At 28.3% G+C, this 57,671-nt stretch carries 45 protein-coding genes (1 of these 45 running past the window's edge); 36 read left to right on the forward strand and 9 right to left on the reverse strand.

Features of this window, described 5'->3' with window-relative positions; all coding sequences use genetic code 11:
• The first annotated feature begins 272 nt into the window (after positions 1–272).
• The 11 genes from BM027_RS13355 to BM027_RS13405 all read left to right on the forward strand — a co-directional run bounded on the left by BM027_RS13355 (position 273) and on the right by BM027_RS13405 (position 13,245).
• Positions 273–1,181: an ABC transporter substrate-binding protein gene (locus tag BM027_RS13355; protein WP_090092796.1), complete on the forward strand. Its 909-nt coding sequence runs from the start codon at positions 273–275 to the stop codon at positions 1,179–1,181.
• Complete coding sequence (locus BM027_RS13360; RefSeq protein WP_090092799.1) at positions 1,174–2,193, forward strand: FecCD family ABC transporter permease; 1,020 nt, start codon at positions 1,174–1,176, stop codon at positions 2,191–2,193. The genes BM027_RS13355 and BM027_RS13360 overlap by 8 nt, the downstream gene beginning before the upstream one ends.
• A gap of 8 nt (positions 2,194–2,201) precedes the next feature.
• A complete protein-coding gene (locus BM027_RS13365) occupies positions 2,202–2,957 on the forward strand; it encodes an ABC transporter ATP-binding protein (RefSeq protein ID WP_090092802.1) in 756 nt (251 codons plus the stop codon).
• Positions 2,958–3,185: 228 nt separating this feature from the next.
• Positions 3,186–3,746 (forward strand): DUF5662 family protein, encoded by a 561-nt coding sequence (locus BM027_RS13370; RefSeq protein ID WP_090092805.1) that lies wholly within the window; start codon positions 3,186–3,188, stop codon positions 3,744–3,746.
• 115 nt (positions 3,747–3,861) lie between these two features.
• Positions 3,862–4,764: a 3'-5' exoribonuclease YhaM family protein gene (locus BM027_RS13375; protein WP_090092808.1), complete on the forward strand. Its 903-nt coding sequence runs from the start codon at positions 3,862–3,864 to the stop codon at positions 4,762–4,764.
• Between the two features lie 461 nt (positions 4,765–5,225).
• Positions 5,226–5,786, forward strand: a complete 561-nt coding sequence (locus tag BM027_RS13380; RefSeq protein ID WP_090092810.1) for a sugar O-acetyltransferase — start codon at positions 5,226–5,228, stop codon at positions 5,784–5,786.
• A 124-nt stretch (positions 5,787–5,910) separates the two neighbouring features.
• On the forward strand, positions 5,911–6,903 hold the full coding sequence (locus tag BM027_RS13385) for a DMT family transporter (protein WP_090092813.1): 993 nt from the start codon (positions 5,911–5,913) through the stop codon (positions 6,901–6,903).
• A 4-nt stretch (positions 6,904–6,907) separates the two neighbouring features.
• Complete coding sequence (locus tag BM027_RS13390; RefSeq protein ID WP_090092815.1) at positions 6,908–7,258, forward strand: hypothetical protein; 351 nt, start codon at positions 6,908–6,910, stop codon at positions 7,256–7,258.
• 532 nt (positions 7,259–7,790) lie between these two features.
• Positions 7,791–9,821, forward strand: a complete 2,031-nt coding sequence (locus BM027_RS13395) for a M13 family metallopeptidase (protein ID WP_090092818.1) — start codon at positions 7,791–7,793, stop codon at positions 9,819–9,821.
• 256 nt (positions 9,822–10,077) lie between these two features.
• On the forward strand, positions 10,078–12,387 hold the full coding sequence (locus BM027_RS13400) for an N-acetylmuramoyl-L-alanine amidase family protein (protein WP_090092821.1): 2,310 nt from the start codon (positions 10,078–10,080) through the stop codon (positions 12,385–12,387).
• Positions 12,388–12,792: 405 nt separating this feature from the next.
• Positions 12,793–13,245, forward strand: coding sequence for a GNAT family N-acetyltransferase (locus BM027_RS13405; RefSeq protein WP_090092824.1), 453 nt, complete (start codon positions 12,793–12,795; stop codon positions 13,243–13,245).
• A 312-nt stretch (positions 13,246–13,557) separates the two neighbouring features.
• Here BM027_RS13405 and BM027_RS13410 read toward each other — a convergent pair whose 3' ends face one another.
• Entirely contained in the window at positions 13,558–14,292 is a 735-nt protein-coding gene (locus tag BM027_RS13410; RefSeq protein WP_090092826.1) for a GntR family transcriptional regulator, read from the reverse strand.
• Positions 14,293–15,157: 865 nt separating this feature from the next.
• On the opposite strand from BM027_RS13410, the gene udp reads away from it, so the two are divergent.
• The 4 genes from udp (at position 15,158) to deoD (ending at position 19,596) form a co-directional block, all read left to right on the forward strand.
• A complete protein-coding gene (gene udp / locus BM027_RS13415; protein WP_090092829.1) occupies positions 15,158–15,928 on the forward strand; it encodes a uridine phosphorylase in 771 nt (256 codons plus the stop codon).
• A 304-nt stretch (positions 15,929–16,232) separates the two neighbouring features.
• Complete coding sequence (locus BM027_RS13420; protein ID WP_090092830.1) at positions 16,233–17,435, forward strand: NupC/NupG family nucleoside CNT transporter; 1,203 nt, start codon at positions 16,233–16,235, stop codon at positions 17,433–17,435.
• 241 nt (positions 17,436–17,676) lie between these two features.
• Entirely contained in the window at positions 17,677–18,867 is a 1,191-nt protein-coding gene (gene deoB / locus BM027_RS13425; protein WP_090092833.1) for a phosphopentomutase, read from the forward strand.
• 21 nt (positions 18,868–18,888) lie between these two features.
• The gene (deoD, locus tag BM027_RS13430) at positions 18,889–19,596 is read left to right on the forward strand and encodes a purine-nucleoside phosphorylase (protein WP_090092836.1); all 708 of its coding nucleotides are present in this window, start codon (positions 18,889–18,891) and stop codon (positions 19,594–19,596) included.
• Positions 19,597–20,255: 659 nt separating this feature from the next.
• Here deoD and alr read toward each other — a convergent pair.
• Both alr and BM027_RS13440 read right to left on the reverse strand, forming a co-directional pair.
• Positions 20,256–21,416, reverse strand: coding sequence for an alanine racemase (alr, locus tag BM027_RS13435; RefSeq protein WP_090092839.1), 1,161 nt, complete (start codon positions 21,414–21,416; stop codon positions 20,256–20,258).
• A gap of 188 nt (positions 21,417–21,604) precedes the next feature.
• Positions 21,605–23,053, reverse strand: a complete 1,449-nt coding sequence (locus tag BM027_RS13440; protein WP_090092841.1) for an aminotransferase-like domain-containing protein — start codon at positions 23,051–23,053, stop codon at positions 21,605–21,607.
• Between the two features lie 226 nt (positions 23,054–23,279).
• On the opposite strand from BM027_RS13440, the gene BM027_RS13445 reads away from it, so the two are divergent.
• From BM027_RS13445 to BM027_RS13460, 4 genes are all read left to right on the forward strand, one after another.
• Positions 23,280–24,050 carry a DUF2087 domain-containing protein gene (locus BM027_RS13445; RefSeq protein WP_090092844.1) on the forward strand — a complete coding sequence of 257 codons (771 nt, stop codon included), beginning with the start codon at positions 23,280–23,282 and terminating at the stop codon, positions 24,048–24,050.
• Positions 24,051–24,060: 10 nt separating this feature from the next.
• Complete coding sequence (locus BM027_RS13450) at positions 24,061–25,311, forward strand: MFS transporter (RefSeq protein ID WP_090092846.1); 1,251 nt, start codon at positions 24,061–24,063, stop codon at positions 25,309–25,311.
• A gap of 227 nt (positions 25,312–25,538) precedes the next feature.
• Positions 25,539–25,946 carry a MarR family winged helix-turn-helix transcriptional regulator gene (locus tag BM027_RS13455; protein WP_090092850.1) on the forward strand — a complete coding sequence of 136 codons (408 nt, stop codon included), beginning with the start codon at positions 25,539–25,541 and terminating at the stop codon, positions 25,944–25,946.
• Between the two features lie 178 nt (positions 25,947–26,124).
• Positions 26,125–28,026, forward strand: coding sequence for an FUSC family protein (locus BM027_RS13460; RefSeq protein ID WP_090092940.1), 1,902 nt, complete (start codon positions 26,125–26,127; stop codon positions 28,024–28,026).
• A gap of 108 nt (positions 28,027–28,134) precedes the next feature.
• Here the strand turns inward: BM027_RS13460 and BM027_RS13465 are convergent, their stop codons facing one another.
• Entirely contained in the window at positions 28,135–28,812 is a 678-nt protein-coding gene (locus BM027_RS13465) for a hypothetical protein (protein ID WP_090092861.1), read from the reverse strand.
• Positions 28,812–29,306 (reverse strand): glycosyl hydrolase family 8, encoded by a 495-nt coding sequence (locus BM027_RS13470; protein ID WP_175559991.1) that lies wholly within the window; start codon positions 29,304–29,306, stop codon positions 28,812–28,814. The genes BM027_RS13465 and BM027_RS13470 overlap by 1 nt, the downstream gene beginning before the upstream one ends.
• 456 nt (positions 29,307–29,762) lie before the next feature.
• Between BM027_RS13470 and BM027_RS13475 the strand changes: the two genes are divergently transcribed.
• The 4 genes from BM027_RS13475 (at position 29,763) to BM027_RS13490 (ending at position 32,766) form a co-directional block, all read left to right on the forward strand.
• Entirely contained in the window at positions 29,763–30,095 is a 333-nt protein-coding gene (locus BM027_RS13475; protein ID WP_090092863.1) for a PadR family transcriptional regulator, read from the forward strand.
• A 2-nt stretch (positions 30,096–30,097) separates the two neighbouring features.
• Positions 30,098–30,754, forward strand: coding sequence for a permease prefix domain 1-containing protein (locus BM027_RS13480; protein WP_090092866.1), 657 nt, complete (start codon positions 30,098–30,100; stop codon positions 30,752–30,754).
• A gap of 4 nt (positions 30,755–30,758) precedes the next feature.
• The gene (locus tag BM027_RS13485; protein WP_242943336.1) at positions 30,759–31,655 is read left to right on the forward strand and encodes a DUF4097 family beta strand repeat-containing protein; all 897 of its coding nucleotides are present in this window, start codon (positions 30,759–30,761) and stop codon (positions 31,653–31,655) included.
• A gap of 511 nt (positions 31,656–32,166) precedes the next feature.
• A complete protein-coding gene (locus BM027_RS13490) occupies positions 32,167–32,766 on the forward strand; it encodes a DUF5105 domain-containing protein (protein WP_090092870.1) in 600 nt (199 codons plus the stop codon).
• Positions 32,767–32,928: 162 nt separating this feature from the next.
• Here BM027_RS13490 and BM027_RS13495 read toward each other — a convergent pair whose 3' ends face one another.
• Positions 32,929–34,938, reverse strand: coding sequence for a methyl-accepting chemotaxis protein (locus BM027_RS13495; protein ID WP_090092873.1), 2,010 nt, complete (start codon positions 34,936–34,938; stop codon positions 32,929–32,931).
• 587 nt (positions 34,939–35,525) lie between these two features.
• On the opposite strand from BM027_RS13495, the gene BM027_RS13500 reads away from it, so the two are divergent.
• The 3 genes from BM027_RS13500 to BM027_RS13510 all read left to right on the forward strand — a co-directional run bounded on the left by BM027_RS13500 (position 35,526) and on the right by BM027_RS13510 (position 38,438).
• Complete coding sequence (locus BM027_RS13500; protein WP_090092876.1) at positions 35,526–36,278, forward strand: YoaK family protein; 753 nt, start codon at positions 35,526–35,528, stop codon at positions 36,276–36,278.
• A gap of 413 nt (positions 36,279–36,691) precedes the next feature.
• Positions 36,692–37,942, forward strand: a complete 1,251-nt coding sequence (locus BM027_RS13505; RefSeq protein ID WP_090092879.1) for a L,D-transpeptidase family protein — start codon at positions 36,692–36,694, stop codon at positions 37,940–37,942.
• A gap of 52 nt (positions 37,943–37,994) precedes the next feature.
• Positions 37,995–38,438: a hypothetical protein gene (locus BM027_RS13510; RefSeq protein WP_090092881.1), complete on the forward strand. Its 444-nt coding sequence runs from the start codon at positions 37,995–37,997 to the stop codon at positions 38,436–38,438.
• A 125-nt stretch (positions 38,439–38,563) separates the two neighbouring features.
• Here the strand turns inward: BM027_RS13510 and BM027_RS13515 are convergent, their stop codons facing one another.
• The 3 genes from BM027_RS13515 to BM027_RS13525 form a co-directional block, all read right to left on the reverse strand.
• Positions 38,564–39,307: a 3'-5' exonuclease gene (locus BM027_RS13515; protein WP_090092884.1), complete on the reverse strand. Its 744-nt coding sequence runs from the start codon at positions 39,305–39,307 to the stop codon at positions 38,564–38,566.
• 169 nt (positions 39,308–39,476) lie between these two features.
• Positions 39,477–40,832 (reverse strand): MATE family efflux transporter, encoded by a 1,356-nt coding sequence (locus BM027_RS13520; RefSeq protein WP_090092890.1) that lies wholly within the window; start codon positions 40,830–40,832, stop codon positions 39,477–39,479.
• A gap of 262 nt (positions 40,833–41,094) precedes the next feature.
• Complete coding sequence (locus tag BM027_RS13525; RefSeq protein WP_090092893.1) at positions 41,095–42,132, reverse strand: LacI family DNA-binding transcriptional regulator; 1,038 nt, start codon at positions 42,130–42,132, stop codon at positions 41,095–41,097.
• A 391-nt stretch (positions 42,133–42,523) separates the two neighbouring features.
• Between BM027_RS13525 and iolG the strand changes: the two genes are divergently transcribed.
• The 10 genes from iolG to BM027_RS13575 form a co-directional block, all read left to right on the forward strand.
• Positions 42,524–43,549, forward strand: coding sequence for an inositol 2-dehydrogenase (gene iolG, locus BM027_RS13530; protein ID WP_090092896.1), 1,026 nt, complete (start codon positions 42,524–42,526; stop codon positions 43,547–43,549).
• A 430-nt stretch (positions 43,550–43,979) separates the two neighbouring features.
• Positions 43,980–46,487, forward strand: a complete 2,508-nt coding sequence (locus BM027_RS13535) for a dynamin family protein (protein ID WP_090092899.1) — start codon at positions 43,980–43,982, stop codon at positions 46,485–46,487.
• Between the two features lie 72 nt (positions 46,488–46,559).
• Complete coding sequence (locus BM027_RS13540; RefSeq protein WP_090092902.1) at positions 46,560–47,447, forward strand: hypothetical protein; 888 nt, start codon at positions 46,560–46,562, stop codon at positions 47,445–47,447.
• 6 nt (positions 47,448–47,453) lie between these two features.
• Entirely contained in the window at positions 47,454–49,208 is a 1,755-nt protein-coding gene (locus tag BM027_RS13545) for a dynamin family protein (protein WP_090092905.1), read from the forward strand.
• Between the two features lie 46 nt (positions 49,209–49,254).
• Complete coding sequence (locus tag BM027_RS13550; RefSeq protein ID WP_090092907.1) at positions 49,255–51,045, forward strand: dynamin family protein; 1,791 nt, start codon at positions 49,255–49,257, stop codon at positions 51,043–51,045.
• A gap of 539 nt (positions 51,046–51,584) precedes the next feature.
• Complete coding sequence (locus BM027_RS13555; protein WP_090092910.1) at positions 51,585–51,836, forward strand: TM1266 family iron-only hydrogenase system putative regulator; 252 nt, start codon at positions 51,585–51,587, stop codon at positions 51,834–51,836.
• 212 nt (positions 51,837–52,048) lie between these two features.
• The gene (gene hydG / locus BM027_RS13560; RefSeq protein WP_090092912.1) at positions 52,049–53,467 is read left to right on the forward strand and encodes a [FeFe] hydrogenase H-cluster radical SAM maturase HydG; all 1,419 of its coding nucleotides are present in this window, start codon (positions 52,049–52,051) and stop codon (positions 53,465–53,467) included.
• 491 nt (positions 53,468–53,958) lie between these two features.
• Positions 53,959–55,143: a DegT/DnrJ/EryC1/StrS family aminotransferase gene (locus BM027_RS13565; protein WP_175559992.1), complete on the forward strand. Its 1,185-nt coding sequence runs from the start codon at positions 53,959–53,961 to the stop codon at positions 55,141–55,143.
• A gap of 313 nt (positions 55,144–55,456) precedes the next feature.
• Positions 55,457–56,617 carry a MerR family transcriptional regulator gene (locus tag BM027_RS13570; RefSeq protein WP_090092915.1) on the forward strand — a complete coding sequence of 387 codons (1,161 nt, stop codon included), beginning with the start codon at positions 55,457–55,459 and terminating at the stop codon, positions 56,615–56,617.
• Between the two features lie 135 nt (positions 56,618–56,752).
• On the forward strand, positions 56,753–57,671 hold the 5' portion of the coding sequence (locus BM027_RS13575) for a DegT/DnrJ/EryC1/StrS family aminotransferase (protein WP_090092918.1). 272 nt of this gene lie beyond the right edge of the window; the window shows 919 of its 1,191 coding nt (coding positions 1–919); the start codon lies at positions 56,753–56,755; the stop codon falls past the right edge of the window.

Below are 57,671 nucleotides of genomic sequence, written 5' to 3' on the forward strand. Positions count from 1 at the left end.
CCCATTTCTTTAATAATATATGTTAGCTTGTATTTTACAATTTTTGAGTAATTAATCATTAGTGATGCCTCCTTAAATTTTTATATATTTAAGGGGCTACGCCGCATTTTTCTATATATTTGTCAAGTGTTAATTGAAAAAAAAGCAAGGTATATTTTTATACCTTACTTTTTTTGAACAATATCAATGTCATTTTGTTAACTAAATGACATTGCTCCACAGTCGCCTTGACGATTTTTTTATTTTTCATTAAATAAACTTAGGAGGATATTATGAAATTAAGAAACAAATTTTTATCAGTAGTTTTTATAGCCATATTAACTATGACTATGTTAGTTGGTTGTGGTGCAAAAACTGCAGTAATGACAGATAGAGAAGGTAATGAATTTAATTTACCTAAAAAAGTAAACACTATAATATCTACAGCACCATCTAATACAGAAGCATTAGTTGCATTAGGACTTTCGGATAAATTGATAGCCATAGACAAGTACTCAGCAGACGTTGAGGGTGTAAGTGAAGAGTTACCTAAAATAGATTTTAGAAATCCAGATGCTGAAACTATTGTAGGTTTAAAGCCAGATATAATAATAGCTTCAGGTCATAATAAGAGTGGAAATGAAGATCCATTTGCTGCTGTAAAGGAAGCGGGAATAGAAGTTGTATATATACCAAGTAGTTCTAGCATAGAAGGTATTTATGCAGATATTAATTTTATAGCTAAAGTTACAGGTGTGGAGAAAAAAGGTATAGAAATAGTAGATGATATGAAAAAAGAAATAAATTCTATTAAAGAAATTGGTGACAAAATAACTGATAAAAAGAATGTTTATTTTGAAATAGGATCAACACCCTCTTTATTTAGCTTTGGTAATAGTACATTTTTAAATGAAATGATAGAACTTACTGGAGCAGAGAATATATTAGCAAATGAAACTGGATGGATATCTCCAAGTAGTGAAGTTATAGTAAAAGCTAATCCAGACGTAATACTTACTAATGAAGCAGCAGAAAATATTGCTCAAGATATTAAAACTCGTGATGGATGGAGCAATGTTACTGCTGTTAAGGAAAATAATATATTTGTTGTTGATAAGAACTCATCATCTAGACCATCTCAAAAGATAATAAAAGCGCTTAAGGAAATGGCTAAGGCCATTTATCCAGAAAAATATGAATAAGAATAAAAAATTAATAATACTATCAATTCCTTTAGTATTTTTAGTTTTATGTATTGGAACTTCGATTGGAAGTTACAATATTAGCATAGTAGATATTTTATATATACTTGGATATAAAATTTTTGGAATTCCATTAATTCAAGGGATTAATATTAATGATATATCAATAATTTGGAGTTTAAGATTACCAAGAGTTTTATTAGCTTTTATAGTAGGCGGAGCATTATCAGTAAGTGGAGCTGTAGTTCAATCAGTACTTAAAAATCCACTGGCCTCTCCTTATACTTTAGGAGTGTCTTCAGGAGCCTCTCTTGGAGTTGGATTACTTATAGTATCAGGATTTTCAATACCATTTATAGGAAAACTAACAATGCCACTAGTAGGTTTTTTATGTGGTGTTATAACTGTATTTGTTATTGTTAAGTTTTCATCTAAGGTTGATAAGGGTATGTCAAATACAACAATTATCTTATCGGGTATGGTGTTTTCATTATTTTTTAATGCTATACTTACAACTATAACAGCATTATACAGTGAGGATATAAAAAGTATAACACTTTGGCAAATGGGCTCTTTTTCTATGAAAGGATGGTCATATGTGAAAGTTGGTATACCATTTTTTATAATAGGAGTTATAGGAGTTGTACTTTATTGTAAGGAAATGGATATATTATCTTTTGGAGAAGATGAAGCAAAATCAGTAGGTGTAGATACAAGTAGAATAAAGAAAAAATTACTTATTTTTTCAGCAATATTAACAGGAAGTGCTGTAGCTTTAAGTGGAACTATTGGGTTTGTGGATTTAATTGTTCCCCATGTTGTAAGAAGAATATTTGGATCAAAGCATAGTTATGTAATTCCAATGTGCATAATTTCTGGAGGATGTTTTATGGTGCTTACGGATTTAGTGGCAAGAACTATAGTAGTTCCATCAGAACTGCCAGTTGGAGCTATAACAGCACTAATAGGAGCTCCAGTCTTTGCGTACATATATTTTAAAAAATCTAAGTAGGTGATTTTATGTTAGAGCTTAAGAACATTAGTTGTGGATATGATGGAGTGGATGTTGTAAGAAATATTACATTAGAAGCTAAAAGAGGAGAAATTCTTTGCATAGTCGGTCCTAATGGATGTGGGAAAAGTACACTTTTAAAGTCAATAGGTAAGCTTATTGAATATAGAGGAGATATAGTATTAGACTCTAAAGATATAGAAAAATTAAATAGAAAAGAGTTAGCTAAAAATATTGCATTAATGACACAAACTAGTAATATATACTTTCCATATACTGTTTATGAAACAGTATCTTTAGGGAGGTATGCTTATTTAAAGGGGGCATTATCGTCTTTAAGCAAAGAAGATAATGCTATTATAATTGAAGCTATAAAAAGTGTTGGTATTATTGAGTTAAAGGATAAGCTTATAAGTGAATTATCTGGTGGACAGCTTCAAAGAGTATTCCTAGCAAGAGCCTTTGCTCAAAATCCAGAGGTTATTTTATTAGATGAACCAACAAATCATCTAGACTTAAAGTGTCAAGTTGAAATTTTAGAATATTTAAGTCTTTGGACCAAAGAAAATAATAAAATTGTAATAGCTGTATTACATGATTTAAATTTGGTTAATTTATTTAGTGAAAAAGTTGTAATGTTAAATCAAGGAGAAATCATAGGGCAAGGAACACCTAAAGAGGTTTTTTTAGAAGACGACTTAGAGAAGGTTTATGATATAAATGTAAAAAGATTTATGCTTAATGCACTAGGAAAATGGCAATAAAAAAGTTTAGATTAAATATCTTTCAGAGGCCTTAATGACATAAATGACTTTAAAATTAATGTCTGCTTAGAAAATGGAGAAGAATATTATAGCTTTGTTTATTATGGTTCAATCTTATGAGTATATTGAAATTCTTGTCTTTTTATAATAAAAAATGGTATTATTATAAAAAGATTAGTTACACATATCTAAGATAGAAGTAGATAGTTTGGGGATAGAGGGAAAAACATGAATATAATAAATCATTTCAAAACAATTACAAATCATAAATTATTAGTTATGAAATATTGCTTTAGGGTCGGATTGTATAAGCAAGGCTTGCTTCATGATCTTTCTAAATATTCATGGATAGAATTTTCAGCAGGAATAAAATATTATAAAGGAGATGTTAGTCCTAATGGTATACAAAAGAGTATTGAAGGATATTCTAAGGCATGGCTTCACCATAAAGGAAGAAATAAACATCATCTTGAATATTGGATTGACTATGGAATAAATCCTAAAGAGGGACTTGTTGGAATGAATATGCCAATTCAATATGTAGTAGAAATGTTTATAGATAGAATGTCTGCTTCAATAAATTATCAAAAGGAAAATTATACTGATAGAAGTGCATTAGAATATTATAAAGCGGGAAAGGATCATTATATTTTACATAATGACACAAGAAAAACTTTAGAAATATTACTTAATAAGCTTGCTAATGAAGGCGAAGAGGCAACTTTAAAATACATTAAAAATGATGTTTTAAAACAGCACCTTGTAAATAATAAATTTTTAGATATATAAGTTCTAATTAAGATTTTACAGTTAATTTATCATATAGTATATTTAATAGAACATATATAAATAATTTTTTTACACATACTACAATTTATAAAATAAATTTAATTTGGAGGAATATATGAATACAAAAGAGACATTTTTACGTGATATAGAAAGTGGAAAGAATATAAAAATATCATTAATGGTAATGAAAATAATATTTAAAGATCCGAATAAGATTGTATGTATATTAGCAGATAAAAGTGGAGAAATAAAAGCTAATATACCAAATAAAAAAGGAGATATTACAGAAGGAAGAGTAATAGAGTTAGAAGGAATTAAAGATAATAACTTAGATGTAAAAAAATATGAGTTTCTTTCAGACTATAACCTTCAAGATTATCTTCCAACAGTAAATAGACCCATTGAAGAGATTATGGATGAAATTGAATTATATACAGATCAATATATAATTTCAAGAGAAGGCAAAGCTTTAAATGATTATTTCTTTAAAAATGAAGAATTCTTAGATAAATTTAAAAGAGGTATAGGTGGAGTATCTATGCATCATAACTATATAGGAGGACTTGCAGAGCACACTTTAAATGTTATGCATTTAACCTCAATGCTTTGTGAAAGGTATGATTGCAGAAGAACAGAAACTGCAGTATTAGCTGCAAAACTTCACGATATTGGGAAAATTTATGAATTGTATTATGATGGTCCTTTTAAATATACACTTAGAGGAGAAATGGAAGGTCATATTGTTATTGGAGTAGAGATGTTAGATAAGGCTATTAGAGAAAATCCTACATTATATTCAGAGGATTTTGTTATGAGAATGAAGGGTTGTATCGTTCAACATCATGGAAAGCTTGAATATGGTTCTCCAAGAACGATGAAAATGGAGGAAGCATTTATACTTAATTATGCTGATTCTATAGATGCTACTATGAATAAAATTTCTCAATTAAAGGATAAAACAGAATCTGGTACATGGTCAGAATATGATAGAAGAATTGAAACCAAGTTGTATCTATAATAGATTTAGGCACATGAAAGAAAATAAAAAGTATCTGCTTTTTACTAGATAAAAAGTTGATACTTTTTTTAGTTAAAGCACAAATATTTGAAGTTTAAATTAATGGCTATGTTTTAAGTAAATGTTGATATTGTAATATAAAGTTCGTGGACAGTGGAATTGACTTTATATTAAAATATCAACACTATTTTAAAACATAGCCCAATTAATAAAGCAATTTATAAATATGAGAAGTATATGAAAAAATTATTTATTTTACCATAATTATCTCGCCAAATTCTTATGAAATACACTTATTATTACCAAAATGTTCTATGTGCTTTAAAGATATAGGACATGGTTCCATTTCTAAACACTTTACTTTCTCTATGAAGCTTTATGAACTGTTTAACCATATTGAGTATATCACTATGCTATACTTATATCCGAAAGAAACGTATTGAATAAGGAGTGTATAACAAATGAGTGAAAAACAGAAGATGTTAAATGGTGAAATATATAATGCATATGATGAAAGTTTAATACTTTTAAGAAATAAGGCTAGACATCTTACAAAATTATATAATAATACAGACCCTGAGGAAACAGAAGAAAGAATAAAAATTATTAAAAAATTATTTGGTAAAATAGGAGGAAACTTTGAATTAGAACCTCCTTTTTATTGTGATTATGGTACTAATATTGAAGCTGGAGAAAGCTTCTATGCAAACTTTAATTTTTTAGTTTTAGATGATGGACTAGTAAAAATTGGAGATGACGTATTAATAGGTCCTAATGTAAGTATATTTACTGCAACTCATCTAATTGATCCTAAATTAAGACCTAAAAATGCTGATTATACAAAATCTGTAACGATAGGAAATAATGTATGGATCGGTGGGGGATCAATAATAAATCCAGGTATAAGTATTGGAGATAATAGCGTAATAGGTTCTGGTAGCGTGGTTACGAAGAATATTCCAGCCAATGTTGTCGCTGCTGGAAATCCTTGTAAAATAATAAAAAATATTGATGAAAAATGATAAAGTTATTTAATCAAGACTTTCACTAATAAAAATAAGTGAAAGTCTTTTAAGATTTCAAAGTAATACAAGCTAAGGCATATTCAAACAAATTGCCTTCTACATATGAAAGGAACGATTAATTTTGAAAAACATAGCTAGTTTAACATTAAAAAGAGATTTATATTATGCTAAAAATGGTATATGTAATTGCTTGATTTCAGGTATAACCTGGGGAATGGATGCTGTACTTCTTGGTTATTTATTAACAAAGTATCCATTTAACGATACTAATACTGTTATACAAGCATCTCTTATAGCAGCCTGTATACATACAGGATTTTCATCTCTTTTTATTTTACTTTACAATTTACATACTGGTAAAATAAAAGAATTTGGTAGATGCCTATTTAGTAAAATGGGTGTACTTATTATTATTTGTGCAGTATGTAGTGGACCACTGGCAATGTCAGGATTTTTACTTGGAATTAATATGGCAGGAGCTTCATATACATCAGTTATAACTTCTAGTTATCCTGCTATAGGAACGATTTTAGCTGTAATATTTCTTAAAGAAAAATTAAATAAAAGAACTTTAATAGGAATTTTGTGTTGTGTTGTAGGAAGTATAGCGACAGGATATGTAGCACCAACTACTACATTATATCCTAATTTTAATTTAGGAATAATATGTGCTTTTATGGCTGCACTAGGATGGGGTTTAGAAGGCGTTTTTGGGGCTTATGTTATGGATATTGTAGATCCTGAAATAGCTATTTCAGTTAGGCAAACATCTTCTTTCTTCATGTATATACTTTTTGTTATTCCATTTATAAAAGGATTTAAAATATTAGCTAATTCATTTACACCCTCTAATATGTTAATTTTAATATCAGCAGGTATAGTATGTAGTATATCTTATATAACTTGGTACCGTGGCTTAAGTATGACCGGAGTGGGCAGAGCTATGGCTCTTAATATTACTTATCCTATCTGGGTTATAATATTAGAATGGTTAATAAAAGGTGTACATGCTTCTCCAAATTTGATAATTGGATGTTTAATAATTGTGTTTGGAGCAATTTTGGTTTCAGGAAACCCAAAAGAAATGCTAAAATTAAGGGAATATGAGGAGTAATAATATGAAAATGAAATTACCAATGAAATTTAGAATACTTCAAATAATTTGCGAAAGAAGTATTCAACTTAAAATAATAGATACATGTGAAATAATAAATCTAATTAATTTAGAATATGGGAATGAAAAACAAAGTTGTGCTAAAACTATAAAAACACATATTCTAGCACTAAAAGCAGTAGGGTTAATTGCAGAAATTCATGTTTATGAAAATAACGATCAATTAATATCTGAATATAAATCAACTCGTGAAGGCTTTAACAGAATGAAACTTATACCTAATACTGCTGAAAGCTATAAAGAATGGCTACCTTTCAAAGGACGAGTTAGTGCTTTAATAAATCATATTAGCTAAAAGGGGACTATACTCATTTAGACGTTCTTAAGTGAGAGTCAAAAAGTGAATGTCCAAATTTTATATTTGGAAACATGAACTTTCTCTGTGAGCATTTTATATTTTGTTGCTCGAACTTACTCAGCGAATGAATATGAGTCGAGTTTCCTGTATCAATTTCCTAGCCCACTTTACAATATATAACAATATCAACATGGTTTTAAAACAAAGCGTAATTTTTATATTTTAAGTTTATTATTTGTTTTTCTGTTATATAACCAATTAGTATTATAATATTTTACATATTTACTTTAAAATCAATAAAAAGTAATGTACAATTAGATATTATCCAGGGAGATGCAAATGTACCATTAATTCCCCTAGGGGCTATGAACAAATTTGGAAGAGGAATGATTGTAGATATGATTAGATGATTTGAAAATAAGAAAGTTCTTTAATCATAGATATATAAATTTAATTGAAAGGACTTATCTAGTTTTAAGTTTGAGTAAGACATTAAAAATTTTTATCAAGAAATGGGGATGACTTTTAAATGAGGAAATTTAAAAAAACTAGTATTATAGCATGTGCTTTAGTATGTTCATTATTTATGTCACAAGCAACATATGTTAAAGCAGCTGAGGTAATAGACACAGGTAATAAAATAGTATCAGATGATTTGAGGTTACAAGATGATTTTTATAGTGTAACTAATAAAGTATGGCTAAATAGTGCCAAGATTGATGCTGGTAATGTATCTAATTCAGCAATTCAAGAAGCAAATAAGGCATTAACAGAGCAAAAAAAAGAGATAATGAAAGACTTATTGGCAAATGAAAAGAGCTATGCAAAAGATAGTGATGAGAAAAAGATTATTAATTTATATAAGAATATTTTAAATACAGAAGCTAGGAATAAGCAAGGAATAGAACCTATTAAGGAAATGTTAAGTAAAATAGATAATATAAAAACTTTAGATGATGTTAGGGATCTTAACCAATATAATATAGGGAATCCAATAATAAACATTGGCTGTGGTGTTGATTTAAAAGATGCAACTAGACATGTAGCATGTGTTGAACCTACTTCTCTTAGCTTAGGAGATTCAGATGAATATGTAAAACCAACAGAGAATACTGCAAGGATTAAGGGTTTAATAGAAAATTATTATAATAAGCTTTTAACTTTAGCAGAATATACTCCAGAGCAAGCAAAGACAAAGGTTGATAATTTATTTAAACTTGAATATATGATAGCTTCATCAATAACTGGAAAAGAAGAAAATTCAAAAAATCCAAATGCTATAGATGATGAATATAATGTATATACTTTAAATAAACTTGATGCTTTAGCACCAAATTTAAAACTAAAAACTCTTATGAAAGATTTAAAGATGGATAAAGCTAATAAAATAATTTTAACAGAACCAAAGTGGTTAAAAGCATTAAATGATATTTATACTGAAGAGAATTTACCACTTATTAGAGATTATATTGAAATTAAAAATTTAGATGGAGTAGCAGGATGTTTGGGAGAGGATTTTCAAAAAGCACAAATAGAATTTTCTAATGCATATTTTGGTTCAAAAGGAGAAATACCTAAAGACGAAAAAGCTATCAGTGGTGTTAACGCAGCTTTAGGAGTACCATTTGGTAAGATATATGTTGAAAAATATTTTTCAAAGAAAACTAAAGAAAATGTTGAAAATATGACAGATGAAATCATTAAAACTTATGAAAATAGAATAAAAAATTTAGATTGGATGAGTGAAGAAACTAAAAAAAGTGCGATTGAAAAATTAAATAAACTTAGTGTTCAAATTGGATATCCAGAAAAATGGGCTGACTATTCAAAATTAGAGATAAGATCTTATGAAGAAGGCGGTTCACTTTGGGAAAATATGATGAACTTAAGCAAATTTGTAGAGGAAAAACAATTAAAACAATTAAATGAGCCTGTAGATAAATCACAATTTGCTTGTTTACCACAAACAATAAATGCTTTTTATAATCCAACTTCAAATACAATCACAGTTCCAGCAGGAATTTTACAAGGAGAATTCTATAAGCCAAATGCTAGCAAAGAAGTTAATTTAGGTGCAATTGGATCTATTATAGGTCATGAAATTAGCCATGCTTTTGATAATACTGGAGCTAAATTTGATGCTGATGGAAATTTAAATAGTTGGTGGAGCACAGAAGATTATAAAAAGTTTGAAGAGAAAACTAATAAAGTTAGAAACTTTTATAATAGCGTGAAAGCAGACAATGGTAAAAACGTAAATGGAGATCTTACAGTAGGAGAAAATATAGCTGATATCGGAGGAATAGCGTGTGCATTGGATATATTAAACAAAATGCCAAATGCTAATTATAAAGACTTTTTTGAAAGTAATGCTACTTTATGGCGTCGAATTGACACAAAAGAATATGCAGACATTATCCTTAAAAGTGATGAACATTCTCCTAATAAAGTAAGAGCTAATATAGTTTTATCACAGTTTGATAAGTTCTATGAAACATATGGAATCAAAGAAAATGATAAAATGTATATTAAAGTACAAGATAGATTACAAATTTGGTAAATAGAATAAATATAACACTATATTAAAACAGAGCCTTTAATTAAGATAATTCATTAACTTTTCAACAATTTACCTCAGTGGAAGTTATGCAATATTTTGTATAATTTCCACTGAGGTATTTTTAATTATTAATATGAATATATTTGAAAAACATTAGACATAAAAAAATATTTTGCACCATAAATTGGTATTATAATATATAATACAGGTGTATATTTACTTTGAAAACGTTTATACAAATAAAGGGGAGATTTTAGTGAGGAAAAATTTGAAATGGAAGATGCATGCAAAAACTATTGGGGTTATTTTTGCAACTATTTTTCTTATTCAATTTAGTGGATTTGGTAGTGCAATAAACAATGTGGATAGCAAGGTTTATGCAGATGATAAGATTGGTACAGATTGTACCAAAGATGAGGGAATAGGTGTATGTCTAAAGCAGAGTACAGATTCAGATGATTCAGTAAAGTTGAATTTAGGCAAAGTTGAAAATCATAATAATATGGATACAAATAATAATTTAAACAATGGTGGAAATGAAAACTCAGATAAGCAGAATAATGAAAACAAAGATAAAGATAAAGACAATAATAAAGATACAGATAAGGGAAACAATATAAATCAAAATGAGAAAAATAATCAAAATACAGGTAATGATATAGATGATGATAATCAAGATCCAAGTGAAAATCCAGGTGAAGATATTGAGGATAATAGTTTGATAGGAGCTCCTGAAATAAATTCTTTTGCAGTGGACAAGGGTGAAAATTATAAAAGACTTAAATTGGGAGAAGTTAAGGGTAGTGGATATGAGTATGGGGTAAATATTAATGCTACTGAGGAATTAAAGGTATGTGAAAGGTCTAATTCAAATAAAACTATGAATAAGTGGTTTGGTATTACTATTAAGACAAAACTAAATAATAATAAGTTATCATACAGTACAACAGGTAGTAATTTTATAGATCTTTCTCAAGGTACTGATAAAATTAACTATTTTATTAGAGCCAATAGAACTGGTGAACCTAATTATGAGGAAGTTGCACGTGATAGTACTATTTATTTGAAATATTCAGGTACAAGTGATGATTCGGCTATTAAGATAACTATTCATTATGTTCCATTTAAAGGGGGCGATAAACCAGGAGATGGGAATAATACTGGTAATTCTGGCACATCAACAAATGCAATAAAATCAGTTTCAATATCTGGTATACAAAGAGTTGGGAAGACCTTAACAGCGAAGATAAATTATAGTAGTAAAACACCTTCAGTTAAACCCAATATATCTTATCAATGGTTAAGATGCAGTAAAAAGGATGGAGAGTATAAAGAAATATCTGGAGCAAATGAATGTGATTATAAACTTAAAAGTAGTGATGAAGATTGTTATATAAAGGTTCAAGTAGACTTATCAGGAAGCATTACGGAAACTAAAATAAGTGATAGGACAGGAGCTATTGATGAAAAAATTTCTGGCTCAGGCTCAGGATCTTCTTCTGGCGATTTTGACAATGATTTTGGAAATGATAAAGATGATAATAATGATTCAGATAAGTTAACTGATGAGGAAATGTACATGAATACATCATATAATTCTAAGGTTGATAAAGAGATGTTTGAGCTAATTAAGGAATATTCTTATAAGAGCTTATTATTGGAGGGTAGTAATTGTAAATGGACTTTTGAAAGTAGTGATATGAAGAATGTATCTAAGATGAAGGCAAAATTTGATGCAAAAATAGATACTAATTCTCCAAATGAGTCGGAAATTACTAAGCTCACAAATGGAACAAGTGTTATTAACTTATACTTTAATTATAATGGGATTCTTCCAGGAAAAGCAAAAGTTCAAGTTGATGTGGGTTCTGAACATGATGGAAGTAATAGATATTTATATTATTATAATCCAAATACAAATTTATTGGAGCTAATTTCTTCAAACGTAAACATTAAGAAAGGCATAGTTACATTTACAATCACACATTGTTCAGATTATGTTTTAAGTGAAACTCCAATTGCTGGAGGGGTTTCAAATTCTAATTTTGATGAGAATTCAAATGATGTAGATTCAGATCTCAATGATTTAAATAATTCTAGCAATTTAGATAATATAGATAATTTGGGGAATGAAGGATCTTTTGATAATACTCAGGATACTGGAACTTCTGGAATAAAAGGACAAACATACAGTAAATATAATTCATCTAATAGTAAGTGGAATCAATTATCAAATGGTGATTGGCAAATTCTTTTTAATGAATTGATAGTAACTAGATGGGCTTGCATGGACAATAGATGGTACTATATGAATGATTTAGGAATAATGCAAACCGGATGGATTAACTCAGGTAATAACTGGTATTGCTTAAGTGAATCAGGAGAAATGTTAATCGGATGGCAACATTTAGATGGTAAATGGTATTACCTAAAAGATACAGGGGAAATGGCTGTAGGGTGGCAACATATAGGTGGAAATTGGTATTATATGTACTCGAATGGATGTATGGCATATAGTACAGGAATTAATGAATATGAATTAAGTGAATCAGGAGCAATGTATTAATGTTGTGAGGCACTCCTTAGTAAACTAACATTAAAAATTTATTTACAAATTCTTTACTCAAGAACTTTAATCTTTTAGCAGGTTGAGGTTCTTGTTTTTTTATTACAAAAAATGTAGTTATTAAGAAAAAAGTTAATTGAATAATTTTTGATATAAGAAAGAATTAGAAACATGTAGTTGATACAGCAAAGAAGTGAATGTAACTCAAGAAAAAACTGCTATTAACTAATCATAGAAGTGGGTGGAATTTGTCTGCTATTTAACTAAGGTCACAAATTTAAAGAATAACTACTCTTAAAATGTTATAATAAAAAGGCAATTTCAAATAATTAGTAAATAAGTTATTTATTTAGAGATACCTAAGAGTGTAACAATGGAAAGAAAAATTTAGGAGGAATTAAGATTATGAGAAGAGTAGAAAGTAAAGATTCTGATATTTTATTTAAATGGATTAATGATGAAGAGGTAATAAAAAATTCAAGATATATGAAGGGAAAATCCTTAGAAGAATTTGATGAATGGTTTCAAAAAAGAATTAATAATAAAAATGTTTATATGTTTATATTAGAAAAAGAAAATAATTATATAGGACAAATTAATTTTGAAATAATTAATAGAGAAGCCATAATAAACTACTCTATAGATAGAGAGTTTAGAAATAAAGGTTTTGGCAAAGAATTAGTAAAATACATACAAGATTTTATATACGATGAGTTAAAAGATGTTGAAAAAATTGTTGCATATATAAGAAATAGTAATATTCCATCAATAAAAGTTTTTGAAAGCTTAGGATTTATTAGCGAAATATATGAAAAAGATGCTGTTAAGTTACAAAATAATATTAGTAGAGATAAATGATTCTTATAAAGTATTAAACAGCTAAAAAAGAAACATACCAATAAATAGTGGATACTGTTATATTTTTGTAAAGTGGACATTGAAATTAGATTTTTAGACGTTATTAAGTGAGAGTCCAAATTTTATATTTGGTACCTCAAACTTACTCAGCGAATGAATATGAGTCGAGTTTCCTATATCAATTTCTTAGCCCACTGAACAACATATAACAATATCAACATAGTTTTAAAACAGCTCTAAATATTTTAATGAAATGAAATCGTTATTATTGCCGATAATAACGATTTCGTTAATTATCACTACATAATATAGTTATTTTGTAGGATGAAATTTAATTGAGCTAGATTTTATAGGTAAATAGTGTTTGTTAGATACTATTGGAAATTCATTATTTTTGTATATAGTTTCTTGTAGTAAATTAAATTTCCCTTCAGATGAAATTGTATACTTTTTAGCAGCAAAATTTCCTGAAGTTGAATATTTTATTTCAATTAATACATTATTTGCTTCTTCATAGATATCTTTTTCAAGTATTTGTAAAAGTTGAGTTTTATCATTTAAATCAATATTAAGAGTTGAAATAGTTTCAATTGGTATCAAAGTAAAGGTATAAGCTATAGTTCTACCTTTAGATTTGTACCATCTATCAACCAAAACAACAGCAGCAGTTTTTTGTATTAAAATTTTATTAAAGTATTCTGTTGGAGGTTCTATACGAAATTCTATTTCAACTTCATCGATTGCTTCATCTATACACTTATAAACAGGATGACCTATTTTTTCTAATCCAAATGCTTTATCAGGTTTAGATTTAACTATGAAGTTACCCTTACCTTGAATATTTTTTACTAAACCATCATCTTGCAGTAAAGCTAATGCCTGCCTTAATGTTGTTCTGCTAACCCCAATCAATTTTGATAATTCAGGTTCTGATGGTAATCTGCTTCCTTCAGGAAAGGTTCCTTCATTTATCATTTTAAAAAGCTTATTATATACACTAACATATCTTAGTTCTTTTGGTTTTTCAATTAAATTAATTTCATTCATAAAAAATAGCACCTTTCTAAAGAAATTCATCTATTAAGTTATATTAACAATTATTTTCTTAAATGACTAAATCCTAGTAGAAAAAACAATTGATAAAAAGCATAATTTTCTTTTATATGATTATAATAAAATATATAGACATGTTTTAGACAAGTAGACAATTAAAACGTAAACATAAATATTACTATTTTATTATAACCTCATTTATAAAATATGGCTAATTAAATAATATAATTTTAATTAAAAGTGATAAAATAATGTATTAGTATATTACTAATTTAAGAGTATTGCTTGATTTAAACTAAGTTATCAAGTAATTCTTATGTTCAGGTGGAAATTTTATTATAATGAATATATTATAAATTTCAACATTGGAAGAACTTATTTATGGCTATACTAGATCTTAATTTATACTTTTAGAAGATAGGAGTTAACGGAGGAAAGATATCAGATAAACAATGAGTTTAGAATAAGTAAAGTAAATATATTAGAATTTCAACATGTTTAATATAGATTTTAATGAAATCGCTTGACATGAAAATAATAGACATGCTATCATTTAAAAATAGACAATAATACAATATGATAGACAAGTTAAAAGATCTATATATGTTTTTAGTAGCTTGCTGTAACCGTATTCTACTTATAATTAATATTAAAGTATTAAATTAAACATAAACATAAGGCATAATCAATTAAATAATAAGTCCATCTGTCAAGCCTATTTTTTATTAGGCTGTGTCAGCAGATTGCTCTAATATCACCACTATGAGACCAATCTACTTCCTTGCCTAATGAAAAATAATCATGACATTTTGGACTTGTTATTTTCTTTCATATGCCTAATTAAAATGGAGGTATTAATATGAATTATTCACAAGGTTCAGGTAAACAATATCATATCAATGTTGGAGCAGGAGATGTTGGAAAATATGTTATTCTGCCAGGAGATCCTAAAAGATGTGAAAAAATTGCTCAATATTTTGATGATCCTAAGCTAATTGCTGATAATAGAGAGTATGTTACTTATACAGGATTTTTAGATGGTGTTAAGGTAAGTGTTACATCAACAGGAATTGGTGGACCATCAGCTTCAATAGCATTAGAAGAATTAGTAAAGTGCGGCGCTGATACTTTTATTAGAGTAGGTACATGTGGTGGAATGGATATTGATGTTAAAGGCGGAGATATGGTTATAGCAACTGGTGCAATTAGAATGGAAGGTACTAGTAAAGAATATGCTCCTATTGAATTTCCAGCGGTTGCTAATCTTGACGTTATAAATTCATTAGTACAATCATCTAAAGACTTAAATGAAAATTATCATGTAGGAGTTGTACAATGTAAAGATTCATTTTATGGCCAACATTCTCCAGAAACAAAACCTGTTAGTTATGAATTAATGGATAAATGGAATGCATGGTTAAGATGTGGATGTCTTGCATCTGAAATGGAATCTGCTGCTTTATTTATAGTTGCAAGTTACTTAAAAGTACGTGTTGGTTCAGTATTTTTAGTAGTTGCCAATCAAGAACGTGAAAAGGCAGGATTAGAAAATAAACAAGTTCATGATACAGAAGCAGCAATAAAGGTTGCGATAGAAGGACTTAGAAATTTAATAAAAGCAGACAAATAGAATAATAAATAATTTTACTAAGGCACATGAAAGAAAATAAAAAGTCAAAGATGCGACGTATATTTTGTCTTAAGATGAGTTCAACTAAATCCATCTGGAGTGTAAAACTCCAGATGAAAAGTTTCACTTTGTGCCAGACAAGGAGGTAATATTAGTTAATAGCAAGCTATGGGCTAATATTACCGACGCAGTATGACACAAAATAGACTAGCATACTGACTTGTTATTTTTTTAAAATGTGCCTAAAGTATAAAATTCAATGTAAATAGATTGAATATGTAGTACAAAAGATAGGGGAATAGAAATGAACATAATTATAAATTTAATAGGTATACTTTTATTATTAGCAGCAATATATTTTTTATCTTCAGATAGAAAAAGTGTTCCTTATAAAACTGTATTAAAAGCAATTGCAATACAGTTTGTTATTGCATTTTTATTAGTAAAATTTCCATTAGGAAGAGTTATAATTGGAAAAATTTCTGATGTAGTTACTAAAGTTCTTGATTATGGTAAAGAAGGAATTGGATTTCTATTTGGTAGTATTGGAAATGCATCATCACCAACAGGTATGATATTTGCTATACAAGTATTAGGAAATATAATTTTTATTTCTGCTTTAGTTGCAGCTTTATATTACTTGGGAATATTAGGATTCATAGTTAAGATTATAGGAAAAGCTGTTGGTAAAGTATTAGGGACAACTCAGGTTGAAAGTTTTGTTGCTGTTGCTAATATGTTTTTAGGACAAACTGAGAGTCCAATATTAATTAGTAAATATTTAAATAGAATGACTGATAGTGAAATTATAGTTGTGTTAGTATCAGGAATGGGAAGTATGTCAGCTACTATAATAGGGGGATATACAGGCTTAGGAATTCCTATGGAATATTTACTAATAGCAAGTGCAATGGTACCAATGGGAAGTATAGCAATATCAAAATTATTATTGCCTGAAAAAGAAAAAACTCAAAGTATTGAAAATGTAAGTATGGATAATAAAGGAGATAATGAAAATCTTATTTCTGCCATTTCAGAAGGAGCTATGAATGGATTTCAAACAGCTGTAGCAATAGGTACTTCATTAATTGCAATTATATCTTTAGTAGCTTTGGTTAATGGTATTCTTGGAATATTTGGAGTTAGTTTACAACAAATATTTTCTTATATATTTGCACCAATTGGATTTTTTATGGGATTAAATGGTTCAGATATATTTACTGCAGGTCAATTATTAGGGAGCAAATTAGTGTTAAATGAATTTGTTGCATTCCAACAATTAGGAAACATATTAGGTGAATTAAATTATAGAACTGGATTAATACTTACTATTTCACTTTGTGGATTTGCTAATATTTCTAGTATGGGAGTTTGTATTTCAGGAATTTCAGCATTATGTCCAGAAAAAAGAAATACACTTGCTAGATTAGCGTTTAAAGCAATGATTGGAGGATTTTCAGTTAGTGTTTTAAGTGCAATGATTATAGGACTTATTACGTTAATATAAGGCTCTGTTTAAAAACCGTGTTGATATTAAAACAGAACCTAATATAAAAAATACTTTAATTAATAAATATTTAAAATAACAGAATTAATTGTATGATATTGCAAAAAATAAACAGAGTTCTTAGTTTAAATATAGTGAAATTATCTTTAGGCACATCCAAAAAAATAACAAGGTCAGTATGATAGTCTATTTTGCGTAATGTGCCTTAAAAATACTTTGTTAATTTAGAAAGGATGAGATTATGAGAAAATATAATAGGATTTTTACAATTGTAATAGATTCACTTGGAATTGGGGAGATGAAAGATTCAAAAGAATATGGAGATGTTGGTGTAGATACACTTGGACATATATCTGAATCTGTAGAAAGTTTTAATATTCCTAATCTACAAAAATTAGGTTTAGCTAATTTACATTCTATGAAACATGTAGATTCTGTAGAAAAACCTTTAGGACATTATATGAAAATGAAAGAAGCAAGTGTTGGAAAAGATACAATGACTGGTCACTGGGAGATGATGGGACTGAAAATTGAAACTCCATTTCAAACATTTACAGATACAGGTTTCCCTAATGAATTATTAGACGAACTAACAAAAAGAACTGGTCATAAAATTGTAGGAAATAAGAGTGCTAGTGGTACTGAAATATTAGATGAACTTGGTGAACATCAAATGAAAACAGGAGATATGATTGTATATACTTCTGCTGATTCTGTTTTACAAATTTGTGGTCATGAAGAAACATTTGGATTAGATGAACTTTATCGTTGCTGTGAAATTGCAAGAGAACTTACTCTTAAGGATGAATGGAAAGTAGGAAGAGTAATTGCAAGACCATATTTAGGAAATAAAAAAGGTGAGTTTAAACGTACAAGTAATAGACATGATTATGCTTTAAAGCCATATGGAGCAACTGTACTTAATACATTAAAGGATAATGATTTTGATGTAATATCTGTTGGTAAGATATGCGATATATTTGATGGAGAAGGTATTACAGAATCAAATAAATCAAAAAGCTCTGTTCATGGAATGGAACAAACATTAGAAATAATGGATAAAAACTTTAATGGTTTATGTTTTGTTAACCTAGTTGATTTTGATGCACTATGGGGTCATAGAAGAAATCCAGTTGGTTATGCAGAGGAGTTAGAAAAATTCGATGTTAACTTAGGAAAATTACTAGGAAAATTAAAAGAAGATGATTTACTAATAATAACTGCTGACCATGGAAATGATCCAACTTATCATGGTAGTGATCATACACGTGAATTTGTTCCATTTTTGGCTTATTCACCATCTATGAATAAAAATGGCTTAATGGAAACAGCTAATAGTTTTGCTAGTATTGGTGCAACAATAGCAGATAATTTTGAATTAAAAATGCCAAGCAATACAATTGGTGAATCAGTATTAGAAAAACTTATATAAAATTAAATGGAGGTACAAAAGATGAGTATTCATATTAATGCACCAGAAGGTGCTATTGCAGAGAATGTATTATTACCGGGAGATCCTTTAAGGGCTAAATTTATAGCAGAAACATTTTTAGAAGATGTAGTTTGTTATAATGAAGTTAGAGGAATGTATGGATTTACAGGAACATATAAAGGTAAGAGAGTTTCAGTTCAAGGAACAGGAATGGGTATTCCATCAATATCAATATATGTTAATGAATTAATTGAAAGTTATGGAGTTAAAAATCTTATAAGAGTTGGAACTTGTGGTAGTTATACTGAAAAAGTTAAGATAAGAGATATTATCATTGCAATGTCAACTTCAACAGACTCAAATATTAACTTAGTAAGATTTGAAGGAAGAACATTTGCTCCAACAGCAAGCTTTGAATTATTAAAGCCTGCTTATGATATAGCTGTAAAAAAAGGATTTGATCCTAAGGTTGGAAGTGTTTATAGCTCAGATACATTTTATGGAGATGATAATGAAGATTGGAAGAAATGGGCTAAGTTTGGTTGCTTAGGAACAGAAATGGAAACAGCAGCGTTATATACTATTGCAGCTAAATATGGAGTTAATGCATTAACATTGCTTACAGTAAGTGATCACTTTGTAACACATGAAGTTGTAAGTGCAGAAGATAGACAAACAACATTTAAAGCAATGATGGAAGTTGCTCTTGATACAATAGCTGGCTTATAAATTGTAATAAAATATAGGGGCTGTCTCAAAATTATAAAGTGAAGTAATAACAAAGAAATAGAAATAACATTTAGGCACATGAAAATAAATAACAAGTCCAAAACTGTCATGAATATTTTTCATCAGGCAAGGAGGTAAAGTGCTATCATAGCGGGTATATTATGGCATTTTGCCGACGCAGGATGATGGAAAATATGCTGCCAGATGGACTTGTTATTTTTTTGATTGTGCCTTATTAAAGAAGACTAGAAAAATTTCGCTAATAGTTTCTAACATTTAAAGTTGTACCCATAAAAGATTGCTCCTAATATGCATTAGGACAATCATTTATGGAACAACTTCAAATGAAGAAACTCTAAGCTTATTTTTCAATGCTTCTTCCACAAATGTTATTTCTATTTTTTTTTTTTCGAATATACATCATATCATTAAATGATTTGTATTATGAGACAGCCTCTTTTTTAGTATGAATAGCTGATTAAATCTAGCTTTAAAAGTATTGCTGTATGAACTTGTAAAAAAATTCAGAAAAATTATCCTCAAGGGGAGTAGCACTAGCAACTTTGTTCCATTAAGTTAGGTGTTTTTAGGCATAAGAAAGAAAATAACAAGTCAAATACACTATCATACTGACTTGTTATTTTAAAAAATATTCCTTATTAAAGATAATTTCTTACAGCTATAACTTTTTCATTTTTAATATATACCCTAGGTATTCTATATTTAAGCATACAAAGTATTTCATAATTAATTGTTCCCATAATTTCTGCAAGATCATCTGCATCTAATTTTAAATTTCCTTCTTGTCCAAGTATTATAACCTCGTCTCCAACATTAACACTTCCAATGTCTGTTACATCAATCATACATTGATCCATACATATTTTTCCAACTACTTTTGCCAATTTTCCATTTACAATTACTTTTGCTCCGTCAGTTAATAATCTAGAATAGCCATCTGCATATCCTATTGGAATAGTTGCTATAACACTTTTTCTCTCTGTTTTAAAAGTTCTACCATAGCTTATATACATATCCTTATCAATTTCTTTAACATGTGATATGCTTGCCTTTAATGTTAAAGCTGGCTTTAGTGAAAGAACTTTTTTGTTAACCTCATTAGAAGGATAATATCCATATAATATAATTCCGGCTCTTACTGCATCTAAATAGGTTTCTGGCATATCCATAATTGCACCACTGTTTGAAGCATGTTTTATTGGAATTTCAATTCCAATATCTGAAAGTGCACCAACAAAACTTGTAAACTTATTAAATTGTTCATGTGTATACTCTTTATCTTTTTCATCTGAAGTTGAAAAATGAGTAAATATTCCAATTATATCTAGACCTTTTAAGTTACATATTTGTGATATATTATGCAATGAACTTTCATTTGGGAGAAATCCTATTCTGCCCATTCCACTATCTATTGCGATGTGGATTTTAGCTTTTTTATTAAGACTTACGGCTATGTCAGATAATTCTTTTGCATATTCTGCGTCATAAACAGTTTGTTCTATATCATATTCTATTACTTCTTCAGCTAAAGATATTGGAGTATAACCAAGTATCATTATAGGAGCATTAATAGAATTTCTTCTAAGTTCAATTCCTTCAGTTAAAACTGCTACAGCAAGTCTTGAAGCACCGTTTTCAAGCAATGTTGGAACCACATCTAATGCTCCATGACCATAGCAATCAGCTTTAACAACTGCGATTACTTCTTTATCTTTAGTTAAGTTTTTTATATTTTTCATATTATAAGCTATTGCATCTAAATCTATTTCAGCCCATACGGGTCTCATTATTTTTTCCATTATTTTTCCTCACAATTTTTATTTAAATCAAAATATATATTGCAATAATATTAATATTTACTATTACATGTATTTTAATTTAGGGTATTTGTTACAACATATATATTGTAATAAAATGAATACAAGAATAAAAGAACCACTAAGTCTGTAAAATCTAGGAGTAGTGGTTCGTAGCAGTATGTTTAGTGTCATTTGCTTAATAGTTTTAAATTGTCTCCAATGATTTTAATACCTTTTTTAATTTCTTCATCAGTTACTTTTCCAAATCCTATTCTAAATGTATCTATACCTTTGTCATCTTCATAGAAAATATCTCCAGGCATAAATATAACGCCATCTTTATAGCAAAGGTCTAAAAGTTTTCTGGAATTTATATTATCTTTAAGTTTCACAAAAATGTGGAGGCCACCTTCACCCGTTACATATTCATAAGCAATATGTATATTAACCATATCCATAACAAGGTTGTATTTATCTCTATAATATTTTCTTACATTTTTTATATATCTACTAAAGGCACCGCTTTTCAAATAATAATAAAATGCACTTTGATCTAAAAATGATGAATGAATATTTTTTCCTCTTTTAACACTTTCTAAAACATCTATAAGCTTTTCATCTCCAAATATCCATCCAATTCTAAGACCTGGAAATAGTATTTTAGAAAGACTTCCAATATATATTACTCCATTGCCCTCACCAGATAAAGATGCTATTGGTTCAATAGGGGAGCTGGAGTAGAGTAATTCCTCAGTAAAGCCATCTTCTATTATAGGTACAGAATATTTTCCAAAAAGTTTATAAATTTCTTTTCTTCTTTTAGTTTTAGTGACTATGCCTGTTGGATTATTATAGGAAGGTATTAAATATCCAAACTTAGGGTTATATTTATCTAAAGATTTTTCAAGTTCATTTAAGTTAAGGCCTTCTTTATCCATCTTTACTTGCACAACTTTTAAGCCATAAGCTTTCATAATCTTTAATGCTGTATTATGAGTTGGCTCTTCACATAAAATAACATCACCTGGTTTTGTTAAAGAGCCTATAACTATGTCAAAAGCCTCAGTAAAACCATTTGTTATTAAAATATCTTTATTCTTTGTGTTTACGCTTTTTTCCTTCATGTAGTTAAAAAAATAATCTATTAAGGGTTTGTATCCTTTAGCATACCCATAATTAAGTAGATTAGCTTCTTCATAAGTCCATGCATCTAAAAGAGATCTTTTGAAATCATCAAGATTAAAAAGATGACTTTCAGGTGAAATGGATTTAAAAGATATCATTCCTTTTTTATATGTAAGTTCACTTTTTATAATATCAAGGTTTTTAAGAGTATTTCCATATTCATTAATTCTTGAAGAAAAATCTATATTATATTCATAACTTTCAGTTTCACCTTCTAGTAAAATGAAAGTGCCTATACCTCTTTTTGTAATGATTATTCCTTTACTTTCTAACTCTTCATAAGCAGAAATAACAGAATTTCTACTTATGTTTAGAAATTTGCTGACTTCTCTAGTAGAAGGAAGTTTACTATCTTTTTTTAATTCACCTTTTTTAATTCCATCAATTATATGTCTTTCTATTTGCATATAAATGGGTTCATCATTATTTATATTAAGAGTAGAAAATATCAAGTTTAGATTACCTCCTGTTAAATTATATTTAAATTATATCTAAGTTGAAACTTTTATACAAATTGTAGCACAAAGAAATTATCAAATAATATAATATATGAATAGAAAAAAATGAATTATGCAAACTAAAACTAAAAACGTTTATCAATATATAGACAAAATTCAATTAATGGTATATTTTTAATAAAGAAAGATAATTTATATTAAATTGAAAGGGATTGATTATATGGATATAAAATCAAATGAATTATTTTGGAGTGCAACAATAGATGAAGTGAAAAATGGGTTTATAGAGAATGATAATGAATATAAATGCATATTTTGTGAAGAAATATTTCAAAAGGGACGTATATATGAAATAAAATCAGAATTATATGATGCAAAAAAAGCAACAGAAATTCACATAGACGAAAGACATGGTTCTATACTAGATTATTTATTAAGAATGAATTCAGCTTTTACAGGAGTATCAGATGTTCAAAGAGAAGTAATAACATTAATTTCACGAGGTTTATCTGATAAAGAAATTGCAGCAGAGCTAGGAGTTGCTCAATCAACTATTAGAAATCATAGATATAAGCTAAGAGAAAAGGAAAAGCAATCAAAATTATTTTTAGTTATGATGGATTTACTTTCAAACAATACAAGTAAAAAGATTAATAAGTTAGATAAGGAAGTTATATGTGATGCTCCTAAGACAGCAACTATTTTAGATGATAGATATAATATAACTGATAAGGAAAAAAATGATACTATTAAAACATATATGGATGAAAGTGGAGCATTAAAAAGTTATCCTGCTAAAGCAAAAAAGAAAATTATTGTATTAGAAGAGATAGTTAAGAATTTTTCTAAGGGAAAGACTTATTCAGAAAAAGAGATTAATAGAGTTTTGAAAAGAATATATGAAGATAATGCAACTATAAGAAGAGCTTTAATAGAATATGGATTTTTTGAAAGAACAAACGATTGTAATAGCTATTGGGTGAAGGAGTAAATAATAGAAGATGAAAAAAAGTAAAAATTTATGGATGTATATAGGGGGAAGATTCATATCCCTTATAGGTAGTGGGATTCAAATGATAGCACTACCACTTTATATACTTGACTTAACGGGTTCAGGAATATTAATGGGTGTTTTTTCAATATTAACACTTGTACCAGCACTTATAACTGCACCTTTTTCAGGAATAATCGGTGATAGAAGAAATAGAAGAAACATAATGATAGCCATGGATTTTGGAAGAGGTGCACTTATACTGTTCTTTGGAATAATTGCTATGACAGGATTTTTAAATATTTATATTTTATTTAGCCTACAGGTATTTATATCTATAATGGATAGTTTGTTTAATTCATCATCAGCAGCATTGATGCCAGAATTAATATCTAAAGATGAACTAATAGAAGCTAACTCTGCAAAGGGTGGATTTGATGCAGCCTCTATGATTTTAGGACCTGCACTTGGAGGAGTAATTTACGGAGTATGGGGAATACAAATGGTATTTTATATGAATAGTGTTTCATTTATAATTTCAGCAGTATTTTCTATGTTTATTACTTATAATAAAAAAGTAGTTGAGAAAGAAAAGATAAATATTAAGATGTTTTTAAATGAAAATTCTGAAGTATTAAAGTTTATTGTAAATAAAAAAGGATTATTTCAACTTTTTACATTTGCTATGATTTCAAATTTTTTACTTGTTCCAATGTTTGATATAGTAATGCCATATGCACTAAAGAAAGAAGTTGGATTTGCCTCACAACAGTACGGATATATAATGGGATTTTATACAGTAGGTATATTGCTTGGAAATATTGCAATTTCAGTATATTTTAAAAAATTAGGATTGAAAAAGCTTATGAGATTTGGACTTATTACTGAAACTATTGTAACGATAGGGGCTTGTGCATTAGTTTTTCCACAAATAGTAAGTATTTATGGAGGAGCAACTTGGACATTGTTTATATCAATATCAATCTGTTGCATAACTATGGGATTTTTTAACGCTTTTGTGAATACACCAATTTCAACAAACCTTCAAAATTTGGTTCCAGATGAAATGCGTTCTAGATTTTTTTCAATAATGGGAATGTTTTCTCAAGGTGCAGTACCTGTAGGAGCTTTATTGTTTGGTATTTTACTTGACACAATGAAGTATTATAATCTTTTAACTATTATAAATATACTAGCTGTTTTAGTCGCAGCGATATTTTTAACAAGAGCTTGTGATGAGGCTTATGAAGCAAAAGAATAAATAGAAAGGATTTCACTCAATAATTAATTGGCGAAAATGAAATTGAAATTTAATATGAGGTGTTAAAGATATATTAAGGGTTGCTATTGTATTTAAAGGAAAAGATGATAGAATTACTTCTAAAGAAAATAATTGAGTAATTAAAGAAACTTGATTATTACTAATTCAAATGATATACTTACCTAAGTAATCATTACCTAGGTAAGTAATAGGGGGGTGAAATAAAATTGAATTTATTTGGTCATAAAGCAAATCAATTAGCTCGAAGTTTTACTAAGAAATTAAATGAGAAAATTTCTCCACTTGGTTTATATGCTTCACAATGGGGAATTATATTATACTTATATGAAAAAAAGCAGTGTACACAAATTGAATTGAGTCAATATCTTGGAGTAGAAGCTCCAACAATTACAAGGACATTAGCTAGGATGGAAGAAATGGGGTGGGTAATCCGCGAAGCAGGAAATGATAAGCGTGAAAGACATATAAAATTAACAGAAAAAGCTTGTGACATGTTTCCACAATGGTATCAAGCTGCTAATAATATAGAAATAGAGGCAATAAATGATATTGATAAAGATGAACTAGAGATTTTTAATAATATTTTAGAAAAGATGAGAAAGAACTTAGATTAGGAATGTAAGTCTGGCAGAAAAGAATTATGAATTAGTTGATAATAATATAAGAATAAACTTCTTTCTTATGTAGTAGGCTACTAGTATTTATATGGATTTTATACAGATACTAATTTTGTTGTTATTTAAATTTTTGAATGAAATGAAAAGAATAAATTATAAGAAAGAAGGAGCACATATGATTAAAACTATAACAAAACAAGCATTTAAAATTAATAAAAAACCTTTCCCCTGGCAAAAAGCAATAAGTGCTGCTATCTGTGCAGGGGTTCCAGTAATTATTGGTCTCTTAACAGGTCAACTACATTTAGGGTTATTAGGTGGAATAGGGAGTTTTTCGTATCTATATGTTTTTAATGAACCATATGCAGAGCGTGCAAAAAAAATATTTTTTGTTGCCATAGGTATAAGTTTATCAGTTGCTCTAGGTACATTAGCAGCACCCTACCCCTTACTTGTTGTTTTAATAGTGAGTTTAATAGGAGCAATAGCAACCTTTATATTTGGTGTACTTAAGATACCAGGTCCAGCAGCAATATTTTTTGTGTTAAGTTTCATAATGACAACAGGGATGCCTATTGATCCATCATCAGCCCCTATCCGTACTGTCATAGTATTGATGAGTGGTCTTTTTGCATGGACAATTAGTATGGTAGGATGGTTTTTTAATCCGCATGGTCCAGAAGTAAAAGCCCTTAAGGAGGTTTATTTAGCTTTAGCAGCATTTAGTGAAGCTATTGGTAGTGAAAATATTAATAATGTACGACAACGTACTGTTAATGCCTTAAAGGAATCAGAAGAAACTCTTTTAATAGGTTATATTCCATGGAAGAACTCATTCTTATTTAATAGATTATCTCTTCTAAATGAACAAGCTAATAAGTTATTTTTAGAAATGCTTGAATTGCATTTTAATAGATATACTAAGTTACCAAAGGAATTTGGTGAGGTGATAAGAAAGTTATCTATAGGAATTGAATTAAAAGATGGAGAGACAATTAAAATAGATCCGTTGCCTCAGGAACTAGATCATGATTATCATAATCTTTTAGAGATAATTTATGATGCTGAGGCCATTATCAATATACCATTAACATACATTGGACATGGAATAAAAATTTCAAAATCTTCATTAAAGATGAAACTTACTAAAGCTTGTGATAAAGATTCAATAGTGTTTATTAACGCACTTCGATATGGAATTGTTCTTTCAATATCGACCATGATAGCTTTTAATTTTCCATTTACCAGGCCTTATTGGATTACACTATCATGTGCTTCTGTTATGTTGGGTTCAACTATTTTGTCCACCTTTCATCGGGCAATTCAGCGTTCATGCGGTACGATAATTGGATTGATGGTAGCTATTATTATTTTCAAATTACACCCACAAGGTTTCATGATAGTTATAATTAACATGTGTTTAACAGCAATGACAGAACTTTTTATTGTGAAAAATTATGCCGTAGCAGCGGTGTTTATCACGCCAAATGCTTTGCTTATAGCAGAAACTTCCACTCAAATACATAACGTTTCCTATTTTGCAACGGCACGTATTACAGATATTCTGATTGGGTCCATGATTGGATTAATTGGCACGTACCTTTTTGGACATCGTTCAGCTTCTAGTCGATTACCGGATTTAATGGTGAAATTAATACGTAGTCAAGCTAGAGTGTTAGTTAGGTTGGCATCTAATAGGAAAGGGAATAATAGTGATAATACAAAATGGATAAAAGAAAAAATGGAGATAAATTTTATGAATTTCAAGATGGCCTATAACACAGCATTAGGTGAGATTCCTAATAATGAGGAAATGCTTGAAATGATGTGGCCAGTGTTTTTTTCATTAGAACATATTAGTTACTTGCTTGACCATTATTGCACAACAAAGGGATCTTTAAGCTTATCCGATGAAAATTTGGCACAATTGCTACTTGTATTTGAAACAATGGCAGCTGCTGTTGAACAAAAACAAGTAGTACAACCTAAAAAAGTTTCTATTATAAAGGAAATACCGAAAATTTGTAAAGAAATTAACGTACTTCAAGAAGCTTTAAGTATAAAAAGTATATGGTAAAAGACTAGAAAATGGAATGCATATAGGTTCGTACTGTCCTCTTTTCAATGAAAAGAGTAGTTAGTTTGATTTTAAGCTATTAGGAATTAAAGAAAGTGAAAAATATATTCACCAGTTTCCAGTTGCAACTATCATTGTCATAAGCTTAAGTGTATTTTCATAGAAAGTACAACTTTCTATTGGTTTGTTTATTAGGGTTTTCCAAATAGAAATAGTCCAAGTATCGTGTCCTTTTTCAATGAGGGAACTAACTAAAAATGGTGCTATAAAAGATATATCGTTAGTAGAACCAAAAGGTTTACCAGGAGAATCATTAGCTACATAGTAACCTGACTTTATATTTTCAGGATTAGATAAAGTTTCTTTCTTAATCCACTTATTTAAAGTATGAAGCTCAGTAGTTACTGGAGTTTTATTTAAAATAATATCCATGGAATATCGCCAAGGGATTCTACAACTATTAAAATAATAATCACCATCATGAATAGTTTCTAAAACTTTAACTTTTGGTGCTATATATTTGCCTTTATACTTTATAAAAAAATCGGGCATTAAACCATTATATTTACTTTGTTTTTTCATCTGCTCAGAAATAATAGAATTAATTGTTTTTATTACTAATTTCCACTTCTCACTATTCTTGGTATCAAATTTGATAAATTCTCTTATATGATATATTAAAAAATCTGAGCTTCTGGTAACATATTTGAAATTGTTAACTTTTATTCCCTCAACCCAATCCCCTAAGGTTAAGATATAATCATTTTTATTTACGCAGCTATTCATTAAGGCATTAATCCTTTTAACTGCCCATTTTTATAATTAATTTTATCATTTTCACCCCAAAGTTTATGGGCAATAAGTAAGCTATAACTAATATCCATGTCTCCATCAGTAGCAGAAGAAGTTTCAGGTTCACTATTAATAATGCTACCATTAGAATCTTTAATCTGCTGCCATGCCATTAAGTTACTATTATAAATACTAGGATATGATTTTATATAATCATATATTGAGGTGAAATGATCTTTAGCTGAGGGATCAAATTTACTCATAATTGAGAATATTACCATACCATAACCTATTGCTTCTGAACAAGTAACTGCATTATTAGAAGTAGGTTGGTCTAGAGTATAAAAGAGGTATTCCTTTAAAGGAGAAGAGTCTTCTACAGGTCTTAAGTAACGAATCTTCCAATCATTATAAAAAGATAATAGTTCCGTATTTAAGTTAGCTTGGGAATAGAGATTAATTAATGAATCATTATAAATTGTAATCACCACCTTGTTAGTAGTATATTTTTTTGAAAGAGAAAAGTGCTAGAATCATGAACTATTATAACTGTAATGTTACAATTTTGAAGATCACTTGATTATTAATAATGAAAAATAGTAATTTTTAAGCTGTGCGCCTATATTGAATAAGTGTACGGTTTTTTTAATATACCAAAATAAAGGGGAGCGGTTTTAGTGGTGTCTTTTGTTGTAATTTTCAGGAGGATGGATAAAAAAGTTTATTGAAGTAGCAACATTTTATAATAAGGATGATTTATAAATTTGGAGATGAATGAATTTAGATGAGTGTGGAGTTATTGAATTTATAAATCAATATACATAAAAATAGGATATACATTATAATTATATATACCTTGACAGGCGAGGTATATATAATTATAATAGGATTGTTGTAGGAAATAAATTACAAGTTAATATCCAATAACTGAGAGGAGTGATGGAATGTCTATAACATCAGATATAATAAGAGGACATACAGAAACCATAATTTTATCACATTTGGAACAAAAGGATAGCTATGGTTATGAGATTAATAAATCAATACAACAAAAAACAGACAATCAATATGAGCTTAAAGAGGCAACATTGTATTCTGCATTTAGAAGACTAGAACAAGCTACTTTAATAACTTCATATTGGGGTAATCAAACTACCGGAGCAAGAAGAAGATATTATTCTATTACACCACTAGGAAGGGCTACTTTAAAGCAAAACAAGGTAGACTGGGAGAACGCAAAGCAATTAATTGATAAATTGATTCAGGGAGGAGAATAAATATGTATGAAAAATTTCGTGAAAGATTAGAGGAATTGTTTAAAAATGCACCAGAAACTCATAGAGCAAGGGAACTTAAAGAAGAGTTATTAGCTAATCTTATGGATAAGTATAATGATTTAGTATCTTGTGGGAAAAGTGAGGAAGAAGCTTTTAATATTACAATTTCAGGTATTGGTGATATAGATGAGCTTATAAGAGGATTGAAAGAAAAGGATGTATTTGACTATGAACAGATGAAAAAAAATAGTAAAAAAAGTGCATTAATTTTATCAATTTCCATAGGATTGTATATTATGAGTGTAGTTGTACTAATATTATGTAATGAAGTGTTTAAGATTGATGAAAATATAGCAGTATGTTTAATGCTAACAATAGATGCAGTCGCTACTTGTCTTATAGTATACAATGCAGTTTCTCGTCCTAAATATATAAAAGCTGACGATACCATTGTAGAAGAATTTAAAGAATGGAAGTCAGCTAATAATACGGAAAAACAATTGATAAAATCCATAAAATCTATAGTGTGGTTAGTTATTACGGCTATTTATTTTGCTGTAAGTTTTGCATTTGGTATTTGGGGATATTCTTGGATTATATTTATAATTGGTTCAGCTATTGAAAAAATTATTACTTTAGTTTTCGAATTGAGGAAGTGATAATATGAATAGGATTTTAATAAAGATATTAATTGTAATATGGTTAATTATTGCAGTTGGATTTACAGCGCTTCTTGTGTATGGCATAGCCTATAATAAAGGGACGGGAGATATTTTTAGTTCGTTTAAATATGGAGTTGAATATTCACTTACAGTTCAAAAAGATGAAAATATAGATTTAATTAGTTTAAATAAAATAAATTTAGATTTTTCAAGTAGTGAGATAGTAGTACAGACTACAGATGAACCTAATATGAGAATAGTTCAAAAGTCAGCTAGGAATTTAACTGATGATGAAAAGTTTACAGTTATAAAACAAGATAATGAAGTTACAATAAAAACAAATAATTTACAAAAGCATTTTACTATATTCAATTTTGGAAGCTCTGAACAAAAAATTGAAGTATATATACCTAAAAACTATAATAAGGATTTATATATACAGTCATCTTCTGGCAATATTGAATTCAATTCAGATATAAATCTAGATAGTCTTAGTTGTATAGCTAGATCAGGAAACTTAGTTGTAGAAAATACTATAAATGCTAAGGATATTAATCTAAAGGCTAGTTCTGGTAACATTGATGTAGAATCTTTAATAAGTAAAACCTATAAGATTAATACTGATTCTGGAAATATTAAGATAAATTCGCTAGTTGGATCCGGCGAATTACAAGCATCTTCAGGAAATATAAGAGTAAACTATAAGGATATTAGTGAATATTCAAATGTTAGTGCACATTCTGGAAATGTTAATTTAGTAATTCCAGAGGGATTAAGCTTTGAATTTAATGGAAAGTGCACTTCTGGGGATATAAAATCAAGTTTTGATTTGAATTATAAGAATAAAAAAGGAAATGAAGCAACAGCTCAGATTGGCAGTGCACTTATAAAAAGTTAAATGTAAACACAAATTCTGGGAATATAAATATTTCTAATTAAGTTAAATCTTTTGTGAATTAAATAAAGTATCAAAACAGAGCCATATTTTTAAATGTTATCCATCATTTAAATCCTCGACACAGATGTCGGGGATTTTGATTTTTGTGTGAATTTAACAGAGAGTATTTTTGGTCTATTATTTTCTTTAATGTGCCTAAAGTAAAACTAGTTATAATTTTATTACGAATATATATATGAAGCTTCAAAATTACAGTGAAGGGGGTGAAGGATGATTAAAGAAAAGAAATTAATAAAGCTTGTAAAGGAAAAGGGCAATAAGGCTTCAGCTGAAGAGCTTATAAATATACCAGTATTATGTGCAGTTCATAGGTAAATATGTTTAAAAGATATATACTTCAATATAACTTTTTTAGATAGACTTGTTTTATTTTTTATAAGTTAAAGATTGTAAAAAATATTCTAGTATTATACAATTAAAAAGAATACTTAATTTAGGGGGAAATAAGATTATGAAACAATTTAAAAAAGTAATATCAATTGCTATTCTTTTGATATTAGTTATTGGAGTATGTGGATGTGGAAGTAAAACACCATCTGATACTGTGAAAAATTATTTAGAACAAGTTAAAAAAGGGGAAAATGGTGAATTTAAAAATCTACTTAACAAAAGTTTAGAAGAAACTGAAAATGAAAAAAAGGATAAACTTTCAGATGAATCAACAAAAAAAATAATAGGAAATATGAAAAAGTTAACTTATACAATAAATTCTGAAAACATAAATGGAGATTCTGCAACAGTAAATGTAAAAGTTAATGGTCCTGATATGTCTAAAGTAATGGCAGATTTTATGCAAAAAGCATTTTCAACTGCTTTATCACAATCATTATCAGGTAATAAGATGAATAAAGAAGAGCAAAATAAATTATTCGAGAGTATGTTACTTGAATGCTTAGATAATGTAACATATAGTGATAGAACAGGAGATATTTCATTAACAAAGACAGATGGTGAATGGAAAATTAACAATGATGATTCACTAATAAAATTATTACTTGCAATAGATCCTTCTGCTTTTAATGGAGAAAAAACTACAGATACAAATAAATAGGCTAATTTAAATTCAATATGCATACCGTATCATGTGTAGTTCATAGGTAAATATGCTAGAAAAACCCTCTGCCTTTTAGACAGGGGGTTTTTCAGCAAACTAAAAATTTCTTCTGATTTAGTTTTTATAGAGTTAAGCAATTTCTAAATAAATATTAAAATTTTATATTTTAAATTGATTTACATTTTCAATCATTTTTTTACTCATATCATTTAATAAGTTCACAGAATTTGATAATTCTTCTGTAGAACTTGTCATTTCTTCAGTTGAGGCTGCTATTTCTTCAGCTGAGGCAGACACTTCCTCAGCAATTGAAGAAGATGTTTCTATTTTAATCAAAATATTTTCCTTATTTTCATTTAAATCTTCAACAGAATTATTAGCTACTGCCATTTTAGGGGCTATCTCATCAACTGCAACTGTAATTGTTTCAAAAGATTTCATTGCTGTGTATATATTACTTTCTTGAGTTTTAAGTTCATCTTTCATAGTATCAGTTGTATTAACCATAATGTTTGTATCAATAGAAATTTCTGATATTAAGCTGGAAATACTTAATGAAGATTCTTTACTTTGTTCTGCAAGTTTTCTTATTTCATCTGCAACAACAGAAAAACCTCTACCAGATTCACCAGCTCTTGCAGCTTCTATAGCTGCATTTAATGCAAGCAAATTAGTTTGTTCAGAAAGACTATTTATTAAATTAGTTATTTCATTTATCTTTGTAACATTAGATCCTACACTTTGTATTTTTACAATTAAATCATTAAAGGCTTCATTAACATTTTTTACAGAATGAGTAACAGTTTCCATTTCTGTATTACTAGAATTTGCCATAGATTTTATATTATTTGTATTTGAATCTACATCATGTATTACGTTAACCATATCTTCTAATTTAGCACTAAAATTTTGCAGTATAGCAGTAATATCTACTAAATCTTGAGCTTGATCTACAGTTCCTTTAGCAACATCATTTGTAGCTATTGAAATATTTTTACTTGAGGATGACATTTCAATAGATAGTGCTGATAAATTATTGGTTTGAGTATCTATACTAGAAGAGCTTAATTTTATATTATTAATCATAGCTATCATAGCAGTTTTCATAGTATCTATAGATTTTGCCATTTCCCCAAGTTCATCAGTTCTATCTAAAAGCTTTTCTGAAATATCTAATGTTAGATTACCTTCAGAGATAGATTTTAACTGTTCCATCGATAATTTTATAGGACTTGTAATAGAAGATGATATTATCAATACTATAAAGGTACCTAATAAAATAAATACACCTAACACTATTCCTATAACTAATTTCAAAGTAGTTAACTCACTTAAAATTTCATCTGTTTCAACTACTATAGCGACAGACCATCCTGTACTTTTGATTGGTGCATATCCTACATATTTATTTTTACCGTTATAAGAGTATTCTCCAGACGCATTTTCACCTAAAACCATTTTCTTTTCTATTTCTACTATTGATTCTAAAGCTGAGTCTTTTTTTATATTTTCGAAATCATTATCTTCATTAATTACTAATTCTTTATTATTATGTGCAATTATAGTTCCTTTATTATTAATCATATATGCAGTGCCTGTTTTACCAAATTTAATTGCATTAGTATAATTGCTTAGTTCATTGCCATCTCTAATAGCAGTCAACACTCCAACTATATTATTATTGATTTTTATTGGTACGCTATATACAACTATAAGAGTATTATCAGCCTTGCTGATTATAGGATCAGATACAGAACTAGTTCCTTGCAATGCTTTTTTAAAATAATCTCTGTCAGCAATATTTAATTGCTGATTATCAGTATTTACTCCCTTCCCATTAATGTCTGCAAAAGTCATTTTTAAATATCCATTTTGCGTTGCTCTTTCTGAAAGTATAGCTAATTTTTCTTCGATAGGTGTAGTTTCACTTTTGATTTTTTCGTTAGTAGCTAAAGTTTCTAAAATTTTAATTTGTGTAGTAAGTGAATTTTCTACAGAAGAACCTGCTTGTTTAGCAACTTCAGGTAAAGTGGTATCAACTGTTGCAACTACAGCTTTTTTTGATATGTACATAGAAATTAAAGAAATTCCTGCACAAATGGTCACTATTAGTGCTATAAAGCATAGCAACAATTGATGTTTTAGACTCTTGAATTTTAGTTTTTTCACTATTTGTTCCCCCTATATCATTAGTTAGGCACACTTATCTGTTATTTTTTTGAATGTGCTTTAATAAAAGTAATACTATTATCTATCGTAAAATCAGGTGAAAACTTAAACGAATATTTACCTAATGATATATTAATTTCTAAAAATATCGATTGAAAGAAATTATTGGAACAAATAGTTAATTTTTAGTTAGGTATGTAAGCAAAGCTATAAGTTGAAATTAAAATAGTTACAAATTATAGATATTTAACTAAAGATTACATAAATAGTGTAAAAATTCAATTTGTAGATTTTCCAAGTATAGAAGTTATTATTATTTTTATAATTAGGATATATTTTTTATTTATTTAAATAGCAAAATTATTAATATAATTTTATTAATGGTATAATATATTAGGCATATTCAAAAAAATAACAAGTCAGTATGTTAGTCTATTTTGCGTCATACTGTGTCGGTAATATTAGCTAATAGCAAGCTATGAGATAACATTACCTCCTTGTCTGACACCAAATATACATAACATCTTTGACTTGTTATTTTCTTTCATATGCCTAATGCATATTTTGTTTTGAAAGGAGATATTGAATTGTTTACTAAAGATAGTAATTTGGGAGTAGCTAAAAAAAATAAAATAATAGAATCAGTACATACAGCAACTTCGGAATCAGTTAGATTAGGGGTACTCCTTGCAATAGTAGGAGGATTTTTAGATGCGTATACCTTTATATGTAGAGGGGGAGTTTTTGCTAATGCAGAAACAGGAAATATTGTATTAGTTGGTGTAGAAACAATCAAAGGAAATTTTGGACAGGCATTTATGGCATTTGTGCCTATTATAGCATTTATAATAGGAGTAGTAGTTGCTGAAAAAATAAAAGAAGATTCCCCGTTGCCTTTTATTTTAGATTCAGAACGCATTATTTTAATAATTGAAGTCATAGTACTTTTTATTATAGGTTTTATACCAAGTACAGCTCCTAATATATTTGTTACTGCTACAATAGCATTTGTTTCATCAGTACAAATATCTTCATTTAGAAAATTAGTTGATTCTCCATATAGTACAACTATGTGTACTGGTAATTTAAGATCAGCAACTCAAGCAGGCTATATGGCTTTTAAAAAGAAGGATTCTAAATTAGCAATAAAGTCACTTCGTTATTTTATAATTATAGGTTCATTTTTATCTGGAGCTTTTTTAGGTGGAGTATTGACATTATGGACTGGAGTCAAATCAATATGGTGTGCTGCATTTATATTAATTTGTGCTCTAATGTTGTTTGTTATAGATGATATTAGATTTAAACTTAAAGATAATAAGGCACATTCAAAAGAATAACAAGTAAGTATGACTTAAAATAGACGTTGCATCTTTAACTTGTTATTTTCTTTCATGTGCCTAAACTATAAAATTATTCACTTGCTCATTAAATTTAAAACGACCATTTCAGATTAAATTATAATCTGAAATGGTCGTTTTTTAGAAATGTCATTAATAGTAAAACAAGAAAATAATATATTTTTGTATATATTTAATGAAATATAAATGGCTAAGGGGAATATTAGCATAATGGAATTCAAATAATAATTGTTTTCACTACATGTATTATAATGTATAATATGTAATATATAACCAAATAAGATTTTGTGACTATAAGACATTTTTTGAATGTGACTTAGTTGTTTATTTGGAGATGCCTTATGTACTAAAAATTAAATACTATTAAGTTTAATTAGAGGGGGGAGATTTTTATGAAGGGAGAAAAAAATAAATCTAATAAAGTTGAGAAAGGTATTATAACTTTTTTTTGTAGTTTACTTGCTATATACTTTGTTTTTTTAAGTAATACCATTAGTGTTTCTGCTAAAACTGTTGATAAAGGGGAGAAAGAAATATCAGCTGAGGCATATATATTAACATTAGAAGAACGAGGAGGAGTGAAAGAACAAATTCAGGGGTCTGATATCGGGTTGAAGTATAGCGAGGAAATATCAAGAGTTGTTTCTTATGATGAAAAATTATTAAAAGAATTTGTAAGTAAGCTTTCTTGTTTTGATGGCAGTAAGATAATTGAATCTAAAAATGCTAAAGTTGAATATAACGGTAATGGTTATGCAATTACAAAAGAGACTTATGGAAATAGAATCAAAAAGGATGTTTTATATGATAATGTGGTAAAGTCAATTCTTAATAAAGATACAACAATAAATTTGGAATCAATCGATTGTTATGAAAATCCTAGATTTATTGAAAATTGTCCAATAGTTGCTTATGCTAATGAGGCTCTTAATAAATATATATCTTCAAATATAACCTATATATTTGCTGGAAACACACAAGTTTTGGATGGCTCTACAATAAAAGATTGGATTGGGATTGATGAAAATTTTCAAGTTACACTTGATGAGACAAAAGTTAGAAATTATGTAGATACCATGGCATATACTTATAATGCATTATTAGGAATTACAATACCAGTTAGTGGTGGTTATGATGGTAATAATCATAGTTGGATAATTGATAGTTCTGAAGAAACGAAAGAATTAATTGAGAATATAAAAAATGGACAAACTATAACAAAACACCCGATATATGCTCAAACTGAAGAAGCTAGTTATTTTAGTGATATTGGTGATACTTATGTTGAAATTGATATGTCTAGTCAACATTTATGGTATTATAAAAATGGCTATCTTATTGTAAATGGAGACATTGTTACTGGTAATGTAAGCGGTGGATGTGCAACACCATCAGGGGTTTATAATTTATACTATAAACAAAAGGATACTGTCTTAAGAGGCCCAGGGTATGCTTCACCTGTATGCTTCTGGATGCCATTTAATAGAGGCATTGGACTTCATGATGCAAGCTGGAGATCGGAGTTCGGGGGAGAAATTTATAAAGAAAATGGTTCCCATGGATGTGTAAATGCACCATACTATGTGGCAAAGGCAGTATATGATAATATTAGTTCAGGAGATCCTATTATATGTTATAATTAGCAATATTCAAAGAAATAACAAGTCAGTATGTTGATACAAAGGAGGAAATGCTATGAAATTTTTATATGGAACTTATGGATTTGATTTACTATCTATTTTTTTGATATTTATAAGTATGTTTCTTAACATTGGACGTTATACTAGGATTTTGGGTGCTTTTTTAATAATAATTGTTATATATAGAGCTTTTTCTAAAAATGTTTATAAAAGAACAAAGGAGTCAAAAAAATTTACGTCCATTGCGAATAAGATGCTAGGTAGGTTTGGTAAAAAACTTCCTGATTATCATAGGACTAGTTTAGAAAGTTATGCGAAAGCCTTTAGAAACTTAATGAATACTTTCAAAAATTATAGAAAATCTAAAAATCAATATAAAAATCAATATAAAATTGTGAAGTGTCCTAAGTGTCGCCAAAAGCTTAGATTACCTAGAGGAAAAGGATATATTATAGCTACATGTAAGAAATGTAATTATGAATTTAAATTAAAAACTTGATAATAAACACATTATTTTAAAAGGTACTTTCTTGTTGTAACTGTTATGTTAAAACAAGAAAGTACCTTTTTATTTTTGGCTCTATTTTAAAACCGTGTTGATATTGTTACATATTGTTTGGAGTGCTAAAGAATAAATTGTTTAGTTTTTCCCATAATATATGCAAGCTTTATTAGGGACTGCTCTTCTAGTGACATTTCTCGACCATACATTCTTTCAAATTGATTTATTAAAGCAACTATATCAATTTTTTCTTTAGGTTGTTCCACTCTTCTGGAAGGACTAGGGGAGTAGATTTCAGGTTTCATATGATCATTATGAATACTTTTAAAAACTTCTGTAGTATAATAAGCATCATTAAAAGCATCATGAAATTCACCCTCAGTTGATATATTCAAAAATTCAATTGCATTTTTTAAACCAATTCTACATCCTTTTGGAACTTTAAAATATTTTGAAGCATACTTTTGAATATCAATATAGTATTTAGAAATTGATAAAGTAGATAAATTATGAAACTTTATATTTCTCATAAGCTCTTTAACATCTACTATGCCCCAAACACATAATACTGTTTCATCATCGCCAATGAACCTTATAAAATCGTCATAAACGTCAGGAAAGCTTTTACATAAACTGATTTTATCATCATTTATTTTAGTTAAATTTTCTACATAAGGATGAATAGTGGTATGTACAGTGGGTTTAATTAGAGAATTAAAGGTAGAAATTGTTTCAAAGCTTTCATTAAGTTTTAATGCTCCAATTTGAATAATTTCAAAGCGTAAATTAGAGTCATTATTTCCCTCAACCTCTATAATATTTGGATGCTTTTGATTAAATTCTAAATCATATATTATATAATTCATATATTCACCTACTTTTTATTTTCTTTCATATGCCTTAATAGTATTAATACTAGCTAATTACTTTTTTAAGATGGATAAAGTCAATTCAAACATTTATTAAAGTATATTCTAATATGTAATAAATTACAAAGGTTATAACAATATCAACACTCTGCTAAAATAAATATGCCTAACTAGCAATGTTAGCTGTTTCTCTATTAGGTAACATTTTATTAATTGTTTTAAAATATTTAATTGCTAGTGGAATGGTAGCTGCAATCCAAGCAATTGGACTTGCTAGACAAATACCAGTATAGCCTATAAATGTTGGTAAGGTAAATGCAACAATTACTCTAACAACAAGCTCAGCTACCCCTGCCATCATAGGGACAAATGCTTCACCAATTCCTTGAAGTGTATTTCTATATATAAACAATAGTCCAAGAATTGTGAAAAATATTGATACTATATTAAGATAGTGCTGTGCAGATGCTATAACTTCTGGCTGTGCTCCACTTATAAATAATTTAGTAAATGTTCCACCAAAGCAAACAACAATTACTCCAGATGCAATACTTATTATTAAGGAAATATAGGAACATTTCTTTACTCCTTCTTTTATACGTTCAATCTTCCCAGCACCAAGGTTTTGTCCAGAATAAGTAGCCATAGTAACACCAAAGGTAATTGCAGGCTGCATTACAAGTTGTTCAACCTTGGAGGCAGCTGTATATGCTGCAATAATTGTTGAGCCAAAAGCGTTCAGTGCACTTTGTAATACCATAACACCAACTGCTGTAATTGAGAATTGAAGTGCCATTGGTATACCAAGATTTAAATGCTTAAGAGCAAACCTTTTTTCAAACTTCCAATCTTTTTTTTGAAGTTTTAGAATATCATATTTTTTTGAGGTATAAATTAAGCATAAAATACCAGAAACTGCTTGTGAGATTACAGTAGCATAGGCAGCACCAGCAACTCCCATGGATAAGTTAATAATGAAAACTAAATCCAAAATTACATTTAAAATTGATGAAATAATTAGAAAATATAAAGGAGTTTTACTATCTCCAAGAGCACGCAATATGCCTGAAATCATATTGTAGAAAACAGTAGCTGCAGTTCCTGCATAAATTACAGTAATATAAGAAGAAGCACCATCTATAATATCAGAAGGCGTGTTCATTAAATTAAGCAATGGTCTTGCTGTTAATACACTAAATACCGTAATGATTACGGTCATAACTATACATAAAATAATCGAAGTTGCCACAGAGTGGCGTAGTCCATCTTCATCATTTGCTCCAAAACGTTGAGCAACCATAATAGAAAAACCACTAGTTAAACCAGCGATAAATCCGATAATTAAAAATGACATTGAACCAGTTGAACCAACGGCAGCAAGGGCTTGTATACCAATGAATCTACCAACGATTATTGTATCAACCATACTATAAAATTGCTGAAATATATTTCCAATAAGTAGAGGTATAGAAAAATATAGAATTAATTTTGCTGGACTTCCAGTTGTCATATCTTTTGTCATAAATATCCCTTTCTACAAAAAAATAGATTATTTTTTACATTTATTTAGAATAGCATCTTTTATATTGTTACGCAACTAGCTTTATGTCAAAATAGCTGTTAAGTCTACTATTGAAATGAATAAAGATATGAGTTATAGAGAAAATTAAAGGTAGATAATGCTTTAAAAAGATGTTTATTCTATGTCATACACCTATATTTAATAGGTGTACAGTTTATTAAATTTAGCTTTAAACATATATATTTGTACTAAATATGTGATATTATTTTATAAAATATTTCAAATTATGCTTTAATATGATATCAGGTTTTATATAATCGTTAGGACCATATGATTTATTTGTAGTTAAAATATCGTATAAAATTTTAATGGCTTTGTACCCTTGGGAATAAGGGTGTTGATGTATAATTGCTCTAATTATTCCATTTTCTATATAAGGAATTTGTTCTGCACAAAGATCAGGTGTGATAACCTTAACTTTATATTGCATTCCTAAATCAATTAAGGCCTTACATCCGTAAATGCTATTAGCAGCAGTAAAAAAAATACCTTTTAAATTAGGGGTATTTTCAACTATTTTTTTTACTTTATCATAAATGATTTTAGGGTCTTCTAGAGTTTCATAAACACCTATTAATTCAATTGAATTAGGATAAGAATTAATTACTTCCATAAATCCTTTAACCTTTTCTTGCTGGTCTGTCATTGATGAGCATCCTGTTATAATAGCAATCTTACCTTTATGATCGATAAAGTTAGTCATTAAATCACCAACTATTTGTCCATTATTAAAAGAATCTGTACCAACACAAGTTGTACGTTTACTTTCAGGAGCATCAGAGGAAAATGTAACAACAGGAATACCACTGTCAACAACTTTATTTATAACAGAATTCATTTTTGTACGATGTCCAGGACAGATTGCTAAACCATCTATACCTTCTTCAATAAATTCATTAATATATTGTATCTCTTGTTGAAAATTTAAATTTTCTGTTTTTTTACAAGAGATTGAAACATTATAATCAATTAGAAAATTTTTCGCTTCAATGATACCTGCCTCGACCTGTGGGTAAAAATAATTAGAATTACCAGGTAAAATACATCCAATTCTTAGCGGTCTTCTGGATAAAGATTGAGCAACTCTATTTACTTCATAACCCAATTCTTTTGCTTTATCTAAAATTTTAGCTTTAGTTTTTTTACTAATACCAATACGATCATTTAATGCACGGTCAACAGTACCAATTGATACATTTGCAGCTTCAGCTAAATTTTTTATTGTCACTTTTTTTATCATAGAGTATCACCAAACTTTCTTGTAAAGCTTAAAAAATTAAATTTAGAAAATCATTGCAAAACATTAATGCATAGAATACAATAATATTGTAGCATATGTTAACGTACACAACAAATTCAGTATATTGAAAATTTAATTAAATATTTGTGGTAATGAATGTTGATTAAGATAAGTTATTTAAGATGTATGTATTAGTAATTTTCTAATGCATTTTTTTATAAATACTTACGTTAACGATAACGAATTCGCTATATTATTTTTTTAGTAGTTTACGTTATCGTTAACGAACTAATTATTTTAGATAGTAATTATTATTAAAAATAAAAAAAATAAGCCATGACAAGGGGCTTAGTATCTTGTACACGAGATATTTAAAGAGAGGTAATTAAAAATGAAGAAGATAAAATTTGGAATTGTAGGATTGGGAAGATTAGGGGAAAAACATGCAGAAAATTTAGCATTTAGAATACCAAATGCAGAGTTATTAGCTGTATGTAGTGTAGTTAAAGAAGAAGTTGATGAAGTACAAGAAAAGTGGCAAATAAAATATGGATATACTAATTTTGATGAGATGTTAAAAAATTTAGAGTTAGATGCGATATTTATTTCATCACCTTCAGAATTTCATTGTGAACAAATTGAAAAGGCTCTAGCAGCTGGATTTCATGTATTTACTGAAAAACCATTAGGTATTACAGTAAATGAAGTGAAAAAAGTTTCAGAAGTTGTAAATAAATATAATGATAAAATATTTATGGTTGGATTTATGAGAAGATATGATAAATCTTACGCTTATGCTAAAGAAAAAATAGAAAAAGGTGAAATTGGAAAACCTGTAATGATTAGATGTTATGGATTTGATCCAGCACAAGCAATTCAAGGATTTTTGAAATTTGCTAAAAATGCCAATAGTGGTGGATTATTTTTAGATATGTCAATACATGATCTTGACTTAGCAAGATGGTATTTGAGTTCTGAAGCTACAAAAGTATGGGCTATAGGGGGTTCATATGGTTATCCTGAAATCTCTGAAATAGATGATGCTGAAACTGGAGTAGCTTTAGCACAATTTGAAAATGGAACAATGGGTGTGTTTGCTGCAAGTAGAAACTGTGCACATGGATATCATATTGAAACAGAAATTATAGGAACTAAAGGGACTTTAAGAATAGGAACAATTCCTGAAAAAAATTTAGTGACCGTTTTTACTCCAGATGGAGCAAAAATAGAATGTTCTAGCGGGTTCTTAGAAAGATTTGAACAAGCTTATTTATCAGAAGTTGAAGAGTTTGTAAAATGCATAATTGAAAATAGAAAACCTAATGTAACTGTTGAAGATGGTATTAAATCTACTATATTGGGATATGCTTGCAAAAAATCATTTGAGACTGGTGAACTAGTAAAAATTGAATATTAATGAAAAAATTCGTATGTTTTTTTATTAGTACATTATAATTTAAAATTATCTTAGGCATATTAAAGAAAATAACAAGTTAAAGATGCGACGTATATTTTGTGTGAATCACTTACTCAGCGAGTGTATACGAGTCGAGCTTCCTTATGACGCAAAATAGACTAGCTGACTTACTTGTTATTTATTTTAATATGCCTTATTAAAAATGAGATATTATTTTATAGGATGTATGTTGGTTTTTAAAAAACCAACATACATCTAAAATAAATAATATCTTTTTTATATGTATTTTTCATTATTAATAATTTTTATATAATTTAACTCAATTTAACAGTGTATTTATTTAGATAAATGTAAGCAATTGTGGTAATATAACAATAAATAAGTAATAATAAAAATATAACATAAATTAATATTATTAATGGAGATTATTATGGAAAAAAACAATTATATATTAAATGTAATTAATGAAATAAAAGAAGTTTTAGAAAAGAATGATTATAGAAAAAAACGATATGATAATGATGTAGAATGGTTTGAAAACAGGGGAGAACAGATTGCTAGCAATATAATAAGGATTGCCATTATGGGAATAACCAGTAGTGGAAAATCAACCTTAGTAAATGCACTTTTAGGTGAAAAAATTTTACCAGTTGCTATAAAACCAAGTTCTAGTATCATAATTACCTGCTCTAAAGGAGAAAATAGACAAGCTATAATATATTTTAGAGATAAAAAACCCGAAATATTAACAGGAGATAAGCTAAATGATAAAATTATAGGAGAATATGCAGATGAGAGTAGAAATCCTAATAATCAATTTAAGGTTACTCAAATTGATATAAAGGCTCCTTCATTTTTATTAGGTGACAATATACATATAATAGATAGTCCAGGCTTGGATGCTTGTGATTTGGAAATGCACGAAAAATTAACTTTAGAAATATTGCTTCCGACAATAGATATTTGCATATTTTTGACAACAGTTAAAGCAAATAGTGATGAAATTAATGTTGAAAAAATTAGAACTGTAAATGAGAAAGATAAACAAATAGTTTTAGTACAAAACATGATAGATTCAGTTGAAGAGAAGCTTGGGAAAAATGGAATAATTGAAGAGGATAAAGACACTATTTTAAAGAAGCATAAGAAGAGGGCAGAAAATCTTTTAAAGAGTGGAACTAATAACAAAGAAGGATTTGAAGTAATTCAAATATCTGCACTTAATGCCTTAAAGGGAGTTACAGGAAAAAATAAAAAGTTATATAACAAGTCCAACATTGAATGTTTTATTAAAACTATAGAAATGTGTGTTAAGAAAGTAATGCCTAAGATTAATGAGCAAAGTGAAATTAGTCTTAGGGAAAGAATTGATAATATAATTACCACTGATAAAGAGATTTTAGACGAGAAAAATTTGGAATATATAAATTCTCTAATGAATGTTAGCAATGGTGATATTGATGATCTTGTATATGATTTTGAAATTTCAAAAGATAAAATATCATCAGAAATTAAGGCTATTAATAAGAGCATAACAGATACAATAAATGATATTAAGAGTTCATCTTCAGAGGAAGTTGAAAGCTACTTAAGCATAATAGAGAAAATTAACAATAAAAATCTTAAAATGGAGAATGAAATTTTAAGTATAGTTAAAGAATGCGAAGATAAGAAGAATGATGTATATAGAAAGCTTAATTTAGATATAAGATTTAATTACCTATTACCTAGTATGGAAAGCAAAAACATAGATGTTAAGCATAAATATGAGGAAAGAAAAAGATTAGTTGAAAAAGATGGAGTTTTAAATAAAGGTAAGAGATTTTTATCACATATATTCCATGAAGAGTGGGGATATAAACAGGAAGAATATGATGAACAAGTAGTCGATAAAGATGCTACCATAGCTATGGTCACAAATGTATGTAACCCAAATATAGGGAAATATATAAACATATTATGGGATTGGAGTACACAATATAATAAGTCCTTAAATATTTTTTATGATGAAGTAACTAAAAGAGCAGAGGAATATGAAAAAAAGAAGAAACAAAACATTGAGACTTATGATATAGAAGAAGTAATTAAGAATTTAAAATCCATAAAGAGTAAAATTAGAAAGCTAAGACCTAAGAAGCAAAATGAAGTGGCAGTAACACTTAATGATGATAAAAAGGAAACTATTAAAGTTTCTAACTGTTCTATTTCAAATGTACAATACAATGTTTATAAGCTAAGTAATGAGATTTTAGAGAGAAATTATTTATTAGTAGGAAAGTATATAAAAGAAAAGAGCATAAAGAAAATAAAAAAAGAAACTGAACATATTTTTTGGACATGGGATATTGAGTATTGTATAACATTTGTTTCAAGAGTTTGTGGAATTTATTTAGGGAAAAATGAATGTGAAGTAATAAAAAAACAAGGAATATATGTAGTTAATAATGTAACAATTATTTATGATCTATGTGAAAACAAACTTGACTTTTATACAGCTTTAAAGAGAATAAAGGAAAAGCCATATAATATGTTTGTTATATTCAATGGAATTCAAATAGGAAATTCAGAAAAGCAAATACTAGAAAGCATGAGTTTAAATTATTTTATAACTAACAATGTAATGTTAAATCTGGTAGTGGACTCATCTAAAGAATTTATAAACGCAAATAACATAAAGGAACTTTTATTAGGGGTTAGTAGTTTAGAGCAAAAGATTATAAAAAAATTTAATAATGCCAAGCAGGGATATGTATTAATTAATTCTAAAAACCCTATATACAATATGGCATTAATAGAGGGACAAGAAAATGATGAATTTATAATAAGTGAATATAAAGATGTAAAAGAAAGATTATTTGAAAATTTATTATCAAGAGGTGCAGAGCAAAAAGAAACTATAGAAGAGATTTTGAGCTACTTCTTAAATAAGGCACATTAAGGCTTTGTTTTAAAAAACCAGGAGATGGAATGTTAGAGTTAGTAGATATAGCATAAATTATGGAGGATAACGATGGAGAATAAATCAATTTCAATTCAATGTGATGAAGTAACAAAAAATATGATGGGTGAACTGCAAGATGAGATGGTAGATTCACTTTCTAAGGTATCTAAAAATATGACAGTAGATATTATAGAAAAATTGAAACCTCTTGAAAAGAAAATTAATGATATAAAAGAAAATTTTATGGAAGATAATGAAGATTTTCAAGAGAAGATTGAGGATTTAAATAATAATATATTAAAAATAACAAAATCTATAGAAAGTACTATAGAAGCATCAATTAATAAGATCATAGGTGAACAAAACAAAGGATTAAATGATAATTTAGATAAATTAATAATCAATTCTCAAGAAATTAAAGAAACTATTGAAAGTACAGACAAGCATTTAGAAAATAAGATAGAAGTTTCAAGTGAGGAAATTATTAAAGAAGTTAGAGCAATAGATACAAGTAAAATACAAGAGAACATAGAATTGCTAGAAAAGAATATAGATGAAAACTCTAATAGTAATAAAAAAGAGATTTTAAATAAAATAGATAATATAAATATTGAGTCATTGGAAGAAAAGTTAGCTATTTTAGGATTAAAAATAGTAAAAGATGCAGCTAATAATAAAGAAGTTCTTTTAAATAAAATAGATAATATTAATACTAATGAAGTTGAGAAAAAGGTAGAGTTATTAGAAAAATCCATGGAAAGTAATTTAACTAATAATAAGGAAGTAATTTTAGGGAAAATTAATGATATAAATGATAAAATGGATGAGCAATATATATTAAGAGGATTAATAGATGATTTAGAAAGTAAAATTAATACTAAAATAAATAGAGTACAAGAAGAAGTAGAATGGGGAAATAAGTCATTCTTTGCTAGGATTTTTGGGAAGAGGAGATAAGAAATAATGACATACATGGATTTAATACAAGACCCTAAATTTAATAGATTGTTAGAAAAATATCTTGATAATGAGGGTCAAGGGGGAAATTATAAAGAGTACTTTAAACACTTTACTGAAAATTTAGATAAAGGAGAAATAATTGTACCTATATTAGGTATTCAAGGAGCAGGTAAAAGTAGTTTTCTTAATTCCATTTTAATGGAAGATAATATACTACCCACTGATGTTGATGAAACAACTTGCGTGCCTGTTGAAATAAGATATGGTGAGAATACTAATGAGGCTATAATATATTATTTGGATGAAAGTAAAGAAATCATAAAGATAGAAAACTTAGAGAAATATGTACACAATGACTATAACAGAGCAAATAAGCTTCACGTATCTAAAATAGTCTTATATAACAAAAGTGATATATTGAAGAATAACATTGTGCTTGTAGACTTACCTGGTGTTGGAAGTTTAACACCAGAAAATCAAAAAACTGCATTAGATTATGTGAACAAGTTAGTATGCGCAATTTTTATGATTAGGACAAACCCTCCAATTACAAGGACAGAAAAGAATTTTATAAATGCTTTATGGCCAAAATTATCAAATACAATCTTTGTTCAAAATAAGTGGAATGATGAAAGTTATGATGATGCAAATGAAGCAAAAGAGCATAATGAAGGAGTATTAAGTAGCATAAGTCATGCACATAATGATAAAAAAGATGTTACTGTAAATATAGTAAATGTTTATGAAGCAGTTAAGGGAAAATTCACTAAAGATGATGCATTATATAGAAGCTGTGGAATAGTTAAAGTTATAGAAGAGATAAAGAATATTTCAATAGAATATAACAATGATTTAAGAGATACTTTAAATATAAAGGTTCAAGAAACTCTACAAAATCTTAATGATAAAATAGAGAGTTATAAAAATTTAGCTTTAAATGAAAGTAATGAAAATGAATTAGAAAAAGAAGAAAAAATCAAATCAATTAAAATAATACTTTCAGAAAATAAGAAGAATTTTAGAAGAATTAGAACTTATGCATATGATGGTATGGATAATATTATTGAACATTCTTTAAAAATAATAAAAGAAAATATTGAAAATCTAAGAACAGACCTTAGAAGGATTATTAATAAGGGAATAGTAGATGGAGATAGACTTAGTTCAATATATAAAGAAACATCTGATAAAGCAATAAATGACATAATGGATGAAGTTTTATCTATTATGAGTGAACTAATAAATAATCTCAATGTAGAGCTTCAAGATATAACAATAAAAGGGTTTGATGGAAAGTATGAAAATATATCATTTTTTCATAAAAAATCTGAATTTAAGTATGAAAAAGCATTTCCTTCATTATTAGGAGTATCAGGGGGAGTAATGGGTACTTTAGGAGCAGTAGGAACTTTAGGAGGACCACTAGGAATCCTTGTTGGTATGGGAATAGGTTTAGCATTTTCTCTAATAGGAGATTTTATGCGTAAAAAAGTACTTGAAACTAGAGGTTATTACACTGCAAGAGATTTAGATCCAATGATTGAAGATCTAGAAAGTTACTTAAAGGAAGAGATTATTGATGATTTAAGAGCGAAGCAACAAGATGTGGATGATTCTATAAAAGAATTAAGAAGAAATTTAGAAAAAACTTTTAAAGAAGATATAGAAAATATAGAAGAACAATATGAAACTACTTATAGTGAAGAGCATATTTTAGAATTTGAAGAGGACTTAAAAATTTTAAGGCACATGAGATAAAATAACAGTCTAAAGATGTGCCTACATGAAATAAGGAGAAAAGCAGATGAATAATTTTGAAAGCTGTATAAATAGACAAGATAGAATCGATATGGTTGTAAATGCTCTTGGCAATGATGGTATTACTAATAAAAATTTATTTGTAAAAGAGAGGATAATGAATCCATCTCATTATGTTGTTATGTTAGGGGAGACAAGCTCTGGAAAAAGTGCTTTAATAAACAGTATTTTTGATAAGAAGATATTAGTTGAAAGTGTTAGGCCAACTACAGGAGTTGTTACTGAAGTTGTAATATCTCATGATTCTGGGGAGTCCTTAATTGGCATAAACAAGGATGCAACATTTAAAAATTTAGATAAGGATACTTTTGATAAGCTTACAGTAAAGCCAGATGAGGGGCTACATAGATTAAGATATACTGGATCATGTAAAGATAGCAAATATGCAGGCATGAGACTTTTTGATACTCCAGGATATGGTTCTCTTATAAGCTATCATGAAGAGGTATTAAAGGAATTCATACCAGAAAGTGATTTTATTGTATATGTTGTTTCTTACAGAGTAGGTCTTGGTGATGACGACTATCAATTTTTAAAATATGTTGGAGAAATAAAAGGTGAAAATGTAGAAGTTATTTTAGCTATAAATATGTGTCCACAAGATGTGCAAGATGACAATAAGAGAATACGTGAAATAAGAGAAAGCGTTAATGAGTGCATACATAAAGATGTAAAAACCTTCTTCATAGAAAGTAATAGTGAAAAGAAGCCAAATACAACTAAACTTTGGGATTATATTCATGAAAGAGTAAATGATGATAAGAAGAAAGAAGAACTTTTAGAAACGTTAAAGAATTATCAAGATTATATATTAGAAGAATGCAAGATAAAGGTTAATTCTAAAATTGCAAATGATGAATCAAAACAAGAAAATATAGAAGAAAGATTAAATATAACTAGAGAATTCTTAGATAAGAAGAAGGAGATTTTAGAAACACTAGATATAGGTTTTACAAAAGTAAAGTTAAAATCATTAAAATTTATAGATAAATCTGATATAACAATTAAAGATGAAATTACAAAGTATATATATGATGAGAGTAAATGGTCTATGAAAGAAGAAACCTTTACGCTAATGCAACATTATTATGTACCAAAGCTTACAAATGAAGAAACTGAAAATCTAATGACTTATCTTGAAGATGAAATTATTTGTCTAGATAGGACAATTGGAGATATGCTAAATACAGCAATTGCTAATTTAGAGAAGAAAGTTAAAATAAATATTCCTTCTTACACTGAAGTCATGGAAGGTGTTGTACAAAAACATGTTGGAGATGTTATAAAACAAGCTACAGGAGAGATGTTTAGAAAAGCTCATAAAAGAGGATACATTGGAACCAAAAATGTTACAAGCGAAAAGCTAGGAAATATATTTGGAGACACAGCATCTAAACAAACAAATAACAACTTAAAACACCTTTTAAAAGTAATAAAGGCCACATCACTAAAGGGGATTACAGAATATTTAAGTGTCTTTACAGACTCAATATTTTTCTTATATGATTCATTAACTTGGCAAAAGAAAATAAATGAAATCTCCTTAGAAGCTATCGATAATTGGGCTAATGATGTGGAGAGAACTATAAGAAAATACTTAGATGAATTAAAGGAAACTAATAAAGAGGAGATAATATCTTTATTTGATGAATTAAGTGAGGAATTTAAGGAAACTGAAAAAGAATTAGAGGATATAAGTTTAGATGAATTAGACAGACTTAGAAAAGAAATAGAATTTATATTACATAAATGTTTGTATATGAATTTAAAAAAATAGTAGTTAAAACAGAGTCAAAGATAAATAAGACATAGCGATTTGTTATTTTTTTGAATATGTCTAAGTGAAGTTGTAATATGAGAAATAAGAAAAGCTTTCTTTGATAGAAAATGAAATTTATGTTAAAATAAAAACATAGTCTGACTTTAAGGATAAAGCATATAAAAGGAAATAGATTGTATAATTACTTATTATTTTTTAAAATATGCCTAAAACCTGAGAGAAAAGATTAATAAAAGCACAATCGTTCTGAAATACATGAGGGTTCGTCCCAAATGACAAGGCGGTATTAGGCATACGAAATAAAATAACAAGTATACTGAATTGTTATTTTTTGAATATGCCCTGTAAGGTAGATGTATATACTATCCCTGCGCCTTTTTATGGTGTAGGGATTATTTATTTGGCTATGTGTTTTAGCAGAGTGTTGATTAAGAGTTCTACAAAGCAAATTTCAATGCCAGTTCGCTATTATATAAGAAAATCAACACTGCTTTAAAACAAAGCGATTTATTTTGATTTTGAAAGGAATAATAAATATGGATACAAGAATTGCATTGATTGGAATTATAGTAGAAGATATTAAGGCAACAGATAATCTTAATAGTATTTTACATGAATATGGAGAATACATTATTGGAAGAATGGGACTACCTTATCGTGAAAAAGGTATGTGTATAATAAGTGTGGTTATAGATGCAACAAATGATACTATAAGCTCATTATCTGGTAAACTCGGCATGATTGAAGGCATAAACGTAAAAACAATGTATTCTAAAACAGGAAAGTAAAAAACTAAGGCATAGGATATAAGGCACATTTTAAAAAATAATAGACTAACAATACTAATTTATTATTTTTTAAATATGCCTAAAATTCATTAGTATATACACGCCAAAATTAGATCAGAACAAGTTGCACTATATAAGGCTTTGTTTTAATATCAGCACAGTTTTAAAACAGAGTAATTAACAAAAATGAATTATAGAAAGAAGTAGATGTAATGTATAATATTAAATCAAAAGTAGCAACAGAGTTTATTGATGATGCAGAAATTTTATCAACACTTGAATATGCGAAGGAAAACAAACATAACAGAGAATTAATAAATGAAATTTTAGAAAAAGCTAAGGATTGCAAAGGTCTTTCACACAAAGAAGCTGCAGTATTACTTGAATGTGACTTAGAAGATGAAAATGAAAAGATGTACAAACTTGCACAAGAAATTAAGCAAAGATTTTATGGTAACAGAATTGTAATGTTTGCACCATTATATCTTTCTAATTACTGTGTAAATGGCTGTATTTATTGTCCATATCATCATGGAAATAAGCATATAGCAAGAAAGAAACTTACACAAGAGGAAATAAAAAGAGAAGTAATAGCATTACAAGATCTTGGACATAAAAGACTTGCATTAGAAACTGGAGAAGATCCAATAAATTCTCCTATTGAATATGTACTAGAAAGTATAAAAACAATTTACAGTATAAAGCATAAAAATGGAGCAATACGTAGAGTTAATGTAAATATTGCAGCTACAACTGTTGAAAATTATACAAAACTTAAAGATGCTGGTATAGGAACATATATTTTATTCCAAGAAACTTATAACAAGAAAATATATGAAGAACTTCACCCAACTGGACCAAAGCATGACTATGATTATCATACAGAAGCTATGGACAGAGCTATGGAAGGTGGAATTGATGATGTTGGAATGGGAGTACTATTTGGATTAAATATGTACCGCTATGACTTTGTTGGTTTATTAATGCATGCAGAGCATTTAGAAGCAGCTAAAGGTGTTGGTCCTCATACAATAAGTGTACCAAGAATATGTCCAGCAGATGATATAAATCCAGAAGACTTTACAAATGCAATTCCTGATGAAATTTTTGCGAAAATTGTTGCAGTACTTAGAATTGCAGTTCCATATACAGGATTAATTGTATCAACAAGAGAATCTCAAAAATCAAGAGAAAGAGTATTACATCTTGGAATTTCTCAAGTAAGTGGAGCATCATGCACAAGTGTTGGAGGTTATGCTCAAAAAGAAAAAGAAGAAGAAAATTCATCACAATTTGATGTAAGTGATAATAGAACTTTAGACGAAATTGTAAACTGGTTACTTGAAATGGGTTATATTCCAAGTTTCTGTACCGCTTGTTATAGAGAAGGAAGAACTGGTGATAGATTTATGAGTCTTGTTAAAGCTGGACAAATAGTAAACTGCTGTCAACCAAATGCACTTATGACATTAAAGGAATATTTAGAAGATTATGCTTCAGAAGATACAAAGAAAAAGGGTGAAGAAGTAATAAAAAATGAAATTCCAAAGATTACAAATGAAAAAGTGAGAAAAATAGCAATAGAGAATTTAAAAAACTTGAATGAAGGTAAACGTGATTTTAGATTCTAGTAAGAAAAGTGAACTAAGGTATTTAAAAAAATAATGACTTAAAGATTTCGCTCTGTTTTAAAACTCTGTGTTGATAGTGTTACATATTGTTCAGTGGGCTAAAGAATTAATATAGGAAACTCGACTCATATTCATTCGCTGAGTAAGTTCGAGCAACAAAATATAAAATTTTGATTCTCACTTAAGAACATCTAAATGAGTATAGTCCCATTCCAGCGTGCTCCAAAGACAAGCTTCGGACAAGCAACTAATGTGACAATATTCATTAAGAGTTCTAAAAGTCCAATTCTAATGCCAACTGAACAAAAATGTAACACTATCAACACTATACTAAAACAGAGCCTTTTATTAAATATAGAATTATATTTAATTTTTATATTGACTCTGCCCTAAGGGTTGAGTTTATAATAAGGTTAATAGGAAACTATGTTTTGAAAATAGCTCCTATTAATTAAGAAGTTTTGTATTTGATTAAGAGAGGAATGAATTATATGAGTAATATAAAAAAAATACCTTTTTCACCACCAGATATAACAGAGGAAGAAATTGAAGCAGTAGCAAATGTTTTAAGATCAGGATGGATTACATCAGGTCCACAGCTTGCTAAGTTTGAAGAAGGAATAGAAAACTACTGTAAGGTTAATAAGGCATTAGCATTAAATAGTGCAACTTCCGCAATGGAATTAGTACTTAAAGTATTTGATATAAAAGAAGGCGATGAAATTATATCTACTCCTTACACTTATACTGCAACTTCAAGTGTTGCAGTGCATAGAGGAGTTAAACCTATATATGTAGATGTTAAAAAAGATACTTTTGAAATGGATATAGATAAGGTTGCTGAAAAAATTACGGATAAAACAAAAGTTATTATGCCAGTAGATATTGCAGGTGTACCTTTTGATTATGATGCATTAAAGAAAGTATTAAAAGATAAGAATAGAGAAGATATTATAATTCTTTGTGATTCAGCACATGCTTTTGGTGCTAAATACAAGGGTGAACCAGTTGGCTCACAATGTAACTTCCATTCATTCTCATTTCATGCAGTTAAGAATTTAACTACAGGTGAAGGTGGAGCAGTTACTTTTAATGATAATAATTTTAAGGGATATGAAAATTTACAACAATACATGAGATTTACAGCTATGCATGGTCAATCAAAGGATGCTTTAAGTAAACTTAAGGCTGGTGCATGGGAATATGACATTATAAATGATGGACTTAAATGTAATTTAACAGATATAGCTGCAGCAATTGGAGTAGTTCAACTTAAGAGATATGAAGGTATGTTAGAAAAGAGAAGACAAATATTTAAAACATACACTGATATATTATCTAAAGAAGATTTTTCTATAATCCCATTTACTAAGGATGATAATGGAACTGAAACATCATACCATTTATATCTTTATAGAATTAAAGGCTTTAATGAAGAAAAGAGAAATGAAGCTATTCAAAGATTAGCTAAAATTGGAATAGCAACTAATGTTCATTATAAACCACTTCCAATGCTAACACTTTATAAGAATCTTGGATATGATATTAAGGATTATCCAAATGCTTATGCTCAGTATGAAAATGAAATTACACTTCCAGTATATACTACATTATCACTTGAAGATGCCGAATATATAGCAAAAGAAGTAGTAAGAGTAGTTAAAGAATTATTATAAAATTAATGATAGCCATGTGATAAAGACAAAAGCATTAGGCACATGAAAGAAAATAATAGACCAAAGATGCTTAGTATATTTGGTGTCAGACAAGTAGGTAAGTTCGGTTAATAGAAAGATATTAGCTGAATTTGCCGACGCAGTATGACGAAAAATATACAGGCATACTGGTCTATTATTTTTTTGAATATGTTTTAATAAAAATGGCTGTGTTTTAAATGAATGTTGACATTGTAATATAAAGCCATAAAAATTTATATTGACTCTACCCTAAGGTAAGGGATTACAATAGATTTAATGGGAGGGAGTATTATTGAAGATTGGTGAATTTGCAAAGAGATCAGGAGTAACTGTAAAAACATTACTTCATTATGATAAAATCGGGCTTCTTGAGCCATCAGAGAAAACTGATTCTGGATATAGAATTTATTGTGAAGATGATTTTTTGAAGCTTCAACAGATTACAACCCTAAAATTTATTGGCTTATCATTAAATGAAATAAGTCATACTCTACATGAAAGTGGAGAAAATTTAGAGAGTATGATAGCTATTCAAAAGAAAGCTTTGGAGGAAAAGAAAAAACATATAGAAGCAGTTATAGATGTTTTTAATAAAGCTCAGAATACAGCGAAGAAAAATCGATTTTTAGATGCTAACAATTTAATTGATATTATAAAGATAACTAATATGGAAAAAAGCGTAAAAGAGCAGTATAAAAGTGATAAAAATCTTAATTTAAGGAGTAATCTTCACAGCTATAATATTAACAAGGTTGATTGGGATACATGGTGCTTTAATCAAATGAACTTTCCAAAGGGTGCAAGGATATTAGAACTAGGATGCGGACCAGGAAAGCTTTGGAGTAAAAACAAGAACAGCATAGACAAAGGATTAAATATTACCGTATCAGATTTTTCTAAAAGTATGTTAAAGATAGCAAAAGATAAGCTTAAAGATGTAGATCATAATTTTGAGTATAAAGAAATAAATGCAGAAGACATTCCATATGAAGATGAAAGCTTTGATGTAGTCATTGCACAGCATATGCTTTATTTTGTACCTAATATAGAAAAGGCCTTATCTGAAATAAATAGAGTCTTATCTCATGGTGGCATGTTTTATGTAAGTGCTAACTCATGTGAATCTATGGCTGAATTAAATGAATTAGTAGAAAACTTTGCTCCGAATCTTGGACTAGATAATAATGGATTCTCAACTAGATTTGATTTAGAACATGGAAGGTCAATGCTTGAAAAATATTTTAGTGAGGTTAATGTAGAGATTTTGCAAGGAAAAATAATAGTAGATGATGCAAAGCCAGTAGTTTCTTATAAAGCTTCAACAATCCAGGGAAGTTCAATACTTGTTGGAGAGAAGAAAAAAGAATTTACAAAGTATTTAGAAGATTATATTAAAGAAAATAAAAGTATATCAATAACTACAAAGACTTGTATGTTTAAGGCGAAAAAATAAGGCTCTGTTTTAAAACCGTGTTGATATTGCTACATATTGTTAAGTGGGCTAAAGAATTGAACAAAAGTGTAACAATATCAACACTATATTAAAACAGAACCAAAGTAAAAAGAAATATAGATAGGAGTGTGGAAAATGAATATTCCATTAGTTGATTTAAAGGCTCAATACAAATCTGTTGAAAAAGAGGCAAACAAAAAAGTTAAAGAGGTACTTTCTTCTGCAAGTTATATTATGGGAAAAGATGTAATTGAATTTGAAAAGGAATTTGCAGAGTATGTGGGAGTTAAGCATGCAATATCAGTTGGTAATGGAACTGATGCTTTAGTGGTAGCACTTATGGCTTTAGGTATTGGTAAAGGTGACGAAGTTATAACTACACCTTTTACTTTCTTTGCTACTGCAGAAAGTATTTCGTTTGTAGGTGCTAAACCTGTTTTTGTGGATGTAGAGAAGGATACATACAATATAAATCCATCTAAGATAGAAGAGAAAATCACTGAAAAAACAAAGGCCATTATGCCAGTTCATATATTTGGACAACCTGCCAAAATGGATGAAATAAAGACAATAGCTAGAAAATATAATTTGCAGGTAATAGAAGATGCTGCACAAGCTTTTGGAGCTGAATACAAAGGAAAGAAAGTTGGTTCAATAGGAGATGTTGGATGCTTCTCATTCTTCCCAACTAAAAATCTTGGTTGTGCAGGAGATGGTGGAATGATAACAACATCTGATGACAATATAGCAACTATTGCAAGAGCATTAAGAACTCATGGAAGTGGAGAAAATGGTCAAAGAGCTTACAATTTATTAAACAATATAACAGAAGAGGTGAAAACTTCAGAGGGACATGATGATACAGTATATAACCCATTAAAATATTATAATTATTTAATTGGATTTAATACAAGATTAGATACAATTCAAGCAGCAATTTTAAGGAGTAAAATGTCCCATATAGATATGTGGAATGAAAAGAGAAGGGAAAATGCTAAGCTATATGATGAAAAACTAAAAGATTCATCTATAACAGTGCCTGTAACAATAAATG

The sequence above is a fragment of the Clostridium uliginosum genome (genome assembly GCF_900112485.1).
Classification (GTDB): Bacteria; Bacillota; Clostridia; order Clostridiales; family Clostridiaceae; genus Clostridium; species Clostridium uliginosum.

Bases quoted from the DNA above. Each gene is read 5' to 3' on its own strand.
- BM027_RS13355 (WP_090092796.1), top strand. From the start codon at position 273: ATGAAATTAAGAAACAAATTTTTATCAGTAGTTTTTATAGCCATATTA.
- BM027_RS13360 (WP_090092799.1), top strand. From the start codon at position 1,174: ATGAATAAGAATAAAAAATTAATAATACTATCAATTCCTTTAGTATTT.
- BM027_RS13365 (WP_090092802.1), top strand. From the start codon at position 2,202: ATGTTAGAGCTTAAGAACATTAGTTGTGGATATGATGGAGTGGATGTT.
- BM027_RS13370 (WP_090092805.1), top strand. From the start codon at position 3,186: ATGAATATAATAAATCATTTCAAAACAATTACAAATCATAAATTATTA.
- BM027_RS13375 (WP_090092808.1), top strand. From the start codon at position 3,862: ATGAATACAAAAGAGACATTTTTACGTGATATAGAAAGTGGAAAGAAT.
- BM027_RS13380 (WP_090092810.1), top strand. From the start codon at position 5,226: ATGAGTGAAAAACAGAAGATGTTAAATGGTGAAATATATAATGCATAT.
- BM027_RS13390 (WP_090092815.1), top strand. From the start codon at position 6,908: ATGAAAATGAAATTACCAATGAAATTTAGAATACTTCAAATAATTTGC.
- BM027_RS13395 (WP_090092818.1), top strand. From the start codon at position 7,791: ATGAGGAAATTTAAAAAAACTAGTATTATAGCATGTGCTTTAGTATGT.
- BM027_RS13405 (WP_090092824.1), top strand. From the start codon at position 12,793: ATGAGAAGAGTAGAAAGTAAAGATTCTGATATTTTATTTAAATGGATT.
- BM027_RS13410 (WP_090092826.1), bottom strand. From the start codon at position 14,292: ATGAATGAAATTAATTTAATTGAAAAACCAAAAGAACTAAGATATGTT.
- udp (WP_090092829.1), top strand. From the start codon at position 15,158: ATGAATTATTCACAAGGTTCAGGTAAACAATATCATATCAATGTTGGA.
- BM027_RS13420 (WP_090092830.1), top strand. From the start codon at position 16,233: ATGAACATAATTATAAATTTAATAGGTATACTTTTATTATTAGCAGCA.
- deoB (WP_090092833.1), top strand. From the start codon at position 17,677: ATGAGAAAATATAATAGGATTTTTACAATTGTAATAGATTCACTTGGA.
- deoD (WP_090092836.1), top strand. From the start codon at position 18,889: ATGAGTATTCATATTAATGCACCAGAAGGTGCTATTGCAGAGAATGTA.
- alr (WP_090092839.1), bottom strand. From the start codon at position 21,416: ATGGAAAAAATAATGAGACCCGTATGGGCTGAAATAGATTTAGATGCA.
- BM027_RS13445 (WP_090092844.1), top strand. From the start codon at position 23,280: ATGGATATAAAATCAAATGAATTATTTTGGAGTGCAACAATAGATGAA.
- BM027_RS13450 (WP_090092846.1), top strand. From the start codon at position 24,061: ATGAAAAAAAGTAAAAATTTATGGATGTATATAGGGGGAAGATTCATA.
- BM027_RS13460 (WP_090092940.1), top strand. From the start codon at position 26,125: ATGATTAAAACTATAACAAAACAAGCATTTAAAATTAATAAAAAACCT.
- BM027_RS13465 (WP_090092861.1), bottom strand. From the start codon at position 28,812: ATGAATAGCTGCGTAAATAAAAATGATTATATCTTAACCTTAGGGGAT.
- BM027_RS13475 (WP_090092863.1), top strand. From the start codon at position 29,763: ATGTCTATAACATCAGATATAATAAGAGGACATACAGAAACCATAATT.
- BM027_RS13480 (WP_090092866.1), top strand. From the start codon at position 30,098: ATGTATGAAAAATTTCGTGAAAGATTAGAGGAATTGTTTAAAAATGCA.
- BM027_RS13485 (WP_242943336.1), top strand. From the start codon at position 30,759: ATGAATAGGATTTTAATAAAGATATTAATTGTAATATGGTTAATTATT.
- BM027_RS13490 (WP_090092870.1), top strand. From the start codon at position 32,167: ATGAAACAATTTAAAAAAGTAATATCAATTGCTATTCTTTTGATATTA.
- BM027_RS13505 (WP_090092879.1), top strand. From the start codon at position 36,692: ATGAAGGGAGAAAAAAATAAATCTAATAAAGTTGAGAAAGGTATTATA.
- BM027_RS13510 (WP_090092881.1), top strand. From the start codon at position 37,995: ATGAAATTTTTATATGGAACTTATGGATTTGATTTACTATCTATTTTT.
- BM027_RS13515 (WP_090092884.1), bottom strand. From the start codon at position 39,307: ATGAATTATATAATATATGATTTAGAATTTAATCAAAAGCATCCAAAT.
- BM027_RS13520 (WP_090092890.1), bottom strand. From the start codon at position 40,832: ATGACAAAAGATATGACAACTGGAAGTCCAGCAAAATTAATTCTATAT.
- BM027_RS13525 (WP_090092893.1), bottom strand. From the start codon at position 42,132: ATGATAAAAAAAGTGACAATAAAAAATTTAGCTGAAGCTGCAAATGTA.
- iolG (WP_090092896.1), top strand. From the start codon at position 42,524: ATGAAGAAGATAAAATTTGGAATTGTAGGATTGGGAAGATTAGGGGAA.
- BM027_RS13535 (WP_090092899.1), top strand. From the start codon at position 43,980: ATGGAAAAAAACAATTATATATTAAATGTAATTAATGAAATAAAAGAA.
- BM027_RS13540 (WP_090092902.1), top strand. From the start codon at position 46,560: ATGGAGAATAAATCAATTTCAATTCAATGTGATGAAGTAACAAAAAAT.
- BM027_RS13545 (WP_090092905.1), top strand. From the start codon at position 47,454: ATGACATACATGGATTTAATACAAGACCCTAAATTTAATAGATTGTTA.
- BM027_RS13550 (WP_090092907.1), top strand. From the start codon at position 49,255: ATGAATAATTTTGAAAGCTGTATAAATAGACAAGATAGAATCGATATG.
- BM027_RS13555 (WP_090092910.1), top strand. From the start codon at position 51,585: ATGGATACAAGAATTGCATTGATTGGAATTATAGTAGAAGATATTAAG.
- hydG (WP_090092912.1), top strand. From the start codon at position 52,049: ATGTATAATATTAAATCAAAAGTAGCAACAGAGTTTATTGATGATGCA.
- BM027_RS13565 (WP_175559992.1), top strand. From the start codon at position 53,959: ATGAGTAATATAAAAAAAATACCTTTTTCACCACCAGATATAACAGAG.